Below are 57671 nucleotides of genomic sequence, written 5' to 3'. Positions count from 1 at the left end.
AAGAACTGATTGCTTCTAACGAAGAGCTGCAGTCCACAAATGAAGAACTGCAGTCTGTTAATGAAGAGTTAATTAGTGTTAACAATCAGTACGAGCGAAAGATTGAAGAATTAACGGACTTAAATAACGATATTGATAATTTATTAATCAGTACAACTATTGCTACTATCTTTTTAGACGAGCAGCTGAATATTAAATTATTTACGCCGGAAACGAAAACAGTGATCAACGTTCTTCATCAAGATATCGGAAGACCTTTCTTTCATATTTCGCATAACTTTAGATATGACCATCTAATCGAGGACGCAATGCACGTTTTAAGAACAAATAATACCCTTCAAAAAGAAATTCAAAGCTACGATAACCAATGGTACAGCATGAAAATGATGCCTTATCGTACAAATGAGAATTTAATTAACGGTGTAGTTATTACGTTTATTAATATTACAGAAATTAAACGATCAAATGAAGAATTGGCTATTACATCATTTGCAGTAGCTCACAGTCCTACGGGCATTTTCATTACCGATCATCAAGGTAAAATTAAGTACATTAATCAAAAGTTCATGGAGCAAAAGCATGCGCCGCAAGAAGTATTTGGGCTGCACCTCTATGACTTATATACAAAAAAGTTGGGGGTTAAAAGGTTCCCTAAGATTTGGAATGAAGTATATAGAGGAGAAAAATGGAACGGAGAAATTTCCTACGTTCAAGAAGACGGAGAAACCGTTTGGGAACAGTTAGCCTTAATGCCTGTTAAAAATGATCAAGACGAAATCATCCATTACATTGGGCTAAGCGAAGATATTTCACAGCGCAAACAGTCAGAAATGATGCTCAAAAATTCAGAGATGCTGTCAGCACTTGGACAGCTGGCTGCCGGCATTGCCCATGAAATACGAAACCCTCTTACATCATTAAAGGGCTTTTTACAGCTTATGATGCAAGAAGAAACGTATAAAAAAGAATATATGGATGTCATGATGTCCGAATTTAACCGCTTAGAACTGATTATTAGCGAACTGCTCATTCTAGCCAAACCCGAAGTCGTAAAATATGAAAATAAGCAGATAAATTTAATTCTTCAAGGCGTATGTACGCTGCTGCACACACAGGCCATTCTTAAAAATATTACTATTTCAACAGATTTTGAAGAAAAATTACCTGTTGTTCATTGTATTGAAAAAGATATGAAACAAGTATTTATCAACATGGTGAAAAATTCTATTGAAGCGATGGATGACCCTGGGTCTATTCTAGTGGTATCTAAATTTGATCCAGATACAAATCAAGTAGTCATCCAAGTGATAGATGAAGGAAAAGGCATGCCGAAAGATCGATTAACGCGAATTAGCGAGCCTTTCTATACAACAAAAGAAAAAGGGACAGGATTAGGATTGATGGTGAGTCACAAAATCATTAGTAATCATAAAGGAAGCATTTCGTATGATAGTGAAGAAGGAAAAGGAACAACGGTAGAAATTCGATTGCCGCTTTCTTAATGTACTTTGTTCTTCTGTCTTAAACAGTCAAGCTCCTGATTAATTAAATCTTGAATGTCAAACAAATGTGTAGAGACTAATTCAATATATTCTCCTTTTCCTGCTTCAATTACGTCGGAGCGGATAATACTCAAGAGGTCTTGAATGGTTAGCACATTTGTTTTCATTTCTCGAAAATGACGCTGAAGATCAACTAGCTGCATTTTTTTCGCCGTTTCTACATCTGTTTCCCTGACTGAAAAATCTTGGCTTACTTGTGATGAGTCTTGCATAAGCATAGAGCGAAACTGTTGAAGAGTTGATTGAACACTCGTCATATGCTCGTGAATAGGATAGCAGAAAACAGCGTCCAGCGAATGATAGGCTTCAGGCTTAAAATGAAAATCAAAAAGAGCAACCGGGTTAGAAAACGTGCGCATATTTACTTCGATTTGCACTTCTTCCTTTCCCTGGAGTGCTCTTTTTACTTTTTCTTGACTATCTTCATCAACTAGATCTAAAAAGTTTTGAACAGGCGGGAAATTTTTTGTGACGCTTGGTGTAAATTCAATTATTTCGTTGTCTTTATTGAGTAAAAACATTGGAACCGGAATGTGTTGAATCGGCAAACTGATCATATTTCTTCCCCCATTGCTAACATTTTATCTTGCGTCGAACTTTCTTTATTGTTGATTAGAAGCCAGTCTTTAAAAGCTTGAATATGATTAATGAATATGGTTTTTGAAGATCCTGAAGCCGATAAATCATGCGTATTGAGAAGCCTGCTGCCTACTAATACAAGAGGACTTTGCGGCATGTTTTCAATCTCAGCAATGTATTTTTGTAAATCAGGCAGCAAATGCACTTGTGAGACGGACAAACATACTACATCAGGGTCCCACTTCTCGATACTTTTTAAAGCGAACGGTAGCGGCAAATTGGCTCCTAGGTTTTTCACTTCCCATCCATGTTCTATCATAAGTCCTGCAATCATTTTAATGCCTAAGTAATGCTCTTCTCCTTCAATGCAAAAAAGAAGGGCCCGATTACGCTGAAGCAATTGCTGCTGAGAAAGCTGAAAACGAGTTAACACATAGTCACAGGCTGCAGTAGCCAAATGCTCGTCCGCGACTGAAATTTTATTTTCTTGCCACCTTTTCCCTATCTCATACATCGCTTCTGTCAGAAACGTATATACATCGGTTGAAGAATGACCTTCTTCTATATATATAGCAATAAACAGCCAGCTCTTTTGAACGTCTCCTTCTAGCAAACAATCAGCTAAAGCCCCTACATTACGAGAGTAAACGATAAGATCACGCCCTTTTCCTAAAGTTACAATAAATCTTTAGGTAAAACTTCCTTTTTGCACAATGGACAACATGCGTAGACACCTTTATTTTCATCATAATCTACGTTCATCGGCTGCTTGCATGCTTTACATACAGCATGTACGTAGTTTAAATATTTTTCTACTAATAAACGTGTTGCCCCACTTGTTTTCCCGCAATAATAGCAAATAAACCTTACTTTTCCTTTTTTTGTTATCTCTACTTCTCGCATATGCTGACAAGATTCACAGCGATCCCAGCTGCGAAGGTAATCGCTCAGAGAATATTGTGGTTTATTTGTTTCTATATACATTTTTGTTTCTTGATTTCTTATTTTATCTTCCGTAAAGTCAATTGACCGAATAAGCTGTTTAGCGCCTAGCTTTGATTCAATTCTAGCTGCCATAAACGCTTCATTCTTTCCTCCATAAGGCATATTGATCCATATAGTGGATTCATCGATAATAAGCAGTGACATCGGAACAGCAGATGAAATGATATGAGCACCGTCAATCCGAACTTCTTTTGGTTCACGAGTAAGAACGGTCACTTCCCCTTTAAACGAATGTAACATATCCCGTATTTCTTGAGGAACAAGGGAAGCATAAGGAATACACAATAAAATCTGCTGCTGAGCTTGATATAAGTCTTTTTTTAACTGACTGCTGTTCGATGGATGGTACCAAATCAATTTAGGATGCTGAATGACTTCTTTTAAAAATTGCTGAGGCTGGTATACTTTTTGATTTTCGTTAAAGTGGTTGACCAACTTCCATAACGCTCGCTCCTTTGGTACACGCTGGTGGGCAAACGACTCGTCTGAAAGCATAATAAATTTTCCTTTTGAACGCGTCACCGCCACGTTTACCAATCGATCGCTATTTTCATTTGTTAAAAGTAAACCTGGTTTTGACTGCGGCTTTGTATCGACCGTATCAAAAATCATGATATCTCGTTCCGCGCCTTGAAATTTGTGTACGGTTGCTGCAATTATATCGATAGCTGGTTCAATATCTTGAAGAAATGCATTGATCAATTTAGCTTGAGACTTATAAGGAGTCACATAGCCAAGAGTAGCGGAAGAAGCTTTGCGTGCCCGCAGCATCAAACTTACCGCCAACACAGCCGTTATCACATTGTAGCGTGAGCCGGAAGCGACATCTCGCATAGCGGAAGAATGCAACTGACCAATGTTAAGCATAAGCGCTGCTTCATGAGCAAACGGCCGGCTGCTTGCTACTACTTCTCGACTTGTTGTGACAGATGGATGATCCCCTACTCGATTGCTGTAAATATAGCGATTTGTAAAAGCTGAGATATCTTTATGCATTCTTCTTTGCTTTTTCAACATAAAAAGATGCGGGTGGATCTCACCGCTTTCTACTTGCTCTACAAGACCCGTCTGCTCAAATAAATCTCGCTGCAGCCACTTCTTCACTTCAGCATGAGAAGATTGAGATACCGGAGGAAGCTGTTTAAAATCGCCGCACACGACAATTCGTTTTCCTAACGCAGCTGCAAAAGCAATTTGCGGTGCATATGCCATGCTAATTTCGTCTACCACAACCATATCAAATTCACTTTGATAAAGTAATCGGTCAATAGCCGCTTTTGATAAAGTAGTGCCTACAATATACGCTTGATCAAAAACATTTTTCTCCGCTTCAATCCACTTGTTACGAAGGGTGTTTAGCTTTTTGTTAACTTGCTGAAGCTGGTGAGCTCTATTGGGATATCTGCTTAAGTAGACTCGTTCTTCTTGTAGCTCCCGCATCTCCTGAGCTAAATCCGGATCATCTTCTCCAATGACTTCTTCTACTTTTATATTTTCTAAGCCGCTGCTTTTTGTTGCTCCGTATCGAATGAGTTTTCCTTTTTTCCAAGCTTCTTTCTTTTTTAACTGACGCGCAGTTTCTTGCAGCAAACCGTCCACCGCTGCATTACTGTGAGATAATAAAAGGATCCGCTTTGATTTCCGGTAATGGCTTGCCGCGATTTTGGACAGCGTATATGTTTTTCCTGTTCCAGGAGGTCCCCAAATATAAGTAGTACGGTTATAACGCGCTCGCAGCAACACTTCATGAAGAGCGTTCTTAGACGTATACTCTTTATGACGAACAGGACTATTACCTCTCATAAGACGTTTGATTCTCACTATTTTTTGCTTGTAATCTTTTGCTTCTGTCAGTCTATCAATGAGCGCCTGCAATAATTCCCATGGTTCGTTATATATATCGAGCTCGTCTACTTCTTGTCCAATAAACGCATCTATTTTAAGGTACAAATCAAATCCTTCCGTTCCGATAACTTCTCCTTTACTTTCTTTATGCTGGTGGACAAGGCGTACCTGAGCTCCATCAAAAAGGTATAAATCTGCTGTGCGTTCAAACCGGTAAAGATACGCATCTCCCTGCTGCCCTAAGTACTCTCCTTTTCCTACCGTATACTTTTCTCCGCCGTGTTTCTTCATATAATTAATCTCAATTGAAAGTGCGCGCACCCATGCTTTTAAATATGAAGAGATAGAGCGTTTTTCCATAGATGTCTAACTCCCTTTTTATCCGTTCATTTCTAACTTGTCTATTCTATCATGTCATTTGAATATAGCATAGCTTCTTTCCTCTTAATTTTTATAAAAGCAGAATACCTTTTTTACTAGTCTATCTCTCCAGACAAATTAAGACTTTTTTCATCATAATCGTAAAAAACCTGCGTTTTTTCTATATTTTTAGACGTATTGTTACAAACTTGTAATATAAAACCTACCATTTTGTCATGAGTTTGTTACATATTGCTGATAGAATAAGAGACAACTATTGGAAATAAAGGAGAATTATTAGATGAAAAAACACATTTTTACATTAGGGGCCACAGCTTTAGTATCAATTGGAATTGCAGACGCAGCATCAGCTGACACAGACACGCATAAAGTAAAAGCTGGAGAAACGTTATTCAGCATCTCACAGCAGCATAATGTAACAGTTGAAGACTTAAAAAAGTGGAATGGTCTTTCTTCGACATTAATTTATGCAAACCAAACATTACAAATTGGATCTACATCTACTGACTCTTCATCTAGCTCAACTCCAACTACAACATCTTCAAATCATACATATACAGTAAAATCAGGTGACACGCTTTACCGTATCGCTAAAGACAACGGTACTTCCGTACAGCAGCTAAAAGATTGGAATAACCTATCTAGTCATTTAATTTATGTGAATCAAGTATTAAAAATAAGCGGAACAGGAACAGTTTCGTCATCACCTTCAGCACCTGTACAAGAAAAAACTAACGAAACGCAAGCATCCCCGGCTCCTAGCAACAGTAAAAGTTACAAAGTTCAGCCTGGAGATACAATGTGGAGCGTAGCACAGCGGCACGGCATTTCAATTTCTCAATTAAAACAGTGGAATAACTTATCGTCTAATACGATTTACATTAATCAAGTGCTACAAGTAGGCGGACAAGCTGCAGCTCAGGCAAAACCATCAACGCCAGCGACTACTGCTCCTTCAACACCGTCAACTTCAACACCGGCACCTGCTCCAGCGCAAGAAAGGAAGTCGGTTTCGAAAGAGATTACAGTTGAAGCAACAGCTTATACTGCTTACTGTGCGGGCTGCAGCGGAATCACTGCTACAGGCATCGACCTAAGGTCAAATCCTAATCGAAAAGTAATTGCAGTTGATCCTCGCGTGATTCCATTAGGTTCTCGCGTATACGTAGAAGGTTACGGAGAAGCAATTGCTGGAGATACTGGCGGTGCGATTAAAGGTACTCGCGTTGATTTATTTATGGCATCTCAAAGCTCAGCTTTAAATTGGGGACGCAAAACGGTAAAACTTCAAATTTTAGATTAATCACTAAAAGCAGAAGCGTGTTAGTCGCTTCTGCTTTTTAATTTTTTTTCAAACATAATCATATCGATAGCTTGCAGGCCATTCTCGTAAATCGGTGGAACGTACTGCAAAAAGAAATTCTTTTTGACACCCCTTTGATAAAAGCCTGCCTTTTTATAAAATGATATGTTTTCAAGGCTGGAGTCCGCTGTTCCTACAATCATTTTAGAATAATGGTTACCTTCATACAGTACTTCTAACTTTTTAATAACTTTGCTGCCGATTCCTTTTCCTCTGTATGCTTCTTTTAAACCGATATTCTTTACTTCTACTGCCCGTTCCTCTTCATCGGTGAGGCACTGCACAACTCCTATCTCCTTCTTTTCATACACAATGGTAAATAAAGAACCTTCATTTATATACGACTTCACTACTTTTTCGTCTTCATCCCCTATTAATAGCAGGTTCAAATAGGAAGCGCGCCGGTCTTTATCAATTTCAATAAGGTCGATACTCATTTTCATCCTCCAAAAAATAAGTCAATAATATTGCTGCCTCTTGAAGATGATTTATTATATAGCTCTGAATACCCGCAGCTCGTGCAATATACCACAGTAAATTGATTGTGCTGAACGTCTAAGTATCTAGACAGCCCCGTTCCCGTTGTAGCAATTTCTTTTGTTTTTGCTTCTGTATGTCCGCATTTTACACAACCGTTTTCCCCCATTGTCATACTCCTTTACAAATAAAATAACTTCTTATTTATATAAACGGATATAAAAGGAAAAAGTTTCATTAAATTGATAAATAAAGGAAAGTAAGAAACCGCATCTCCAACAGAAGATGCGGTTTCTTACTTTTAATATCAACGGGATGACTGTACACTCGATTTCTATAACAGCAATTCTCTTTTCATAATTTCAACGTTTTTCTGATGACATTGTGCCGTGAAATCAGATGGAAATGCCAACTTGTCGTTTAGCTTATCAAGCGCTTCTCTATTGTTTTCTTTCACTGCAGCTTGCAGTTCATCTAAATAAGAGCTGGCCATCTCCACTCGTCTTTGAATTTCAGCTCGGTGATGTGTCGTTTTTCCGTGTCCGGGAACTAGCGTTAGATTTTGGTGCTTAGCTAAAATGTGTCGCGCAGTAGCAAGCGTGTCGCGGTAATCGTTTACACTTTCATATATGTACGGATATTCAAAGTCCGATAAATAATCCCCTGCGATCCATATTGAATTATCGACAATCATAAATAGTCCATCGTTTGTATGACCTTTTGCAAAATAACAGGTAATAGATGTTTCACCTAAAGTAATATGCTGTTCATTTTCGGTTACCACAATATCCAGCTCCGGGAATATAATATCATGAGATCTTTTTATATAATAGTCATGATCAAACTGCTTAATCATTTGAACTTTTTCTTCTTTGTCCGGATGATTTTTTAAAAATTTGCTGCCGATAAAGCTGGCATTTAATTCTAAGAAAGCGCCATACCCAATGACATGATCAAAATCTCCGTGAGTAAAAAATACATACAGCTTGCGATGATTTAAGATCTCTTGAACATGCTGTTTAATTTCATTAATTTCGTGAGGAAGCCACGTTGGATCAACAACAATCACACAGTCTTTTGTTTCAATCACTGCAGATGTTGTTTGAAATAGCGCGCTTTCAAAAACCGTCATTTGCTCCGTTTTATATTGAATCATGAGAACAGCTCCTTATTTTTTCTATCACCTTTATTATAGCGGAAATAGAAAGATAAGGGCGCGTATGACGGTTTATAAAACGAAACTATGCAAGATGTGATAAAATGCGGAACCAGCCAAACAATGAAATCCAAATAGGAATACTAAATAAGGTTCCCCAAAATAAACCTTTCAAAAAGTTCCCTTGATTCATTCTGATATTCCTCACTTTCATCGTATGTTGGTTCTTAGTCTAGCGCAGCTTAATGAAATTTTAGTGAAAAATAAAAAAAGAAGCAGCTGCTTCTTTTTTTATTTATTATAAAATTGGTGATCGTACTTAATTTTCGGCAGCTCGCGTACTTCCTGCGACATTCCTGTTCCGCACATCGGACAGTTATAATCAACCGTAACAAAATCTTCTCTCATCCACCCATTACATGATTCAGATTGACACGCATATACGGTCGTATCCATCATTTGATCTACTTCTTCTTCTACGGCTTTTTTTGCAAAATACATGTGCACAGCTCCCTTTTTTTCTTAGTATATGTAAAATTCCCATTTTTTATTTACAGCTTGATCACTTTTTCATCCAGCGTTATTGGACACCACTATTTAATTGTGTATAATTAAATAAAAAGCAATAGACTGGAGGCAACATGAATGGAACAACTTTATAAGCAGCTGCAGCTAGAAAATCAGCTTTGTTTCTCAATTTACGCCACGTCTCGAGAAATTACAAAGGTGTACAAGCCGCTGCTCGATAAATTAGGAGTAACCTATCCGCAGTATTTAGCCCTTCTTGTTTTATGGGAACATGAAACACTCAGCGTGAAAAAAATGGGCGAACTTCTGTATTTGGATTCAGGCACCCTTACTCCTATGCTAAAAAGAATGCAGGATCAAGAATTAGTGATTCGTGAGCGTTCTCATGAAGATGAACGCGTTGTTTTTATTAGTTTAACCGAAAAAGGAAAAAAATTACGTGATAAAGCTTGTCATATTCCAGAAGAAGTTTTTAGCATGACACATAAGTCACAGAGAGAATTAGAAAAGCTGAAAGAAACGCTGCAGGAGTTACTGCAATCACTGCATACGTACAATCAAAAATAGACCATATAAAATTGCACATAAAAAAAACGCCTGGATTTCAGAAAAATCCAGGCGTTTTTTTATTTACTCAACCGTTGTATTTAACGTTACGTTAACATTTCCGCGCGTTGCTTTAGAATACGGGCAGAATTGATGTGCATCTTCTACTAGCTTCTCAGCTACTTCTTGTGAAACGCCTTTAATATGAGCGTTTAACACCACGCCAATTTTGAAGCCATCATCAGTGTGGTCTTTTAGTAGACTTACTTCTGCAGTAATAGACGAATCAATGTCTTTTTTTTGTTTTTTAGCGATTAAATTTAAAGCACCGTCAAAACAAGCAGAATATCCTGCTGCAAACAGCTGCTCCGGATTTGTTCCTTCTTTTTTGTTATTTGGAGAAGGATTTACAAGGGTTAAATCAATAATACCATCATCTGATTTAACTCGACCATCTCGGCCTCCAACCGCTGTTGCTTTAGATGTAAATAGTGCGTCTGACATAAGATCACCTCATAGATTATTTTATGTAATTTCATTGCAGACAATTAAAAAAGTCGCAATCAAATTCATTTTGTAATCACTTTGATTACCGTGATAGTAATGTACTTCCCCTTCTATAATGAGTGTAAACCTATTATTTTATACAAAAAAAGAGAGTTACCTCTCTTCTTTTCCTCTTTGTTTTTTTAAACCACTTTGAATAATGTTATCTCCATATTTTTCACGCAAACTTTCGACCGCTTTGTATAAAGGCTCTTTTTTTGCTTGTTCTCCGTATGTAAACAAATCCAACTGTTCTTCTTCTTGAAGCTGGTGACTCACTTGAAGAGCAGCTACGCCCAGTAAACGAATCGGTTCTCCGTTCCAATGCTTTTGAAATAATACCGCACTGTAATGAAAAAGATCGTTTGGCTCGCTAATTGCTTTAGAAATAGTTTGGCTTCGAGTAATGGTTTTAAAATCACTATATCGTATCGTTAACTGAATCGTTTTGCTTACAACTTTTTTCGCTTTCATACGAGAACTCACTGAGTGCGATAGTTTATTTAAAATAGGCAGAACTTCATGTTCATCTACTGCATTTTGAGATAGCGTCGTAGAGTTTCCAATTGATTTAAACTGTGATTGGCGATCAGGGTTCACCTGTCGATCATCTTGGCCCCACGCTCGTTCTTTCATAACTTCTCCTTTTACTCCGAGAGTTTGTTTAAGAAGACCGGGAGCGGCATTTGCTAGATCACCGATCGTCACCACCTTAATCGCATTTAGCTTCTCAGCTGTTTTTTTACCGATTCCGTGCATTTCCTCTACGGCTTTTGGCCAAAGAACTGTTTGGACATCTCTTTTTCGAAGAACGGTAATTCCTAAAGGTTTTTGCATATCACTTGCCGTTTTGGCTAAAAATTTATTCGGTGCGATTCCAATTGACACAGGAATTTGCAGCGTCTGTATTAAATGCTGCTGAATGGACTTTGCTATGTCAAGAGGAGAGCCTAATTCAGCACAGTTTGTAATATCCAAATAGCCTTCATCAATGGAAGCGGGCTCTAAAAGAGGTGAAATGGTTACTAAATAATCAAACATGTTTTTGGACACTTGGCGATATAATGGAAAATTAGGCTTTATAACAACCAGCTCGGGGCATTTTCTTTTCGCTTCCCAAAGGGGCATGGGCGCATACACTCCGCGTTTACGAGCAATATAGTTACAGGTTACAACAATTCCTCTTCGTTCTTTTGGATTGCCAGCAATAGCAAGAGGCTTATCTTTGAGCGTATGATCATGTGCGGTTTCAACAGATGCATAAAAAGCATTAGCATCAATATGAAGAATAACTTTGCCGTTTTTAGGGTACATCATTTTCATACTATCACCTCTTTCTGTATAATTAATCCCCGAAATAAGAACGTACATTCTTATTTATTATAACTCTTTTTTCCTAAGTTGTGCGTACCTATACTTTATTTTTATTTTGAGCGAACACTGTGTGTCACTCTCTCGTATTCTAATGAAGAAAGGAGGAAGAAAACGTGATTGATCAGCTTATCGGAGCCATTAACCAATTAGGCTACGGATATTTCTTTTTTATCATTTTAGTCGGAGCCAACCTTACTCCTATTCCTGACCCAGTATATATTATGCTTGCAGGCAGCCAGGCTACGTCTCCATCCGTTCAGTATATTCCAGCTTTTATACTTACCTACAGCGGCATGATGATTAGCTTATATCTTAAGTTTTTGATAGCCAGTCTTTTTTCAGCTCAGGCGCTTGCGCTATTAAAACGCCCGCGATGGGAAAAGAATGTCATGAAAGTTGAGCGAACGATTCAAGAATATGGATCTCACGCCATCATCGCAAGCTACTTTTTACCAGGAATGCGACATGTGATGCCTTTTTTTCTCGGGGCAAGCGGAATGAAGCATCGTCACTACATTAAAGTCTCATTTTCTTGTGGTTTCATTTGGACGCTCGCTTTATTTATTTTCGGTTCCTTTTTTAATACGACATCTTCTTATACTGATGTGATTGAGATCACTTTAGCTTTTTGTGCGATCAGTTTGATTATCTATGCCGTCCAAAGAAGAAAAATACGAAAAAAACAGCAGTAGTTTGTGTAAAAAAGTTCTTTTTCACAAACTGCTGCTGTTTCATTTAATATTAAATCACTTCATTATATCCCTTCACAAAGTATTTGCGCGCGCGGTAAAGAGCTGATTTTAACGTAGTCATCTGCATATTTAATAACTCGGCAATTTCTTCATATTTAAATCCTAATCCATATTTTAATAGAAGCAAATTGCGATACTTAGGATTCAATTGATTTAAAATCGCCTGACATTCAGCCGCTTCTTCATTTCTGAGCACCTGCTGAATAGGCGTATATATAACTGGTTCTTCTTTGTAAGAAGACGTATAGCGGTCTTTCACTATTTTACGTCTTCCTAAATCACACCGTTTATTTAATGCGACGCGAAACATCCAAGCTTTTATTTTTTCAGGATCGACCATTTCTTGTTTTTCTAAATATTTTAATGCTACTTCTTGCGTAATATCTTCGGCGTCTTGTCTATTCACGCCATTTTTCAATAAATAAGCCAGTACCTGATTTAAATAATCTTGTAATTCCTCGCCGCACATAATAAGTTCTCCCTTGTTATTTTAGTTTTTCTTTTAGTTCTGCTGGCAGTTCATTTTCATTCAACATATAAATCTGAGGAGTATCTACTTGGTCTTTGTAATAAAAAGCAACAAGATAATCTCCCGTGTCTCGTAAGTTCGCATGTTGAAGAAGTGTTTCTACCTGCTGATTGTTTTTTACTTTAATTGCTTTCTCATCCTTCATTAGAGATGTAAACTCTTCTTGAAGACGATAATCGTTTTTAAGATGAGAAGAATTTTTAAACACTTCGGTTTTTTCTACGTCCTTTGGCATGAGACGAGCACGTTCATATAAACCCTCTTTTTTCAGCCATGCTTCTACTTCGCTATAAGACTTATCCCAAGATGCAGTTTGTACGTACTGTCCTTTTCCATCCATAAACTCAATTGAAGCCCAGCTTTCTTTTGTGCTGTACATTTCATCAAACGTTTCGTTCATCATCGACTGTTTGACTACGTGTATAAGTTCTTGTACTTTATCTGGATTTGTAATGTTGATTGAATTTGACTTTCCTTGAACAGAAAAACTCACGCTTTTAATTTTATCCGTGTTTTTTGTTCGTAAAAGCGGATGGAAATTTTCTTTGTATTCTTTTGTTTCTGCAATTTCTTTATAAAAAGCTTTATAGTCTGAAAATGGAATAAAGTATTCTCGGACCATTTGTTTTCCATTTTTTAATTTATAAGCAAATACAGCCATTTTACCGTTTCTGCTTTCTATTTCACTTTGTTTATCAGGATCCAGCTTCTTATCTTTAGATGCTGTAATTTGTTTTTGCAGCTGACGAACACTCTGAATCGTTTCTTTACTTGTATAGTAATATGGAGCTTCATAATAGCCATTCATTCCATTTGCATAGTTTTCAGGTTTATCAGTCAATGGATATATATCTTCATCGAAATATACACTTTCAATCTCTGAAGCTGCCGGTACTTTAGTAGAGTAGCCAAATACATCTAAATGAATGATAAAGCCCACAATAGCTGCGGCTATAACAAAGCCTAGATACCCTTTCCATTTCGTAAAGATCCGCCACGTTTTATTTAAGATAATTTGAGCAACTATATAACCTATTAATGAACCAATAATATAGCCCACGACCATCCATGAAAATTCACCTTTCATGCTAATAAAGTAAAATCCGCCTAACATGAGTGAACAAGCGGTTACTCCGTATACGAATACCGGTTTTAACCAGCTAACTGAAATGGTTTGCGTAGCAGCTTCTACTTTTCTTTTTTGGTAGGTGATTAAAGCAATGATGTAAAATAAGACAATGAGTCCAATATAAACAAATGCACTAGTAGAAAAGCTTTTATGAGCTACCATTTGCGCTACGTGTGAAAACGGAACAAGGCTGTCAACATTTTTGTTCACGTAATAGTCATACGCATAACCGTACCAGTAAAACTTTACATTAGATATAGCTAAATAAGAGATTCCGCCGGGTAGAAGAAATAGAACATATAAAAAGATTCCTTGGAGGACAGACATTCCGGTGAACATTCCCGCTAAAACAGTTCCAGTCAGCACAAATAAGTTAATTAAAATACTGTAACCGACCCAGCTTAGAACATCTCCTGTTGTATAAACATCCTCAACGGTTAAAACTCCTTTAACGGCAAAAGTAACGACTCCCGTAATTAAAATAGGAACAACTAAAACCAACGCGCCCAGAAGCATATTTTGATGAAACAGCGTAGAACGCTTAATTGGTAAACTATGAATATAGTCAGCTGCAATCTTCGTTTGGATATATCTAAATAGAAAAATACCAAGTAACACTGGTACAACAAACATAAACACAAATTCCAGCCCATCCAATACGTTAAATAGCGTATCTGGTTTTTCTATATAAGGCTCTACCTTTCCTGTGAAAGTAAAAATCAGTTGTAAAGGTAAAGCGAACAGCAGTACTAGCAAATATACAAGCCCAATCCATCCCACGTTTCTCATGGATTGAATCCACATGCCGCGGTTAAACGATGATGTTTTCGATTGCATAACCCACATCCCCCATTTCATAAATAAAGATTTCTTCCAGCGTAAGTGGCAAGATGTCAAAAATTAAAGGCTTATACGATCGAACTTTGTTGACTAAGTGATTTTCTTTTCCTCGAACAATACAAAGCAAGACGCTTCCTCGTTTTTCTTGATATAAAATGTCCAGCGTGTCATAAAGCGCTAGCGGCACATCTCCTTCAAATGCAACTTGAATTTTGTGCACGTCTGATTTTAAATCATCCAGTTCTTTTTCAATTAATAATTGACCGTGATGCAAGATGCCTACATGATCACAAAGATCTTCCACTTCTCGTAAGTTATGTGATGAAATTAAAATCGTCATTTCCCGTTCTGCCACGTCTTGGACAAGAAGGTTTTTAATTTTTTGACGCATTACCGCATCTAACCCATCGAGCGGCTCATCTAAGATAAGTACATCAGGCATAGCAGACATCGCTAACCAAAAACCTACTTGACGCTGCATTCCCTTGGACATTCTGTGTACCTTTTTATGTAATTGAATTGGGAAAGCTTCTTTTAATTTTTGAAACCGCTCTTCGTTCCAAGTCGGATAGACGCTTCTATAAAAAGACGCTAATTGCTTAATCGTTGTTTGAGGGAAAAAATAAAGAGAATCTGGCATAAAAATAAGACGTTCTTTTAAGCCAACGTTTTCAAATACTTCCTCGCCGTCTATTGCGATTTTCCCGTGATCTTGCTTGTAAATACCTGCAATGATTTTTAATAGCGTTGTTTTCCCTGCCCCGTTCGAGCCAAGCAGTCCGTAAATAGATCCTTTTTTTATAGAAAGCGTGACGTCTCTTAGAGCTTCCATTTCTTCAAACTCTTTTTTTATCGCCTTCAGTTCAATCACTATCGCTTCCTCCTTTTACTGCTTTTTCAGCCTGTGAAATAAGTGATAGAATTTCATCTTTATCCATCCCTAAATACATAGCTTCTGCCAACAGTTTCACTAATTCTTCTTTCATCTTTTTCACCTTCTCGTTATTTAGTGTATCAACTTGAGGCGTTACAAAACTTCCTTTGCCTGGAACAGAATAAATATAATTCTGATGTTCTAATTCACGATACGCTTTTTGAATTGTATTTGGATTAATCGTTAATTCTTTTGCTAACAGCCGAACAGATGGAAGCTTTTGATCGGCCTTAAAGACTTCATGAATAATAAGCTCTTTCAATTTATCTACTAATTGCTCGTATATCGGCTTGCGACTACGAATATCTAAATCGAACATAGTCTGCCTCCCTTCATCTACCCAAAATCATGATGTGTGTACTAGGTGTATTAACTGTATTACTCATCGCATTACAGTTAATATTATAGTATGTTTTTTGGAAAAAACAAGTACTTTTTTTACTTTTGTTACAAAATGATGACAAAAAAATGTTTAATAGCTTTATAGGGGAAATGCAAATAACTGTAAATAAATTACGTGTGTTGCCTTCGTTATAAGCCAAAATACTCCTTTAAGTCAGCACCTCGTTTTGTTTGTCTTAACCAAGTACCTCTAGTTATTACAATAGTAATGTTTTATAATGTTTATAATTAATTTTTTTAATATAAAAGGAGCCATACTCTATGTACTATGATGCGTTAAAGACGTTTGTTTCTGTTGTAGAAGAGCAAAGCTTTACAAAAGCTGCGGAAAAGTTAATGATTTCACAGCCAAGCGTAAGCGTACACATCAAAAATCTTGAAAAAGAATTTCAAACTTCCCTGTTCCTGCGTTCACCTAAAATGTTAAAAATCACACCCAGCGGCGAAATTTTATACGATCGTGCTAAACAAATGATTCAGATATATGAGCATACGAAACGAGATATTTATGAACATCATCACCGTGTCAAAGGAATGCTAACGATTGGCGCCAGTTTCACGATTGGCGAATATATTCTCCCTTCATTTTTAGCAAAGCTTCGTGAACAATATCCTGATATTGATGTAGAAGTGACTATCGGTAATACAAAGGAAATCGCTCAGCTTGTTCGTCATTTCAAAGTAGACGTAGGGCTTATTGAAGGACACACGGAAGAATCCGACTTACATATTCAGTCTTTTATGGACGATGAGCTTGCCATCGTGGCGTCAGTGGATCACCCTTTAGCTCAGCTTAAAAAAGTAGAAATTGATGATTTACAAAATCAGCGGTGGGTAGCGCGTGAAAAAGGCTCTGGAACAAGAGAATATTTAGATCACGTTCTAATGTCCAACGGTTTAAAAATGAAAAGCATGCTAACGATCAGCAGCAATCAAGGAATTAAAGAAGCCATCGTTCACGATTTAGGAATGTCTGTGCTGTCGCTTTGCGCTATTAAAGAAGATATAGAACAAAAACACCTATCGATTCTGAACGTTAACACCGCTCCTTTTAAGCGCCGTTTCTCTTATATCTATCCTGCTAACAGCGCTCATAAAAAAGTAGCGGAGCTTTTTATTCAACTTTTAAACTAAGAAAAGAAATTAAGACATAACTAAATTACTTCAATCTAAAGACTAAAGTAGCTAGTATAAATCACTTGCGACCCCGCAGTTGATTTCTGTGCAAGACTTCGCTTTCCGCGGGCGTCCGTTGAGCCTCCGTCTTGCCCTCCAATCAACTGATAGATAGAAGGAACGAAAAAGATGAAACTATGTTCACCATAACCAAAAAAACGAACCACTAATCAAACATGTTGATCAATGGTTCGTTTTTCACTTGGGCTAAAATCCTTTTGTACCGGCCTCTTTTTTTAAATCAATAGCTATATGTCTTTACATTTTCTTAGTGAACGTGCGTCTGCTGAGCCGGCATTTTTGACAAACGAACAGCTAAGAAAAAGGCTGTTGTAAGAAATACGCCAATTAAAGCAATCACACCTTTCCAGCCGTACGCGCTCCAGCATAAGCCAGCCACAGTCCCTCCAATGCTCGATCCTGCATAGTAAAAAAACAAATATAAAGACGAAGCCTGCGCTTTGTCATGCGTTGCTCTTCTTCCTACCCAGCTGCTTGCGATGGAGTGACTTCCGAAAAAGCCAAACGTCAGCAGCAAAAGCCCGGTAATTTTTATCCATAAAACCGGATGCAGCGTAACGATTGAACCTATAAGCGTAACAGCAATCGTACATAGCAGCACTTTCTTCCGACCATATCGATCCGCCAGCGTCCCCATCCAGACTGAGCTGAATACTCCAACAAAGAAAATAACAAAAATAAAACTTACAAGCGTATGATTCCAAGAATACGGAGGAGCGGATAGAGCGTATCCAATATAATTGTATAAAGCTACGTTACTTCCAAGCAGTGCAAAACCAATAGCAAAAAGACAAAGCATCCCTTTATCTTGAAGATGACTGCGAAGAGAGCCGGTAAGCTGCCTAAGTTCAAATGACCGAGAAGTAAAGTTCTGTGAATCAGGCAAATTCATAAAAAAAACAAATGTGGCCAATAAGCTAATTGCGCTTACAACATCAAGAGCTACCGACCAGTTAAAATACTCCGTGAGCACTCCTGTCATAAGCCTTCCCGCTACGCCTCCAAAGGCGTTTCCGCTTATATAAATCCCCATCGCTTTTCCTAAACTCCCGGGTTCAATTTCTTCTCCTAAGTAAGCCATGGCCACAGAAGGCAGCCCTGCTAACACGATTCCTTGAATAACGCGAAAAACTAGCAGCGTTTCAAAGGTAGAGCTAAATGCTGTCATGATACATAGCACTGACGCAAAAATTAACGATAGGCCCATCAGTTTCTTTCGTCCCCACACTTCTGATAAAGAACCTAAAAAAAGCATGCTAACGGCTAGCGTGATGGTTGTTAACGAAAGAGACAAGCTGGCAAACGCCGGAGATATCCCGAATTCTCTAGAAAATTCAGGTAAAATGGCCTGTGTACAATATAAGATCGAAAATGTGTTGAAGCCTGCTGCAAAAAGCGCAACATTTGTTTTGCGAAAAGCTGATGTTCCAATTACGGTATAACTCACAGTTGGTCACTTCCTTTTTTCTCTAAAAAAAGCATATCACGGTTTTTTTATTCTGTATAATTCATTATGTAAATCGTTTTCATGCATTTCAGTAATGAGTAAAGTGAAAATAGGAATGGACAACAGCCTGAGTATTTTCAAACGAATGTATGCAAGACTGTTATGCTTTCTTGTTTTACACATACATAAAAAAAGTCGAGCCAGTTTTTCATGGCTCAACTTTTTTAATCCAGTACATAAGATGCTAATACTTTTTGCACGTCGTAAATGCTTTTATCTTTACGAAATTCTTTTGAAATCGGCGCGCTAGAACCTGATACCCAGATATTTAATTCCGCATCTAAATCGAACGTTCCAGCCGTTTCTACGCTAAAATGTGTAATCGTTTTATAAGGAATGGAATGATAATCTGTTTTCTTTCCCGTCACTCCTTGCTTATCAACGATAATTAAGCGCTTCGTCGTAAACACCATCAAATCGCGAATGACTTTATATGCTTGTTCCACTCGCTCGTTGGCAATTAAGATATTTTGCAAGTCTTTTTCAGTTCCTCTTATATCTGCTTCTGATGCATTTCCTAATAGTCCATCTAATATACCCATGCTTATCACTCCTTTCTATCTACACTACCGCATTTTGTTCTGTCTGGAAACCCAAAACGTTTTTTTAATGAATTAATTTACTTTCACGCGCTTTTTTTGTTAATTTTGCACTCGTTTTACTAAGAGGCTTATGAAGAAAAATGCCAACGAGCAGCACCCCAAGCCAAATGCAAAGAAGAACCGTAACGTCTTTTCTTACAATATCCGCTAACATGCCTCCCACAACTTCTCTCATCATGCTTATTGCATAGGTAAATGGTAAAAACGGATTTAGTGCCTGAAAAAAAGCAGGCACGACTTGAATCGGAAATGTACCGCCTGCAGCGGAAAGCTGCAGCACAAGTAAAACAATCGCCATCGCTTTTCCTGCATTGCCAAATATCGCAACAAGCGTATATACAATCGTCATAAATACGAAGCTGCACAGTAAGCCTAAAAAGATAAAAGGCACTTTATCTACGACGTACGTTTTGATTAAAAACAAATCGCCTATCGTCACAATAAAAGCTTGGACAAGAGCAATAGACAAAAACGTTAAAAGTCTTCCAAGATAGACTTCATAGCTTTTGAACCGCTCTTCATCAGCTACTTCTACGCTTAAAATTGAAACTAACAGCAAAGCCCCGACCCACAAGCAAAGCGTTGTATAAAACGGTGACATAGCCGACCCGTAGTTCGGAATAGGATAAAGTCTTTCTTCTTTTAAAAGAACGGGCTTAGCAAAAAAATCACTTTCTTTTTGCACATCGTTTTTTAACAAATTAATAATATCTTCAATGTTTTCTTTTCGCTGAAATTCGCGTATGTTATCCGCTATATTGTGCACGTTTTGTTCAATTCGCGGAAAGTCTTTTGTTATTTTCGCAAGCTCCTGCTGTCCGAGCAAAATGCCACTCGCTGTTTTAGACAGCACGTTCGAAACATCCGGCATGCTTTTATTAGCTTCATCAAGCAGTGCGTTTGCGCTTGCTGTTTTATCTTTCGCTTCTTTGATAGCTTGTTCAATAGCCGGCACAATCGTAGAAGAATACGAATTCGTTAACGTATTTAATTTAGAAACAGCTTGGTCGGTGCGAGAACTGAATTTCTCAAGCACACTTGGATCTGGTGCATCTCCATTTTTTGTTTGCTGCTGCAAGTCGTTTACATCCGACAGCTGCTGCTTTAAAAGCGTATGTACACTTTTTATTTGATTAATAACCGGTGAAAGAACGTTCCCTTGAGACACCGCATTTAAATCCGTAAGAAGTGTAAGAATCTCTCCTGTGTCAGCAATTTGTTTTGTTAGCTGCCCTTTTAGCTGTTCCGCTGCTGCGTTGACTTCAGCCGGTGCGATATCTTTTTCCATCAGCTGATTCTTCAATTCTTGCACTCCGAGAGCTCGCTGTTGAACACGGTGCAGCGTTTCGTTGATCGTCGGCTCAGCGGTTTTTAAAACTTCGTCGCTTTTAGTTAAAAACGTATTGAGCTGCTGAGTCATCTGTGCGCCGTCAGCTGTTAATCTCTCTACTTCAGGAAGAGCAGCCTGGGCTTTTGATACAATTGCTCCAGCTTTTTGAGTAGTGTCATTCGCTTGATTAATTACTTTTTTGATTTCAGGAAGACGATTTTCAAGTTCAAAAATCCGTTGTTCAACTTGTTGAATGGTTGGCAAATCCCGCTGCAGTGTAATACCTAGTTCGTTAAACACTGAAAAAATAGCTCCATTCGCTGTTTTGACGAATTTTTCACTAATCTGTTGTGTTAAGCTGCTGGCTCCTTTACTTGTAATTTTAGGCGCCACTGCGTTTATTTTCTCGTTCACTTTGTAAATAATAACCGGTTTTTCCAAACGATCTTGAAGAACGGTACCAAGTTTTTGTGAAAAATCTTTTGGAATAACAATACTTGCATAATAGTCTCCGTGCTTTACTCCGTGATCAGCTTTTACTTTTGAGACAAACGTCCATCCAAGCGTTTTATTTTTTTTTAACGTTGCAATAATATCTTTTCCCACGTTCACGTGCTGCCCTCTGATCGTAGAACCTTCGTCTTCGCTCGTTACTGCAATGGCAATACCTTCAGTCCGCCCGTATGGGTCCCAAGATGCTTTTATATTAAACCATGCGTAAAAAGACGGCAGAATCATAAGCGTCAGCACAATGATAATCATCGCCCAATTGGTGAAAATCCTTTTTAAATCCCGCGTATAAATATAAACAGTATTTTTCATATGTCCCACCCAGTTTTATTGTTACAAGTTAGCTTATCCATGTTCGAAGAAACATATTTCTGATACTATAGAAAAAGTTAGATATGGTTTTACTAGAAAGGATGATGAATATGACAGAAAGACTTTATTATAGCAATCCCTACATAAAAACATGGGAAACTGAAGTGATAGAGACGCGCTCTCTTTCAAATGGCTACGCATTAACGTTAAAACAAACCGCTTTTTATCCAGAAGGCGGCGGACAGCCTTCTGACTACGGTAACATTGCAGGAATCGACGTAAAAGATGTGTACGAAGAAGATGGAGATGTATATCATATCGTTGATGCACTCCCTGAACAAACGAACGTCACATGTGAAATTGACTGGCATCGCCGCTTTGATCATATGCAGCAGCACAGCGGACAGCACTTACTTTCGGCTTTATTAATCGATACATATGATATTCACACCGTTAGCTTTCACTTAGGAAGCGAAGCAGTCTCTATCGACCTGAATGTACCTCAGTTATCTCATGAGCAGTTACTACACATTGAAAAAGTTGTAAATGACGCTATTTACAGCAACCGTCACATTAAAACGTACGAAGTAAAAAAAGAAGATCTGCATACTCTTGCGCTTCGCAAAGTGCCCGACCTAGAAAACGAAGTGGTACGCATTGTGGAAATTGAAGGCATTGATGTTTCTGCCTGCTGCGGTACTCATGTGAACCAAATTGGAGAGCTTGGCCTTATTAAACTTACGAAAACAGAAAAGCAGCGCGGCAATACACGCCTCTTTTTTAAATGCGGTATGCGTGCATTAGCTGATTATCAGCAGTCTCAAGAAATCGTAGCAGAACTTAGCAATAAATTCAGCTCAAGCCGTGAATTAGTTGTAGAACGCATTAAAAAATTGGAGACTGAACAAAAAGAGCTGCAAAAACAACTAGAAGAATTAAAAAATGAAAATGCAGCTTATTTAGCAAGTGAATTAGAAGCCAAAAAAGAAGGTTCATTCCTGTACCATCACTTTGAAAACCGCACACTAAAAGATGTGCAAGCTTTGACGAAGCAGCTTCTTCAAACACCTGATACAACACTTCTTTTTGCTTTTTCAAGTGATCAAAAAGTTTTGCTGGCTCACAGCGGCAGAGAAATAAAATGCGGAGAGCTTTATAAAGGGCTGCTTCCACTTTACGATGGGAAAGGCGGCGGCGGACCAAAACAAGCTCAAGCCAGCTTTTCATCTTCGGAAAATATGAACGCATTTATTAGCGCAGTAAAAGAAAAAATAACTGGAGCATAACAAAAAGCCTGTCTTTAAAAAGACAGGCTTTTTCCACTCAATCAGCTTACTAAGTAGCCAATTAATAATCCAATTGATAAAGTAAATCCAAAAAATGTATTGGTTTGCGCGGTTGCTTTCATCGCAATAAGCTCTCCGCGTACAAATGCTTGTACGGCTTGAATTGGCTTAGGTGCACTAAGAAACACTAAGAAAATCCAAGGGCTAATATCGAAGAATACCACTAATGCAACGGTCCAAATATACGCAATGCCAAACAAAGCAGCTAAAAATCTAATCGCATTTTTAGAACCTAATAAAATGGCTAGCGTACGACGTCCGCCTTTTGTATCTTCTTCTATATCACGAATGTTGTTAGACAAATTAATGGCACCTACTAAAATCGCAATCGGAAGTGATACAAAGATGCTTTCAGACGTTACTGTATTCGTTTGAATAAAAAATGAAATCAATACGAACATCGCGCCCATGCAAAGACCTGAAAATAATTCTCCAAACGGCGTATACGCAATCGGAAGCGGTCCTCCCGTATACAAATAACCAATCGCCATACCTACTAATCCAACTAAAGCAAGCCACCAGCTGCTGTTTGCACATATATATACACCTAAAATAAGAGCAATTCCATAAGAAATAAGTGCTAAATTTAATACCGTTTTCGGCTTCATTCCGTGTCTGACGATGGCTCCTCCGATACCTACGGAGTCTTCCGTGTCTAACCCGCGTTTAAAATCATAGTACTCGTTAAATAAGTTCGTCGCAATTTGAATCCACAAACATGAAAAAAGCATCGCAAGAAACATCCAAACGTTCACATGGCCATAAAACATGGCTAGAACTGTTCCAATTAAAACCGGTACAAACGATGCTGTTAGCGTATGAGGACGGGTTAATTGCCACAAAACCTTCCCTTTACTGTACTGCTCGACTGCAGCTTTGTTTTCTTTGTTATGACTTGTCATCATCCTCTTCCCTTCTATTACGAACCGTATCTCTATTTAAAAGTGCTGCTTTTAATATAACGAATGATAGCAAACTTACTCTAATACAATACACGTCCGCCCAACAAAAAAATCACGGAACTCTTTAAAATATCAGTTCCACTCTATATCATAATAATTTATTGGTCTTTTTACAAGACGACCGCTTATACATTTCCGGTTTTTTTCTACAAAAATCTGCTTTGATGCAGAAATTCGCAGGAAAAAGATTAAAAGCCTGTATGAAAAATCAGATTGAGACATAACTACATCAATCCAATCTAAAGATGAATAAATAGTATACATGAACTGGACTGCTTAGTACACCGCTGTTGATTTCCTTGCAAGACTTCGCTTTCCGCGGGCGTCCGCTGAGCCTCCTCGTCGCTTACGCTTCTGCGGGGTCTCACCTGTTCCGCTTTTCCCGCAGGAGTCTTCGCCTTGCCCTCCAATCAACTGTGCTAGAAGGAACGAAACAGATGAAAGCTACGTTCACCATAAAAAAAGCCGAACCAATTGGATTCTCAATCAAAAATCCAACTCGTTCGGACCTTTCTTTAACTAAAATACGTTCGTACAAGCCACTTTTCATCTCTACATCTTAGTAATTAAAATCTTCGTCCCCATATCTTCTGCGGAATCTTTTATGAAAACACGAATCGCATATCGCATGATCATGATTCCAAGGAAGGTCTTTAGAACACGCACTGCATGTTCTTTTAAATTTTTTCATATCTTTTCTTAATACGTTATGGATTTTATCGGTAAGCTCTTCTCGGACACGCTCCCAATAAATAGCCTCTGGCCTTCTGTCCATTCGATATAGAAATAAAAGATGCAGGCCAATCGCCTTATAAGACAGCTCTAATTTTTCCAGTGAACCTTCTATTATCCTTGGTTCAGGTAACTCTTCTCTGTTAACGACCGCATTCATGCTGGCCACCCACTGCTTTTTCAAAGAACTTTCTTTGGCTGAAAAAGGCAGCTGTAAGTAGCCATATAAATCAACAATCGGCATTTTCGCCTCAATCAGCGTGTCTTTCACTTCCTCATAAAGCTCACGTTCTTGTGCCAGGTTTGATTTTTGTGTACCTTTTGGATTTTTAAATTTAGCCCACATGTCAAAAAACGTTCCGAGATCATGATGATATTCTTTAAATCTTTTGAGCATATCTGAAGTAGGCGCAATAGAAAATTTACTGATTTGCTCGTCTGTTGAAAATAACAGTTCTCTCATTTGCTTTGCATCTTTAGCGAACGCAACTTCTCCAACATTATAGAGACCCTTCCTTCCAGCACGACCTGCAATCTGCTTTAACTCTTGAGAAGTCAACAATCTCCTCTTTTGTCCGTCAAACTTCATGTTTTCTAAAAGGACAATTCGTCTAATTGGAAGATTTAACCCCATTCCAATTGCATCTGTAGACACAATGACATTTGTTTCTCTATTAATAAACTGCTCAATTTGTTTTCTTCTCGTTTCAGGCGGCATACTTCCATAAATCACGCTAACTTTATGACCATCTTTTTCTAGCTTAGCCGCTGTCTGGAGCACTTTTTTACGCGAGAAAACAATTAAAGCATCTGCGGGTTTCACTTGTTCAATTTTGAACTTTCGAAGATCTACTTTTAAAGGTATATCTCTTTCATACTCATGAATTTCTGAGATCACACCGTCAAGCATCTCTTCTAACATACTTCGAATGCTTAAACTCCCAATCACATGAACTTGTTTGGCATTAGCTCGAGTGATGGCTTTATACCATGAAAACCCTCGGTCTCTGTCTTGAATCATTTGTGCTTCATCAATTACGGTTACATCGCCATGTTCTAATTCACTAAACATCTCTACGGTACCAGCCATGTGCTGAGCGTCTTCAACAATCTTTTCTTCTTCACCTGTTTTTAACGAACAAGGGACTCCGTCTTTGTTCAGCTTTTCAAAAACTTCTAAAGCTAACAGGCGAAGCGGCGCTAAGTAACTACCCGAAGCAGCTTTTTTTAATGATTTTAATGCTGTATACGTTTTTCCTGTGTTTGTATCACCGAGATGAAGAATGTATTCCGTCTCTTTTCTTGGGTCCATTTCGTATTCTGCACCAAAAATATAATTTAACTGTCGCTGTTCTTCTTCAATCAGCTTTTTCTTTTCTTCACGTTCACGTTCTTGTTGTAATCTTCTTTCTTCCAGCTGCTGTTGATATCTCTCTTGATGCTCTTCGATCGTTAAGTTGTGATCTGAAACTTCTAGTACATCGGAAAGCTTTTCTTCTACGAGCATTTTTTTATATTCATAGACCAAATCTGATAAATTACTTCTGAGTGCTTTTATAATATCCATTCGTGTTACCGAAGCATTTGTATAAGATTTATACTCTTCTTTAAATGAAGCAGGAAGGTCATCCATAATCATAGTTGGAATGATTTCATAAATCTTATCGGTGATAAATACCTCGTATACATCTTCATACGTTTCAAACAAGATAATCGTTGAATATCTGTCTAATTCTGAGCTTACGCCGCCGGTGAGCTCTTGAAAAAAGTCATGAACCGTTTCATAATCATGACGTGTTAAATCGCCGTTTTCTATTAATTCATCTTCAAGCTCAGTATGCGGCGCATAGTTTTCAATATATTTTGAGTTTGTTTTAATATCTTTTGATAGCTGATGTGAAAGCTGTTCTCTTATATGTAGGTAATACAGCTCTTTGTTTACTTCCAAAATAGGAGCCGCTTCTAAATTTAACTGTAATTGATATCTAGCTTTTCGATCATTAATACTTTGCTGTCGTTCTTTCTCTTTTCTTTCTTCTTCTTTTTTGGCAAATTCAGCTCTTGCTTCTCCGTATAGAGACAGCCACTCTGCTTTATTGCCATTTCCGTATTGCTCTTTTAACCAAGAAAAAGCATCAAACTCCATACCTTTTCTCGTTTCTTTAGCAAATAACTTATCGATAGCTTGAGGTTTATATCCTTTTATCTCAAAGCCTCTTTCTGTTAAATACGATCTTCTGTTTTTCTTAGATACAGAAGAAACAGCAATTTTTCTCCACGCAGTCCCCCAGGCTTTCTTAATAAAAGAATGCCTGTCTGTTAAATACGTCTCTAAATTCGGACATTCGTCTTGTTCACCTAGTACGCTTTTTATATCCTGTAGTAATGTATGTTTAGTTTTTTCAATGGCCCTGCTTTGAATAGCCTCTAATTCAAGCATAAAATTCTCCTTTGGAAAGTTTTCCTACATTTATTATAGGAAAGACCTCTGAGAGAATCAAATACATGTTATTACTTTATTTGAGGCTGGATTAATAAGCTCTCTTCTTCCTGCTTTTACTTATTTCTCGTCTATTTTACCTGCTTGCTTTTTTACCCTCTATTCAACACAAAAAGCTCCTTTAAATAGGAGCTTTTTATATTTTAGATAATTCAGTCTATTTTGAGTATACGTCAAGCATTTTTGTCGATTCCCTTTGAATAAGGGATTGAAAGCTGTGAAAGTTTGGTTAGCGATACATGCAAAACACCTGTAAATAAAAAAGCTAAGATCGTTGCGCCTGTGGCTAGCGGGTGAACGTACGTAAAATAGTAGGCAAATACAGCCCCCACTATGTAAGATACATACACATGAAGGTTAAATCCTTTTGTATACCAGTACATTTTATTTTGTTTTTCTAAAATAGCTGAAACGTCATAGTGTTTTCGGCGAATGATATAATAATCAACAAGAACAATCGCAATAATAGGAATAAATAATACGCCGATCATAAGCAAAAAGCTTTGAAAATTTGTCATTAACCACTCTTTTAATAAAGAACCCAGGACTGTGACAACTCCCATCGTTAGTGCCGGTATCCAAAAGCGCTGCTTTGGAAAAATAGATAAATAAGACATTGTCGCGCTATACAATACCATTACGTTGGTTGACAACACCGATAAAAAAATGACGATGGCTGCTACTAATCCCAACAGCGGGCTATATGCGCCAATTAAATTTACCGGGTCATACGTTTGTGTCATATTTCCGAGAATTGAAAAGCCGGAAACCGTTGCGCCTAATCCCATCGCAATTAATGTCGCAACGTTATACCCTAAATACGTTCCCGTAATTCCCGTTTTTTCAGATTTACAGTTTCGGTTATAATCGCAAACAATAGGAATCCACGTAAAAGCTGTAGCTACTACAATATCAAAAGCTAACATTCCTGTAATACCAGGATTTTCACTTGCTTTCATTTGAATTAATTTTGCTGCATCAAATTCGATAAACAAATAGCTAAACACAACGGTTGCTAAAATGACCATAAGCGTAGCTACTAATTTTTCCGTTGCTTCAATGCCTTTGTGTCCGTATATAGAAATAGCTACTACTAGTACTTGAGTAAGAATCGTAAATAGATTGATATTGCTGTAACCGGTCAAAAAGGTGACGGCATGATTTAAACTTAGCCCTGCCATGTAGGCTTGAATCCATGCCCATCCTATTAATGTAATAAGATTAACAGCAGCAGGAAGCATAGCCCCTCTTTGTCCAAAAGCTGGTCTCATTAAAACCATGGTTGGAAGACCGGTGCGAGTTCCGATATTCCCCATCAGCACGAGCGGTATAGCACCAACTAAAGAGCCAAGCACAATAATAAATAATGCCTTTAAAAATGTCATATCGGGTACAAACAGCATTCCGGTAAAAACGGTCGTTACTACCACATTGGCTCCTATCCACATGGAAAATGTAGAGAAGAAGCCCATACTTCTTTTATTCATTGCAATCGGCTGCACATCATCATGGGCGAGACCACTTTTTGTTGTCATTCCTTTTCCACCTTTCACTTTTATTGATACCAATTGGCTCGAGCTAGCTTGGTATTTGTATTCACATGTTTTATTTCAGTAAAAGCAGCTAATCCTGATGGACCTAACTCCCGGCCAATGCCGCTTTCTTTAAAACCGCCCCACGCCGTTTCAATATGAGGCGTATGGTAGCCGTTGATCCAAATCGTTCCCGCTTGAAGATGTTCAGCAACTCGCTCTGCTTTCATTAAATCATTCGTTAAAATTCCTGCAGCTAAACCAAATCTCGTGCCGTTGGCAAGTGCTAGGGCTTCTTCTTCACTTGAAAAAGATTGAACGGTAATGACCGGACCAAATATTTCTTCTTGTACGACTTTCATATGCTGCTCCACACCGACGAACACAGCCGGCTTTATATAGTTGCCACCTTCGCAGTCAATTAACGTTCCTCCTGTTAATAAACTCGCACCTTCTTCTTGACCTAGCTTGATAAAACTCTGTATTTTATTCAGATGCTCCTTGCTAATAACCGGACCCATCTCCGTTTCTTCTCTTAAGGGGTTACCAATTTTTATAGCAGCAACAGCCTCCGTAAGAGCAGAAAGAAACGGCTTATAGATAGATTCATGTACGAGTATACGCGATGAAGCTACACACACTTGACCTTGGTTAAAAAATGAGCCAAACATTGTCCAATCTACTGCAATATCAATCTCGCTATCTTCAAAAATAAGAAGGGGAGATTTCCCTCCCAGTTCAAGCGAAACTCTTTTCAGCTCTTTTGCGCACTGCTGATAAATACGTTTGCCTGTTACTGATCCTCCTGTAAAAGAGACTTTAGCTACGTCTTTGTGTTCAATCAGTGCACTTCCCACTTCACCGTCTCCCGTAAGTAAATTAAACACGCCTTCTGGTATACCAGCTTTTTCACATAGTGAAGCTAACTTTAAAAAAGAAAGCGGCGTTAATTCTGACGGCTTAAACACCACCGTATTTCCAGCTGCTAAGGCAGGAGCCAGCTTCCACATACCAAGCAGCAAAGGGAAATTCCAAGGAACAATCAGCGCGCATACGCCAATAGGTTCTTGAATGATTTTACTGTTTGTGTCGTCGAACATGTTCTTTGTCCACGGCTGATTTTCTTCTATTAAATTTGCGTAATATCTTAAACAATTAATCGTATCTTCTATATCTAACTGTGATTCTTTTATTGGTTTGCCTGTATTTAACGTTTCTGTTTCGGCAAATACACTCGCTTCATTTTCTAATAAATTTGCTAGTTTATTAAGCACCTCTACACGCAGTGACTTATTTTTCTTCCATTCATTCTGTTCAAAAGCCTGCTTTGCTTTACCTACCGCTTCCTCTACTTGTTGAAGCGACGAGTCAAACACTTCCGCTATGATCTTATTGGTTGCTGGGTTGAGTATTTCTCTTTTACATGGTTTTGCTTGCTTCTTATCTACTGTTACATTTACTTGCTCGTTCATAGTCAAACACTCCTTATAGAGAACTCTTATATAAAAGTGGGAAGATAATAGTACCTTCCCACTTTTACCATCTTGCTTATATTCAGTCGCGTGCTTTCACTAACAGCGCTTCTTCTTCTTTTGCTTTTTTTCTTAACGCGATAAGCGTGATAAATTCATAGACAATATTAGCGGCCGCCGCTGCTGTAATTTGACCATGATCATAAGCTGGCAGTACTTCCACTAAATCAAAACCGACAAAATCTATACTTGTTAACCCGCGAACAAATTGAAGCGCATCGTCAATACTTGCACCCGATACTTCAGGCGTTCCCGTTCCCGGCGCGTAAACTGGATCTAAAAAGTCAATGTCAAACGATAAAAATACGGGTCCTTCTCCTACACGCTCATGAATAATTTCTAGCATTCTTTCAACGCCCAGTTTTTTATATTCATTTGTCGTATACAGAGCTAAACCTAAGTTCTTTGCATCTTCTAAATCTTCAATGCCGTACAGACCGCCTCGCATACCAATTTGAATCGAGCGCGACACGTCGATTAACCCTTCTTCTATCGCTCGTCTGAATACCGTACCGTGATTGTATTTTTGTTCAAAATAGCTATCCCACGTATCAGAATGAGCATCAAACTGTAAAAGCGCTACCGGTCCATGTTTTTTTGCAATCGCACGAAGTTCACCAAGGGTCATCGAATGATCACCGCCCAGTGAAATAGGAATAATTCCTTCATTCACAACCGGCGTTAACCCTTCTTCAATTTTTTTATATGTTTCTAAAATATATCCGGGAACAACTGACAAATCCCCGTAGTCCACGCCTGAAATGTAATCAAAAATATTAATCTCTTGTTCTGGGTTATACGGACGAAGCAAAATGGAGAAATCTCGAATAGCTTCCGGTCCGAAACGTGCTCCTGTTCGAAAAGACTGCCCTGAATCAAATGGAATACCCGTCACAATAAAATCCATCTCTGAATTTACTTGTTCTACATACGGAAGTCTCATAAATGTTCGAGGTCCGCAAAAACGCGGAGATTCAAATGAATTTTTCGGCTGATATTTTGGCATAATTTATTCCTCCTAGTGGGTTTCATTCATTAGCGCCGTATCATCATGTTAGATACTGACGCTTTTTATTTAGATACTTTTTATTAATGCAAAATGCATGCCAATTTTTATTACTCTATTTCGTGCAATTATGGAGGATTTTTAATTCACAATAGAATCAAAACAAAAAAAACTGATTCAGTATTGAATCAGTTAATTCATAATGAATTAAAATCTCATTATTTTATATTGTACTTTCGTAAACGTCTTACGACCGTAGGCTGGCTGATTCCTAGTGCATCTGCCATTTCATACGTTGTTTGACACTGACGATAAGCACGAACCAGCCAGTTTTTCTCCACTTCTGCAAGTGCTTGCTGAAGCGTCATTCCCTGAGAGGTTAACGTGTCAAGAGACTCCCATTCTTCTTTTTCACTGCTGCTATTTTCTGAATAAAACGGGAGGTCTTGAGGCGAGATACTGTTTTCATCTGTGGTTAACACAAGGCGTTCAATTGTATTTTGAAGCTCGCGAACATTTCCAGGCCACGGATGTTCAAGAAGTAGATTTAATGCTTCTGCGTGAAAAAATTTCTTCATGTTATATTTTTCATTTTGTTTATGTAACACGTGATAAAGCAGTGCCGCGATGTCTTCTTTTCGCTCACGAAGCGGCGGAATGGTAATCGGAATAACGTGCAAGCGATAAAATAAATCTTCGCGAAATGTTCCTTTTTTGATCATTTCTTCAAGCGGCTGATTGGTTGCTACAATCAGCCTGAAATTTACGTGTTTGGCTCGTTCACTTCCAATTTTGTTGACTGTTTTTTCTTGCAGCACTTTTAACAGCTTCACTTGCATATCAAGAGGCAGCTCTCCTATTTCATCTAAAAAAAGCGTGCCGTTATGAGCTAATTCAAACTTTCCTATTTTTCCTTTTGTACTTGCACCTGTAAAAGAGCCTGCTTCGTATCCAAACATTTCAGATTCAAACAAACTAGCTGGAATAGCTCCGCAGTTAATTTCAATAAACGGCTCTTCTTTTCGTTCACTTCCATAGTGTAAAGCACGGGCAAAAGCCGTTTTACCAACACCGGATTCACCTAGCAGCACAACCGTTGCATCGCTGTCTGCCACGCGATTAATAATCGACCATACCTTTTTCATCGATTCACTTCGTATGACCATCTCATTTGACTGCTGTTCGCGAAGCTCTTCCACTTCTAGCTGATATGTTTTCATTTTCACTTCGAGCTGCTGATAATCTTCTTTTAAGCGCTGAAGCTCTGTTAAATCATGCGAAAAGCTAATGACTCTTTTCATACACTGATGTTCATCATACACGGGAATACCGGTTGCCATTACCACTTTGCCCGTTTCTGTTTTTTGCATCAGCTGTACTTCTTTCTTTTTCTTTAGCACTTCAATCGTAACGGAAGGTGAAAATATCCCGCGTTTTTGCAATTCGTAGACGGTTTGACCGGTTAATTCTGAGACATCATGCCCATATATATCACGACAGTTTTGACTCGCTCGTAAAACAAGCCCTTTTTCGTCAGTGATAACGATATTGTCGTGAGAAGCATGCAAAATCGCTTCAATCTCTCGTTCAATCATTCCCATTCATTCCTCCTTTTTATGTAATCTGATTTTTCTAACATTTATATCTTTTATTTTATCAGTAAACTCGCTTACTCAACACAAAAAGCTCCTTTAATAGGAGCTTTTTGTTCAAGATAACTGCTTCATTTTTTGTTTGAATAACGCTACTTTTATCATAAAATAAGTGATATTTTCAGGCAATTTTTCTTTGATTGGTTTTAACTTTTCATCGCCTACTGAGGAAGCAACTTCTAAAATAAGCTGTTCGTCTTCATCTGAAAGAAAAGGTGACCAGTCAATTTCTTTTTCTTCTTCTGCGCATTTAAACAAATGATTTTCAATGGTAATGCGGCTCAATTCACGTTCAGCAGCAATTTCATCTAACGATTTTCCTTGCTGAAATAGCTCATACGTCATTAAGTGAGAGCCTTCCTTTGATGAAGCTCTTGCTTTTTTCGGAGCAGGCGCTGATACTTCTCGCTTTCGCTCTGGATTTTCTTCACAAAACTGTTTGATTTCAGTCGTGAATCGTTCTCCGTACCGCTCTTGTTTTTGTTCTCCGACTCCTTTTACAGTAGCGAACTGTTCAAGCGTTACCGGAAGTTTTGCACACATGTCATGAAGAGTATCGTCTGAAAAAATAACAAAAGGAGGCACGCCCGCTTCGTCTGCCAGCTGCTTTCGAACGGAACGCAAATGAGCAAACAGCTCGTCATCTTGGACAATTTGCTTCACTTCCATTTGTTCTTTTCTCATCACTTTTTCCGTACCAAGAAGCACGCCTTTTCCTTTGGCCGCTACGGATAAAGTAGGAAATGACCCTTGTCCTACTAAAATAAACTGCTCTGAAATCAAATACTCAATAAAATCGCTCACTTCTTTAGCCGACCGGTCGCTCATGACGCCGTACGTTTTCAGTTTATCAAAACCAAAATCAACTACTTTTTTATTTCGAGAACCCGTTAATACTTGAGCAATCATCATTTTACCGAAACGTTCGTCCATACGAATCATACAAGATAATACTTTTTGCGTATCGACCGTTACGTCTATTTCCACGCGATCATCCGTACAGTTGCTGCAGCGGCCGCACTCATGCGCTTCACTTTCTCCAAAATAATGAAGGATATACGCCTGCAAACAGCCTTCTGTATGACAGTAGTTCACCATACTTTGCAGCTTTTCAAGATCTTGAATCTGCTTTTTAGGATTCGACGTTGACTGTTCAATCAAAAAACGCTGCACGCGAATATCTTGAGGTGAATAAAGTACGATACACTCACTTGGCAGTCCGTCACGACCAGCACGTCCTGCTTCTTGATAATAACTTTCCATATTTTTCGGAAGCTGATAGTGAAGAACAAAGCGAATATTTGATTTATCGATCCCCATCCCAAACGCAGAAGTGGCTACCATTACCTGCACATCATCTTGAAGAAAGCGATTCTGCTCTTCATCACGGCTGTTCCCATTCATACCAGCATGGTATTTTGATACATTAACTCCTGACTTTTGCAATCTAGCATGAAGCTCTTCAACATCTTTACGCGTAGCGGCATAGATGATTCCTGCTTCTTGGTCATTTTTACGGATATACTGATCGATATAGCTGATTCGATCCTGGCCTTTTACAACAGCGAACGATAAATTTTCACGTTCAAATCCCGTCATCACCGTGTATTCTTCATTAATATGAAGAGCTCGGCAAATATCTTCACGCACTTGAGGCGTCGCCGTAGCCGTCAGCCCCATCACAATTGGAGCATTGGACAGCTTGCTGATCAGTTCATTGATGCGCAAATAACTTGGTCTAAAATCATGCCCCCACTGTGAAATACAGTGCGCTTCATCTACCGCTACAAGCGGAATAGGAAGCATTTGAAGCTGCTCTAAAAACTGCGGAGACTCCAGTCGTTCCGGCGCTACATAAAGCAACTTATATTCCCCGAGCGCGACTTCCTCTAAGCGCTGCTGCACCTCCGTGTGCGTCAGCGAGCTGTTAATATACGTGGCTGGAATACCAGCTGCATTCAGCGTGTCCACTTGGTCTTTCATCAAGGAAATCAACGGAGAAATCACCAGTGTCGTGCCTTCTAAAAGCAAGGAAGGAATTTGATAACAAAGCGATTTTCCTCCTCCTGTTGGCATAATACAAGCAGTATTGTGCCCTTCTAAAACATAACGAATCGACTCTTCCTGTCCTTTTCGAAACGAATCATAGCCAAAATAGGACTGTAAATGTGTTAAAGCTTGTTCAAATTGCAAAATTGCGTCCTCCTTTAAAATAAGTAGAAATAGTAGTTGAGGGATTATTAATCGAGGATAAACATTACAACTGCTCTTCCTATTTTAACAAAAAATTAGCTGCTATGTTATTTCTAGCATAACTTCACACAAAATATATGTAATGTAAAGAGCAAGTACTTTACAACAGCAGCACTCCTGCGTCATTTAAGAAGAGGCGATACGGTGACAGTTACAGCTACAGTGACAACAACAGCCGGAACAACTACTACCATCAATGCCGCTCTCACAGTCGCATTTTTCTGAAAAAGATTTTTATTAATTCCTATCACATTTCTTTCCCTCTTATGTAATAAGAGGGCTTTTTTTATTTCTTATGTAACCCCTTCCTAAAATTCTTTTCCCCATTTTGCCCTTTTTTCCTGTATAATAAGTAGTAAGAAAGAGGTGCTTATGACGAGACATCCTGTAGAAACGATTTATTACTTAGAAAATCCTCAGCGTGATATTTCAACGTATGCTTCGACAACGCAATTAACGGTTGAGTCTGTTGTGAAAGATGTGTTTGGTGTTGCTTGCGTAGCAGACATTAAAATTATGCTTCAATATAATAAAGAATTCCGCAAAAGCATCAGCCAATTACACAATGCAATGGATGATGATCTTACGTTAGAAATGGTTTTTCGAATTGCATCAAAAGAAGATTTGCTTCGATTTAAGAAAAGCTTGCTTGAAAGCAGTTTAGAAGACACCGAAGCGTCAATAGACTGTCCATTCAGCGCGACCATTCAACTGCAAGACGGTCGTTATACGTGGAATGAATCCACTTCCGTGTACGAAAAACAAAAAGAACGCCTTTCATCTTAAGTTTTTATTTTTATGTATGAAAAAAGCCTGGCTCTTAACTACTTACTTAAGAGCCAGGCTTTTTTGGGAGTTTGTCCTTTATTTACATGGTAAAGTGGAATTTCACAGGTGAAATTCAAGAAAATAAACGCGGAGTTTTTACTTTAGCATTAAAAAATAATAATGCGGTAATCATTGTCACAGCGGTCTTTACAATGATGTTTTTTCTCATGACATGGATCATAGTCGCCACAAGAGCATTTTTTGTGACCATAATCGTAGTCGTCATGCTTGTGACATCTTTTCTTACGAGAGTATCTACTGTGATGATGGTCCTCACAGTTGTGGAATCTCTTTTTGCAATATCCCATTTTGCTATCATCCCCTTCTTTCTTTGTCCCTATCAGTATATGAAAAAGAAAGGAATGTGCACGGGTGCCTGTCCTATATTGAGAGATTTTTCCAAAAAATGTGCGTACGTCTGTAGCTTAAACTTCATACCGAAAAAGTAGCATTTGGCGTACAAGTAAAAATAATTATGCAAGCGAAATGCTAGGCTTACTAAAGCATCTTCCTGCTGATTCTTCCCTAGATTCTCCTCAAAAATAACAGCGCTTTTCCCTCTTTTTCTATGTTAGACTTTTTAACTCAATTTTATGAAATAGGTTTTATCTCTTCCAATAACGTGTATACACAAAACAAGGAGATAAGTTCCTTAAACTTCTCTTCATTACTCAACGTATTCGAGAAAGTTGTCTATCATACAAGGAGGTTTTTTGAAATGGTAAATGTAAAAGTAGTCGAAAATGGCGTACAGGCAAAAGATACAATTGAACAATTTTTGCGTGAAGGATTTACAAAAGATGAAGTTTATTTACTTGCACACCATCAAGATCGCTCCGAGGATTTAACAGCTGCAACAAATACAAACAACATCGGTCTTTCTGAACAAGGTGTTTTTGATGCGATTGCGAATGTATTTCGTTCTCGAGGAGACGAGCTTCGTGCCAAAATGCGTTCATTAGGATTATCACAGCCGGAAGCTGAACGCTATGAAGAAGAATTAGATCACGGTAAAGTAATCGTCGTTGCATCAAAAGTTGCTTGATCTAAAAGCCCTACAGCAGGGCTTTTTTATTTTTTATCTTTTATCTTCCTCCTCCTCCTCTTTCCTTAAAGAACACTTTACCTGTTCTCATTTATATTACAGAGATGAATACTCAATTTTATTGGCTGTCTGTTTTAATTCGTTGATGAGCGGCTTAAAAAATGAAATGGCAATAATTAAAGAAGTCATCCCTACATATGATTATGAAGATAAGAGTTACTGTGAGGAGTGATATATTTGATTATAGGAATTGAGTACACAAAACGTGTGAAAAATGGATTAGTCGTTAAAAATATTCCTTACAAGATACACGATAAACCTTGTGATGAAGGCTGTTGTAAAAATGATAAAACGATAGGCGTCAGAGACAAATTAAGGGTTAATTGGCTGTTAAACGTTTTTATGCCCAGCAAAAATATAACGGTATTTGATTATAAATATTGGTCAGAGGAACTAACTTCGTTATGGAGAGAGCATCGGAGAAAAACGATATAATACACCTGCTAAAAAACTCCTTGATAAGCAAGGAGTTTTTTTCTATTGACTTTATCTTCTAGCACCAAGCTATTTATCAAGCGTTTCAACAATTTTTATGCCTTTAGATGTGGTGACACTAAATGTAACGTCATCATTATAAATTGCTGCGTAGGATGCTTTTCCTTCCACTTATCATAATCAATTTTATACGTAACATTTCCTATCTGTGTTTATCCTTTTCTGCTGAAGGTAATAATGAAGATGCATAAACTATATAAAGGGTGAAAAGTTATGATTAACGTCATTGAGACACTAATTGATTATATAAAGAACTCTTCTACAGATGATTCTCCCCCTCGCCCACATATTGGTGAGACTATGGGTTGCTGGCTGTATTTCACTGCTTTAGCGGAAGAAATACCTGCCTTAGAAACCTGTCTTAATACAACAACGAACAGTGAACTGCTTAAGCTTGTTCAAGACTCAAAAAACCTGGCTGAATCTCAGATTGATACACTCAAAAAATTAATGATTAAAGAAGGAATTCCCCTTCCTGAAATACCGGCTACTAAACCGAAATCTGACCCTAACAGTATTCCATTAGGAGCGAAAGCCACGGATTCTGAAATCGCTAACTTAATATCTGTAAAAATTGCCTCTAATATCGTCATGTGCAGCACGAATATGGGACAATCTATTAGAACCGATATTGGATTAATGTGGTTGAAATTCCACACTGAAAAAATCATATTAGGATCAAAAGTAAAAATTCTAATGCAGCAAAAAGGATGGCTCAAAATTCCTCCTTACTACTATTCACCTGGAGCACCTCATAACTAATTGAAGTGTTTTAAAATAAACAGCATAGATAACCTTACATCTAACACATTTAACGAGGTGCTTACATATGGATTTCCCTACAATTCATACAAATTTTTGGGACGCAGTCATTGGTGTTCCTGTCGTATTAATCGTGACGCAGCTGATCAAATGGCTTTTTCATCCTAAAAAGCAGTATGTGCCGACTATTGCTTTGGCTGTTGGCGTGCTGTTTTCAGTATTTATCAGTCACCCTCATCATATTATTGCCGGATTGTTTATGGGATATTTTTATGGATACGCCGCAATTGGCAGCTATGCCGGTCTTAAAACAACGTGGAGAACGATTAGAAAAGATACGTCACCTTATTCATCAGACTAAAAAAACAGCGACATATTCGCTGGTTTTTAGTCTTCACTACTTATTTCTTCTGCTCCTAGCTCTTTGGCTAAGTGAACAACCGATTGATTGATTTTCCATACGTAATAAATGTTGTGGAGCAGCTGCAGATGCTGTAAGTTTCTTGATTGAACGGACGTATCAAAATAATCTAAAGATTGTTCAATTTTTTGTCTTACATCTTCAAGCGTGTATACATACGTTCCTCTTTCTCCTCGCAGCGCTTTTTCAAGCTGAGTGAAATTGCTTGCCACTTTCTCTTCCACTTCCTTGACTACACCGTGAAATTCCACTTCCTTATAAAAAGCTTCGTTTCTAGTAGAAGATGCTACCAAATGCTTAGCGTAATAATTAATGGCGGTAAAAACAGTCAAAAATTGCTGAAGACGTGAACGGCCAACGAAACCTTTGATAATAGGATCTGAATCGACATGAAGCTGTTTTAGCTTTTTTTCTAATTCCATTCCTTTATCAGCTAAATTGGCAAATGCATACTGCTTCGTAAAACGATGCAAATAAGTGTGAACAAATTCTTTTAAAGCCGCTACGTATTCTACAGAGGTGTCGGTTATTTTATCTCTTGTTCTTTTAGGAAACACAAGAGCTGATACAGCTAAGCCAATTCCAACTCCTACGACTGTATCTAATACGCGAGCCAGTAATAAACTCTCTGAAATTCCTCCAAGAAGCATGTCATACATAAAGGCCAGCATCATTGTAATCCAAAAGCTCATAAACGAGTACGTAATGGGAAAGAAATAAAAAGCCATAAACACGCAGATAAAAAGCAGCGTTATTTCAAGTATTCCTGGTGAAACAAAGCTTGCGACAACAAAGCCCACAGCCGCTCCTAAAAGCGTTCCTACACTTCGCTGTACAGCTTTTACAAACGTACTTCCTATCGTTTCTGTACCAAGAAGCACTAAATATCCTGCTAACAGCGCCCAATATTGATGCGATGGAGATAAGAAAGAGCCAAATATTAATGTCGCAACAGCAGTGATGGCCGCTTGAATAGACTTTTTCGTAGATGGCTTTAATCCTTTTTCTTCATCATTATCCTCTTCGTCTTCTTTTTCTTCCACTTCTTTTTGAGGCTGTTTTTCTTGCTTCACAATTGCTTGCTGCAGCTCATAGGCCTCATCAATCACGTGATTTGATATCGTTTCGATACGGCGGATTAAGTAAAGCCAGTCTTTATACCTTTTGTCTTGAGGTTCGAGTTCACTTAATTTTTGGCGCAGCTCTTGCAGATGCTGAGCTGCATCTGTTAGTGAATGAGTAGGATTTTCATTTAACACCTCTGCTTCGCGAATCGATTCCACTAGCTTTAACAGCAGCTGCTGAATATCAAAATGATTAAATGCCTTTAATTCACTGAGTTTTCGAATTGCTGGGGAATATGTCTGAAGCAGCATCACTGTATCAAATACATAAAGGCGCATTTGTTCAGCTGTTACGCCAGGCCATATGTCGTGGGGATCTGTATTTCCAAGCTCTTCTGATGCTACACGGGCATACTCCGCTAGTTTTTTAATATTGCGGTTATATTGTTTAATTTGAGCCGGTTCAATTTGTTTCTTTTGAATTAACTCAATAATTAAATCAAGCACCAAATTCACTTGAATATGAAATGATTTCATTGAAGACCTCAGCACGTTGGCTGGCCGGTCTTTAAAGATAACAAAATTATAAATAAATGCACAGCAGGCTCCTACTATAACGCCAGCTAACAGCCACGGCAGCTGAGAAAATGTAACGTGTAAAATAGAAGCAAAATAAAACGACATAAATGCGACCATCGACAGAGCGAAATAGCGAATACCAAATTTCTGTAAATAAAAAGACAAAAACACTAGCAGAACGAGAAAAACATTTTCTGCCTGTCCATATTGTGATAGAAACGAGCCAATGCCGAGAGAAACGGCGCTAGAAAGTGCTACTAAGCATGTGGTCACTTTTTTTGCTTTTGTTGTTTCATCATTTACAACCAATATACCCATCAGGCCGATTACGCCCGATAAAATAGATGCGGTAATTTGTGAGCTTCCCGCTGCTTTTAATACAATCAGCATAATAACGACCGCTGTAATGACGCTAATCGTAGCTTTAGAAGCCGTTTTGAACCTTTTTCGTCCAGGATCTGCAGCGACTAAGCGGCTAAACCAATATGAAAAAATAAACACTCTCTCCTTTCGTGCTGTAGAGTTCTTTGTAGAAAGAGTAATATTATTACTTATACCCTTTTTTATTCTTTTCTATCGTATGTAAGCACGTTTTTCCACTATAATATTGCGAACGGCTAAAGAGCTAAACAAATGCTTAAAAACACATCTGTTTTCTGTCAGATGTGTTTTTAAAAATAATGGTCCATTATAGTATAAGAGAAGAAATTTCCCATCCGTTTGTTAACGGATTTCTCTTTAAAGTAAAAACCATCGTTGTCTTTTGAGCCCCTTTATCTTCGTAATAAATAAGGCAATCTACGGCGATTTTCTCTTTTGTTTTATACTTTTTTGCATGAAATAAGTCCGTTTTATAATAAATAGTGGAGATACTATGCAGTTTTGCCCATAGCTTATGCTCTTGCTTCACGCGCAAAATCGGCTGCATTAATGCATCATCATCTTGCTTTAATCCTGTTAAAAACATATTTACGACTTCTGCCGGCTCAGCTTTTAATGCATATTCATCAAGCTTTCCTCCTGCTTTTAATACCATTAACTGATGACCTGGATCCACATTTTGAGACTTGTGAGTCGTACTTCCTGCAAAATGAATGCAAAAATGACCGGGGAACCCATTGTCAAGCGCACCGGCTCCGTGAGGCATTCCGTTCATGGAAGCTGCAAGCATTTGACCTTTAAACGGAATAAGAACAGCTCTTCGGTTCCAGCTCCATTTTCCATTATATAAGTGCTTCATTACTTTCGTATCTTGACGTGTAAGCGGCTGAACATCTGCATGGTGTGAGCCTGCTCTTCGCTGCACGTAAAAGTAAAAACCCGTTTCTACATCGATCACTTTAAATTTTTTCCCCTTCGGCAGCAAGCTTTCTACACGTTTCCACTTTAATACTTTTCCAGTGTCACTTACCGGAAAGTACGTAAGGTTTTCTTCTGCTTTCATCTTTTGGGGATGCACAAAAAAACTAATAAGCATAAAGACTAAAATCATTAATTTTGTCATTGTCTACCCTCATTACCTTGTAGTTTCTCTATGTAATATGCGAAAGTACACATACAATTATAAATAGAAATTTTTACACGCTAAGCTCATGGAAAATAATACAAAGAAGAGCTTGTGAATCCTATACATTAAACGGTTCATTTTATTCATACTAACAGGTGAAAGCGAGGTATATGATATGAATTTCACTTGGATGGTTGGACTTTTAATGCTTATTCAACCTCTTTCTACACAAGACCACCTATCTATTACTCATGACGGTAAACCAATTGAACGGATTGAACGGGAGAAAGTGGCCGTACCTCTTCTTCCTGTACCTATGGTTGATCATGATCGATACAACCTTCTTCTAAAAGAATTGGATAAAAAGACATATAGAGAGCCCATAAATGCCCGCATTGATAAAAGCGGACAAATTGTTCCTGAGCAAGCGGGTGTCAAACTATATCATAAAGATTTTGCGGAGAAATTTTATACTTATTTTTTTAACGGCGGTACGTCAACATTAGAAATCCCGACGCTTCCTGTTCCGCCTCGCGTAGATAAGGAGCTGCTTGCAACGATTCGAATTAAGCAAATCGGTCATTATCATACAGTATTTAACCCTCATAATAAAAATCGTTCTCACAATATTTCTCTTGCAGCTGAATCACTAGACAGCAGCGTTATATTTCCTGGGGAAGTTTTCTCTTTTAATCAAACCGTTGGAAAAAGAACGGCAGCAAAAGGGTATATGCGTGCGCCAATCATTGTAAAAGGAGAGTATTCTGAAGGAGTTGGAGGAGGAATTTGCCAGGTTTCTTCTACTTTATTTAACGCCGTCGATAACGCTGGCGTAACGATTACGCAGCGCTACTCACACAGCCGCAGCGTTTCCTACGTACCTCCTGGGCGAGACGCTACCGTCAGCTGGTATGGACCTGACTTTCACTTTAAAAATACGTATAGTGATCCTTTGTTGATTCGAGCGCAGGTACACGGAGGAGTCGTAAGCGTGGCCGTTTACTCTACTGATGCGATTGAATATAAGCCTCGCCGCGTGCCTTGGGCTTCTATTGACCAATTGCCGAAAGAGAAGAAAATTGAATCGCATGTTGATACTGAGCCTGCTGATTAATCATCTCTTCCAGCTTTTTATAATGAACACAAAAAAGCCTAAAGGGTATCCTTTAGGCTTTTCAGTGATATAATTAGCAGCCGTATCCGCCACCATAACCACCGCTATAACAACTACATCCGATAATTACTAATAGAATAAATAATACAACTAATAAAGCGAAACCAGAACCAAATCCACATCCAGCATTAGACATACAAGCACTCCCTTTCAACGTAATTTTCTGTTGCTAAAACAAAGAAGGTTCAAACATGGGGTGTTTCTCATGGATAGCTTATTGTATGTCTGCCTAGACGTTTTGGTTTGCTGTTCTGCTCATTTTTTTAAAATTGGGCTTGTTTTCGTCTTTACAACTTGGAAAATGCAATTCCGTAAAAGTAAAGCTCATTTCCACTCTTCTTTTAAAATCGCGTAATAATATTCATCCCACCATCCTTTATCAGTTGGAATACATTTTTTAAAATACCCTTCTCTTCTCATCCCGATTTTCTCCATAACACGATAAGAAGACGTATTCTCAGGTTGACAAGTAGCAATAATCCGATGCAGTTTCATTGTGTTAAAACCATAGTCCACTATTGCTTTTGCCGCTTCTGAAGCATATCCTTTCTGATGATAGAGAGCATTGAATACCCAGCCAATTTCATAAGTATGGTCCCCAAAATAGTTAAAAAAGACGATATGACCAATTATGATGTTTTCATTTTTTAATACAACTGGAAAGTTTTTAACGTTTCCTTTCATATTTTCATTTACAAATTTCTTCGCATCATCCTTACTAAAAACACCTTCTGGTATGTACTTCATGACATTAGCATCAGATGTATATGCGTAGACCTCCTGCCAATCTTCATAGTTAAATTTGCGTATTAGTAATCTGTTAGTCTCAATGTTCATGTGGTTCTCCCCTATCTCAAAGCTATCTTTCTATACGCTTGTTTCGATAGTGAAGAGATAAAAACCTCTTTGCACCAAGTTGCTGTTGTTTTTGGTGCCGCTTCTTTAAAACAAGATAAAGTGACTCCGCGAAAAAGAAAAACAAAAGAGAAAAAAGGACAAATAATTCGGCCACTTCCATTACACGAAACGGGCTTAAAGCATTGTATAGTGCCTGCAGTACGTTCGTTCCTTGAAAAAGATCAATTCCTACAGAAAGAGCGAGCAATGAACAAACAGAGTCTTCTCTTAAGAATCTGCTGTCTGAGAACCTTACCTTTATTAATAGGTACTGCTACTTTATTTAAAATTAAATCTCCTTCACAACTAGCGTATCCTTTAGGCATCATTGTGTTGTTTTTGTCGATTACCATCGCTAGTAATTTTTAAGAACATCTTTATGAAGGGTTACACGTAGCGAGATTTCTTTTACATATGCCGCTATTTTCTATCGTACCCATACTGCTTCTGATTATCGCCTTTTTGAAAAATAGGAAGAAGCAACACAGATCGTGTATCTCTAATAAATAGAAAAATGGCTTAATTTATCGAGGTGATTTTTTTGTATATATGGTTTTATGATCATTTTGTTAATACCATCTTATTTCCGCTTACTTGTATCATACTAGTGTGCCTATCATTAGGACTGTATGCATACTTTAAGCTGAAAAAAATAAAAAATTGATACTAGATGGCTATTTCCCTCATTCAAAACAAGAAAGATACAACAAGATAAAAAGCTACTGTTATTCCCGCTGCAATTAAAGCTGGCTTTAATTTATACTTGGCATATTCAATAACCGATAAATCTAATATTTTGGCGATGGTATTCGTATCGTCGCTTAAAGGTGAAGAAAACGCTCCAAATGAACCGCTCGCAAACACCGCACCGATAATCAATGGCAAAGAAAGATCTGCAGAACTTGCAAGCGATATGCCAAGCGGCATTAAGATCCCCCACGTTCCCCAAGCAGATCCGATAAAGTAAGAAATAGCGGCTCCAAAGATAAACATGAACGGAGTGACAAACATTTGAGGAATCCACTTAGAATGTGCCGTCACAAAATTTGAAAAACCTAAGTCTTCTGTAACAGCGGATAATCCCCATACTACCGATAACAGCAGAATAACGGACATTAAGTCATTGCCTCCTGTGATAAAACCATTAAGCAAATTCTGTAATGTAAAGCGCTGAAACAAGAAAAAAATGAGGGTAATTAACGTAGTGATAATTAAAGCTACTACCATCGCTTCTAACACGTCTGCTTTAATAAATGCTTCAAAAAAGCTGTGGCTCTTATGATGCCCGCTCCACCATGTTAAAAGTAAGGTAAGTGAAATCACAACAAGTAAAGGTACTAACAAATTCCAAGGCTTAGAAGGCAAATCCTTCGACACGCAAGGATGACAATCATGCCAATCTTTTTCGTCTTCTTCCTCAAGCTTCATAGGAGCCGTAGATGTTGAATGATGAAAAAAGCTGAAATAAATCCCTACCAGAATAATCACAATCGAAAAGAAGTTATACGGAATGCTTTGAATAAACAAAGAATAAGCGTCTTGTTTTATGCCTTGATGATCAATTGCCATTTGAATGATTGAGACCATATACCCTACAAATGCCGTTGCCACAGGAATTAAGACGATAACAGGAGTAGCAGTTGTTTCAATAACAAACCCTAGCTCTGCTGTCGTCATTTTCACCTTTTTGAGTAATGCTCTCATAATGGGCGCGATCGTCACAAAACGAAATGTGGGAGCACTGAATGTTCCAATGGTTGAAACATAGGTTAAAATAAGAGCTTTTTTTCTTGTATCAATTCTTTCTGCAGCTGTTTCTACAAAACCCTTCACTCCTCCAGCCATCTTAATCATTCCGATAAGCCCTGAAAATGCGTATAAAAAGACGACGATTTCTATATTACTTTTATTTCTAAGAGCTTGTACAATGTAGTGAAGTAGCTTTTCAACACCTCCGACAATCGAATGATCAATCAAATAAGCGCCTACTAATAAGCCTAGAAACAACCCTGGCAGCACTTGTTTGGTGAAAATAGCTATTGGAATAACAATTAAAAACGGTATAATTGAAAACCAACTAGATTCCATAGGACTCTCCCCTATCTTAAATACCATATTAGATGTCTTCACGTCGTTCATTAGCTTTTAATGTAACCCCAATATTATGTGTATATTCACGAAAACAACACGTATAAGCAGTACTGCTTTAATAAACTATTTCTGATTAAAAACAGCATAATAAAACTCTTTATTTCTACAACAAAAAAAGCAGTTTGCACATGCAAACTGCTTTTGAAAAGAAGCGGAAGACGAGGTTCGAACTCGCGACCCCCACCTTGGCAAGGTGGTGTTCTACCACTGAACTACTTCCGCGCGTATATGAAAGTAAAGATGCGGGTGAAGGGACTTGAACCCCCACGTCATAAGACACTAGATCCTAAGTCTAGCGCGTCTGCCAATTCCGCCACACCCGCGTGTGAGTTAAAAGATAACTCCAAAATGGCAGGGGCAGTAGGAATCGAACCCACACTGACGGTTTTGGAGACCGTAGTTCTACCTTTAAACTATGCCCCTAGAAATGATTTCTTCAAAAGAACCTCGTTTATTAACGACGCTATATTATAATAAAACATATATGAAATTTCGTCAATAGGGCTTTTTAAGAATCATAACTAGTACTAGGGGTTTCAAAAAAACTGTGAGGCATATCACAGTTTTTTACACATTCCCTTCCCCAGCTGCAGTCCTCTTTAATCTCCGCTATTTGTTTTTAAAGACTCTGCTGTAACACAGTACTATACAAAATGTCTCCAAAATCGCGTGAAGACTGAAAGGATATGTAGGAGTGCAGACTTTACAGGAGGGACATTTTTTTGAGAATCCGTATTAAGATCAACAGGTTCTCCCTCATTTCCTACAAGCGCACTGTGAGAAATCTTAGTTTCAATAGCTCCTGTTAGCTCGGCTGCAAATTCTTCACTATCTATCATAACCATGGATTCAGTATTTAAAAATACAGAACGTGAATCTAAGTTAAAAGAACCAACTGCACTTAAACGCTGATCATAAACAACAGATTTCCCGTGAATTGAATAGGGCTTTTGATATTCATAAAGCTTCGAACCAGCTTTTATAACGCGATTCTTTACTCCCAAGTATGCAGAAAAAGCCATAGCATTTGGAGTGGATGTAATAGAATTAGTTAAAATAATTCTTTGCACTTTTGGTTTTACTTGCTTATCTATATACTGTTCCATCTCTTTTGTTGGTACGATATAAGGGCTTTGAACAACAATGGATTTTTCAGCTTGTTGGGAAAGCTTAATAAATGTTTTCCATATAAAAGGGCTTTTATTTATTCGTTGAATAGGATTTGTAATAAAAGAAACCTTTCTTGTAGGCATCGTTGATTCTCTCCATACAATATAAGGATGGACAAAAGGTTCATTTGCTTTTTTTGCCTCTTCGTATTGATCTATTAACAATTTCTTGCCTGAAAGGCCCCGAAATTGTTTAGTTTTCTTGAGCTTTGGAAAAGCTTTGCGGGTATACGGGTGGTTCCATAATTTCTCTACATACTTCTCCATTGAGACAATGACACTATAACTTTCTTGCTTTGTGTTATAAATTAGCACATCACGGTCATAGACAAAATTTTTATTTGGTTGACTGGCCAAGTATTTATCTCCAATGTTTCGTCCTCCACTAATACCTAATTGGCCATCGACTACTATTATTTTATCGTGAAGACGATTATGCCATGTCCAAGGTTTAAAAATAGTGAAGGGCTCATAGTACTTTAATTCTATATTATTGTGGAAAGCTAAAGCATAAAGAACATTTTTTCTCTTGCCTTTTAACCCATGAGAGATCCCGTCTAACAGCACGCGAATACGTATACCTCGATCCGCAGCTTCGAATAAAGCGCCCATAAGTAAATCCGCAGAACGACCTTTACCGATGGAAAAGTACGCAATATCAATTGTATGCCTCGCTTCTTGAATCATCTGCATCCGAACAAGCCCTGAAAAATAACCGTTTTCCAAAAGCATAACTCGATCTGTGGATTCTTTCTTCCCGTAAAAATTCTCAGTATTCATTAATTTTAGGTCTTTTCCCTTATGCAAAGGGACATAAAACAGTACCACTGCAGTTGCGAATATATATATGAAGTACAATACGACAATCATTATTAGTATATTTATTAGCATGTTTCCTGTCACAATCCCTCTCCATTCTTATCGTTTCTTTTTATTAGGATTCTTACTTTTTTAACTTCTATACCTTTTAAAATAAGAATGGAATGATGGATTATTTGTTACACCCCTGTTGATTTCCGTGCAAGTCTTCGCCTTTCCTCCCAAACAACAGCTAGAAGCAATTATATACACGAAACTTACGTTTACACTATCAATAAAAAAATCCGAACGCATTCGATTCTCCATCAAGAATCAAACGTGCTCGGATCTTCCTTCAAATAACATGCTTTTGTTCCAGCCTCTTTCAAATAGATATGATTATTGTAAAAATAATTCTCAATTTTTTCTTTATACATATTTAAGGAGATATATGCTTGATTATGGTTTTAAGATAACTTTTGTACATTCATCCTGATGATTGTTAAACATTTCATAAGCTTCACTCGCTTGATCAAGAGGGATTTTATGAGAAATTATTTCTGTAGGATCAAACTCCCTATCTGTAATTTTTTTGAATAATTCTGGCATGTAATGAATTACTGGAGCCTGTCCCATTTTTAAAGTGATGTTTCTTTCAAAAATGTTCCCAAGAGGAAACATATTATATATTGATCCATATACACCTGTTAGCTGAATTGTGCCAAATTTCCTTACTGCTTTTAGTGCAATTTGAATAGCACTTAACGTTCCTCCTTGCAGCTTGAGTTTCTGTTCAATCGCTTCTACTGGTGATTTCTTTCCATCCATTCCTACACAGTCAATTACAACATCTGCTCCACCACCGGTTACCTCTTTAATATAGCTTCCCATATCGTCGTATTTATCAAAATTAAAGCACTCTACGTTATTCATTTGTTTAGCTCGTTTTAATCTATATGGAACGTTATCAACAGCGATGACCCGTTTAGCACCTTTCATCCATGCAAACTTTTGAGTCATTAATCCAATGGGGCCGCTGCCAAGAACCACTACTGTATCCCCAGGTCCAACTCCGGAATTTTCTACACTCCAATAAGCGGTTGGCAGAACATCAGACATAAATAACAATGCCTCATCTTCAAGCTCACAGGAGGGCGGAATTACAAATGGCATAAAATTCCCAAAGGGAACACGTAATAGTTCAGCCTGTCCTCCTGGGTGATTTCCGTATCGTTCAGTGAACCCGAAGTATCCTCCTGTATCGATTTCCTTATTAGGATTAGAGTTATCACATTGACTTTCTAAATCATGCTGACAATAATAACAGGTCCCGCACGAAATATTGAACGGTAAAACTACTCTGTCTCCTTTTTTTACTTTTGTTACCTCTGGACCCACTTCTTCTACAATCCCCATTGGTTCATGGCCAATAACGTATCCTTTTTCAGCAGGGAGAGCACCTTGGTAGATATGTAAATCCGAACCGCAAATAGCTGTAGATGTAATCCTAACAATAATGTCGTCTTTTTTCTTCAAAGATGGATCTTCTACTTCTTTTACTTGGATATCCTTTGCACCTTGAAAAGTTACTGCTTTCATAATCATCCTCCTTAATTAAATTACTACTCTATACCCTTAATGCCCCAAAATATGTATATGTATGGGTGGAAATTTATTTAGCCTTCATTTAGATTAAAAAATGAGCGTAAATACTGCTTACACGACAAAAAAAGCAGAAGTTCATTACCTTCTGCTTTTACAATTTATACTCTCTATTGTGAACCTGCCTAAGTAAAACAGCGGCTCTTTTATTGATTAAGATCGTTCTCCATATCTTTTATATCTTGCTGAAACTCTGTTAAACGCTGACGCTGTGTTTCAGAAGCATTTTCAAGCGCATTCTCAATTTGCTGAGAGGCTTCATTCACTTCACCTATTGCTTGCTTCGCTTCATGGCCGTACGATGCATCATTTTTAGCTTCATTTGCCTGTTCATATGCATCTACTGCTTCTTTATGCCCCTGCTGCGCTGCTTGAAACGATTGTTGTTTATCTTTATTGTATGGGTATTTTTTCATCATAGTGCTCCTTTCCATTTGTTCACTCTTTAGTGTGGCATTTTTCTACTTATTCATACGACGCTTCAATAGGTTAAAGCTAAATGAATATTCCTCATAACAAATCCCTCAATCATATAAGAGCCCTAAAAAATATCTTCTATCTCCTGAAATGCTTTCTATATCTTACAAAAATGTATAATCACTTTCTTTAGCGGACATCATACGAATAGCTTATCTGAACGAAAAAATGTATTGGGGTTGACTGCATGCACTTGTTTCTTTTCTTTTTGATCATTTGTGCAGGGATTATATGGATGGAAACAAAAAGATTACCTCAACACTCTCATAAAAAGGAACGGAACATTTTTATGGTATTCATGACAATCAGTATCATAATCGCTCTTGCAAAAATCTTTCGGCTGCCTTTAACGAACCCTTCTGATTGGGTAGAAGTAATGTTTCAACCTTTAAGTCACTTATTATTCCGTTGGATCACTTAATTAGTGTATATGGCAAAAGGATGTGCTCATTTTGCTTAATGAAATCAATATTTCAGCTGCGCAGTTTCGCAAATTAGTAACTTTATATAGCATCGGAAGCACAATTATTGTTGTACCTGCCGCTATTACAGCTGATGCTCATCAAGATGCCTGGATTGCATCACTCTTCGGCGTAGCATCAGGAATTGGCTTAGTTTTGCTTTTTACCTCACTAGGAAAAATGTTTCCCACGCTTACGCTGATGGAAATGAACGAAAAAATTTTAGGCAAACTATTTGGAAAGATTATTTCTGCTGTTTTTGTGTTATCTAATTTATTTATCAGCAGTCAAGTTCTTTACTATGTAGGAAATTTTCTTACCACTCAAATCCTTCCCTACACGCCGCTAACAGCCATCCACATTGCATTTATGGGTGTCGTCATCGTAGGAGTACGCCTAGGAATAGAAGTGATTGCACGAAGTGCCGAGATTTTATTTCCTTGGTTTGTCGGATTATTCGGCCTTCTTATTTTGTCTATGATCCCTCAAATTAAAATAGAGCATATTCAGCCTGTGTTGGAAATCCATCCAAAAGCTTTTATTCGTGCTGTTTTAACGTTTTTAAGCATGAGTTCTTTGACTTATACCATTCTGCTTATGATTTTCCCTTCACACACGCCAGACATGAAAAAGGCAACTCAATCTTTTTATGTAGGTAATATAGCCGGTGGACTAGTGATGGTGACGTTAATCTTACTCGGAATTCTAGTACTTGGTCCTTATTACTCCCAAATCACCATGTTTCCAAGCTATGAATTAGGAAGAAGAATTGATGTAGGAAACTTTCTTCAAGGAATTGAAGTAGTCATTGCTATTTTGTGGTTTATTACTCTCTTTTTTAAGCTTTGCATTTACTTTTACGCTACTCTTTTGGGGTTTGCCAATGTATTTCATATAAAGGACTACACGCTATTTTCTTTTCCAGTCGCGTTCATTATGATTACCCTTTCCCTTATTGTGTATCCAAGCGTTTCTTATCAAAAGGATTGGGATACAAAAACGTGGATTCCCTACAGCTTACTTGTAGGCATCTTATATCCACTTTTCCTTTTAATTGCCGGGTTTATTCAAAATAAAAAGCGGCGTTCTAGCAATGGATAGAAATCCAAAAACCTTTCATAAAGAATGCACCTTCAGTATAAGTAATTATTTTCCATGAAAATATAACACTAATTATTTTCATGCTTCCATCGCTGGAGTGTGTCAAATTTTTAACATTGCTGAAATCCGTTTTTTAACGTTACCGATGGGATTAATCGTTATGACTTTTTCCATTATTGTTTATCCAAGCATTTTCTATCAAAAAACATGGTTAGCCGAAACGTGGATTCCCTATAGTTTTTTCGTAGGAGCTTTTTATCCTTTTATTCTCCTTACTATAGGCTGGATCCGCTTTAGACCTGCTAAAATAAAAAAATAATAAAATCCACATAAAAAAAGCAGGTAGTCACCTGCTTTTTTTATGCTTGAAGCGCTTGAAGTCCTGCTTGGTTTAAGAAATGCCAAGGCTTATTAAAATGCGGCTGAAAGAAAAAGTCCATAAAGCCAAGCTCATCGATCGTCATTTCCTGCTGTACACATACAGACAATGTATTGATTGCTTGAGTAGCATCAATTTTAGAAATAACCTGTGCGCCTACAATTCGTCTTGTTTCTTCTTCATATACTACTTTTAACGTAATATTTTCGTACGTTGGCATGAATTCAGGTCGGTTATTCTCTGATATTGTGATACTTTTCACATTCATATCAAAAAGAGAAGCTGCTGTTTCTGTTATGCCGGTAGATGCAACATTGTAATCATAAATATGCAAGCCTGACGTTCCTTGTGTTCCCATGTACTTAATCGTTGGCTTAACAAGGTTTTGAGCTACTAATGTTCCCATTCTAACCGCATTGGTAGCAAGCGGAATATAGGCATGTTTCTTAATCGGATTGTAGTAAATGGCACAGCTATCTCCGGCAGCAAATATATCTTTTTTGCTTGTTTGCATATATTCATCAACCACAATTGCGCCGTTTGGAAGCATATCTACTTGTCCTTTTACTAAGTCTGTATTTGGACGGAATCCAACACACAGAATAACAAGATCCGCTTCGTATTCGCCATCAGTTGTCATTACTTTTTCAACAGATCCCTCACTGCCTACAAATTTAGTAACCGCTTGGTTTAATGCTAATTTAACTCCTCGATTTTCAAACTCAGTTTCCATTAAATTCGTAAATTCTGGATCAAGATATTTATTTAAAATGCGATCAGCACTATCAATAAACGTCACTTCTTTTCCATACACTTCGAATGCTTCTACTAACTCTGCACCAATATAGCCCGCACCAATTACGGCTATTTTCTTCGCTTGCTTCGCTTTTTCAATGATGTGATTAGCATGCTGATAGTTTTTACAAAGCACAACATTATTTAAATCGATGCCTTCAAGGTTTGGAATAATCGGCCATGATCCAGTTGTCATCACTAGTTTATCAAATGTATCTTCAAATTCTTTGTTGGTTTCTAAATTTCGTACAGCTATTTTTTTACCATCTGTATCAATATTCGTAACTTCATGTTTCATTTTCATATTTACACCCATCTCTTGCAATTCAGACGGTGAAGAGTAAAATAAGCCCTTTGCATCTTTTACGACCCCGCCTACATAGAGCGCAATTCCACAAGACAAAAATGAAACATTATCATTTCGCTCATAAACTGTAATTTTAGCTTCTGGATAAAGTTCTGCCATATTTTTTACTGCTGCCGTTCCTGCATGTGTACACCCTACTACTGCAATTTTCATAGATGATATCCCCCTTAGGATTATAGAAAATATGATATTGTGAAGTTTTTCACATATATTGTGAAATGTTTCACATATCTTTTACAATTCTTATTATACAAACATGTTTGTCCTTTTTCAAGAGATATGTGAAAAAAATCACATACTTTTTTAAAAAAATATGTTACAGGGTCCTTTAAATAACGTTGAAGCTTGATATGATGCGCTTTTCTTGCTGATGCGCTGCTGATGAGAAACTTCATCAGCTTGTTTTTTTACGTAGAAATTCACTATCCAATGCACTCTCCATCAAAAAAAATAAGACGGATAAAAGAGTCACCGCTAAAATAGATACAGTGATGCCGCTCACAAGCAAGTCTGCTATATAAACTGATAGAAAAGTAAAAAATATATCCACAAAAGCTGCAGATGTTATAAATAGTACTCTATTCAGTCTGGCATTCTTCATTAAAAAAATGAGTGCCTTTGAAAAAAGCTCTGTGATAGAGCCAAATACAAAAATTAAAAATAGAAATAAACATATGGCCCAGTAGGACTCATATTCCACTCCCATTACTTTAAGGAAGCCTATAAAACCAAAAAAATAGCTTACCATTAGTATCGCTAAAATGATTAGTACCATCGCTCCTACTATAAAGAACGCGATTAAACGATCCATTCCCCTGCTTTTTCTTTTCATTGTTCCACTCCACCTTACTTACTCATCACTTAATCCATATTATACGAAAAAAGTGCGATACCGTGGTATCGCACTTTTCTACATTATTTATCTTTTTTATCTTGAAGGGCTTGTTTTAAAGCATCACCCAAGCTTGAACCAAATGCTCCGTCATCATTGTATTTGTTAAGAAGCTTTCGTTCTTCTCGTTTCGAAATCTTTTTCTTTTTGTCCTCAGCTTTCTCCACTACTTGACATGAACGACATTGGAAGTACGTACCCGCTTTTCCTGAGTGAATTTCCATTCGCTTATGACACTGTGGGCAGCGTCGATTTGATAGTTTAGGGTCTTTTGCGCGTCTATAGCTGCACTCAAGACTTGAACAAACGAGCACCCTTCCTTGCTTTGTTTTCTTTTCTTTCAAGAAAGAACCGCATTCCGGACATTTAGAGCCCGTTAAATTATGAGGTTTGTACGTTTGATTACTTGTTTTGACTTGCTTAACTAGCTTTTCTGTTTGTTCGCGAATATTTGTTAAGAACTCTTTTGCATTTCCTTTTCCTTTAGCAATTGCTTCTAAGTCACGTTCCCACTTAGCCGTAAGCTCAGGCGACTTTAACTCATCTGCTACTAGGTCAATCAGCTGCTTCCCTTTTTTGGTTGCGTGCAGACGATTGTTTTGGCGATCAATGGATTCATTCTGCAGAAGTTTTTCAATAATATCTGCACGTGTTGCCGGGGTACCTAAATTATGTTTTTCCATTTGTCCAAGAAGATCCGCTTCTGTATAGCGCTGCGGCGGCTCTGTAAATGCACTTTTCATCGTTACATCTTGAATAAGCAGCTTGCTGCCTTCTTCCATATCAGGCAGCTTCACCGTTGCTTCTGAGTCTCCACTAGAAACTTTTTTGAAGCCTGCATTCACGACTTGCTTTCCGCTTGCTACTAACTGTTCCCCGTTTACTTCAAGCTCTGCTTTAACCACTTCATACTCATATGCAGGATAAAATAATGAAATAAATCGCTTTGCAATTAAGTCATACAGCTTTCGTTCATCAGCTGATAGGTCCTGTAAAAACACAGGCTGATCTGTCACGATAATAGCATGGTGATCACTTACTTTTTCGTTATTAACCACTCGCTTTGGCAGCTGTGCATTTCTTAAAATTGGACGAACCTCTTCTTTATATACAGCAGAGATGCTTTCCAAACGCTCTTTCATAGTAGAAACCATATCTGTTGTTAAATAACGGGAATCAGTACGTGGATATGTGACTAACTTATGCTGTTCATATAGCTTTTGAAGTACATTTAATGTCTTCTTAGCAGAGAAATTAAAGCGTTTGTTAGCATCCCGCTGCAGTTCGTTTAAGTCATAAGGAAGCGGCTGCGCTTCTTTATGCATTTTGCGCTTAATTGTTTTTACAACTGCTTCGCCTGATAATTTTGAGTGCAGCTCTTTTGCGCGTTTTTCATCAAAAATGCGCTTTTCATTGCCCTTTTGCCAAGCTGCTTCAAAAGATGAAAACTGAGCTGTAAGCGTCCAATATTCACTAGGTTTGAATGTATTGATTACCTGTTCACGCTCAATTATCATCGCAAGGGTCGGTGTTTGGACCCTTCCTGCCGATAATGGTTCTTCGTATTTAGTCGTTAACGCTCTCGTTACGTTTAAACCGATAAGCCAATCAGCTTCTGAACGGCAAACCGCTGAGTCATACAAGCGGTTAAACTCTTTTCCTGGTTTTAACTGTTTAAACCCATCACGAATTGCTTTATCCGTTTGAGACGAAATCCAAAGGCGTTTAAACGGCTTGTTCCAGCGTACCTTTTCCATAATCCAGCGGGCTACAAGCTCTCCTTCACGCCCGGCATCAGTCGCAATAATTAACTCTCCAATATCCTTTCTTTTTGCTAGATCGGATACTGTGCGAAACTGAGAGCTCACTTTACGAATTACTTTCAATTTCATTTTCTCAGGCATGATTGGCAGATCTTCTAATCGCCATGTTTTATATTGGTTATCATAATCCTCTGGTGTTTGTAATTCAACTAAATGACCAAGTGCCCATGTTACGACATACTTTGGCCCTTCAATATACCCTTTTTTTGTTTGTGTGCTGCCAAGTACGCGCGCAAGATCACGTGCTACACTTGGCTTTTCTGCTAATACAAGTGATTTCATTTTATGTATACCTCCAATTCACTTGTTCCATTATACATGATTGTATACCTTTTGTACGACTTCAGGATTAAGTTTACATAACACGATTATAATAAATAAAGCTGAAGAATTTCTCTTCAGCTTCTAGCTACTTCTTTTTATAAAATAGGCGTGAAATAATTAGACCGATAGCTCCTAAGACGATAAATAACAAGGCCCTTATAGCCATTGGGATAAAAGGTAAATCATATAAAACGAGTTTAAAAAGTGTTAAGAACAAAATGCCCACGCCGACATACGTTGCTGTTTTAAACGTTTTAAGTGCTCCTATAATGAATGCAGCAATGGACAGCACTAGCCAAACGGCCGTCATAATAAGCGTTTGTGTATTAGCGGAAAGATCAGTGGTTCCAGCGACCGTCACTTCCGTTGCAAAAATTAAAGAAAGAATAGAAAAAACAATACTTCCTCCAATTTTGAACGTATCATGCTCATCTTTTTCTGTTTTTTGAATGCTGATCCATATAAATACTAGAATAGATGCTAACACAACAAGCCAATTTAATGTCGGAAGAGACAGCACTTGTTCGATTGGTGTAACTAAGATATACGTTGCGCTCAGTATATAAATCGTAAAAGAAAACAGTTGATGAAGAAGATTTTTGTACGTCATGGCGATATAGTAAACCGCAAGCCCTTGAATCACATATAAAATCACTCCTTCTCTTAAATCGACGAGCTGATGAATAAAAAACGCTACTGCAACAATTAAATAGGTGATAAAAAATTCAAATTTCTCTTTAGAACTTCTAACTGCGTAAGCACCTAATACGTAAATAATAACTAACGCAAGCAGCACCAGTGTAGTCGTACCATCGTCAAAAACGGCGAGCAGCCAGCCGTACGTAACTGCCAAACTCGATAAAAGGGTAAACGCATATATTTGCAGTACGGACTTTGATAGAAAAAAACTAGAAAGTAAGCATAAATGCTGAATAAGAATCGCCATACCTAATAACCCTTTTACATCATTATCACCAACAAACGAATAGTAAATCAGTAGGGTAAGATTTAATAGTACCGCCGAAAGTACATATAAAATAGAATATTTTTGTTTGACTGCCACATATAAAAAGGCTATATACAGAAACGTTTCATAGCCGATGAAAACAAGCGCATTAGGCGAATTACTTTCAATAAGAAACGGAACTAGTACGCCTCCCACGGCGCTAATAATACCTAGCGCCTGCGAACGATAAAAGACTGTTGCTGCAATTCCTAAGATGATCCAAGTCGCATTTAGCATAAAAGCCAGCGTTGGTCCTGCTAAATGGTATAGGCTATGCATGGCAAACGTCGTTAACATGAGAATAGGAATAGCTCCTCCTACAAGTACTTGCCCGAGCACCAGCCTGCTCTTTTTAATTTGAAAATGACCTGTCACAGCAAAACCTATCGAAAGCACAAAGCCGAGAACAACTTTTGCTTTTTCATTCATTAACCCATAGTCAGAGGCTGCTTTAAATCCCCATAGCACGCCAATGATAAATACAAAAATAAAAATTCTCGGCAGCCATGTTTG

Annotated in this window: 50 protein-coding genes, 3 tRNA genes and 1 pseudogene (2 of these 54 cut by a window edge); 14 read left to right on the top strand and 40 right to left on the bottom strand. The window is 37.9% G+C overall.

The genetic code is table 11. The annotated features are described in order from the left end of the window. Positions 1 to 1502, top strand: the final stretch of a protein-coding gene (locus OK414_RS11670) for a CheR family methyltransferase (RefSeq protein WP_263045626.1). The gene continues 2059 nt to the left of window position 1, outside the view; the window shows 1502 of its 3561 coding nt (coding positions 2060-3561); its start codon lies beyond the left edge, outside the window; its stop codon occupies positions 1500 to 1502. Here the strand turns inward: OK414_RS11670 and OK414_RS11665 are convergent. Genes OK414_RS11665 through OK414_RS11655 form a run of 3 tightly spaced genes read right to left on the bottom strand, consistent with a single transcriptional unit; the run spans position 1499 to position 5351 of the window. Then, entirely contained in the window at positions 1499 to 2119 is a 621-nt protein-coding gene (locus tag OK414_RS11665) for a hypothetical protein (protein ID WP_263045625.1), read from the bottom strand. The two genes, OK414_RS11670 and OK414_RS11665, sit on opposite strands and share 4 nt — an antisense overlap. Next, the gene (locus OK414_RS11660) at positions 2116 to 2793 is read right to left on the bottom strand and encodes a B12-binding domain-containing protein (protein ID WP_404932069.1); all 678 of its coding nucleotides are present in this window, start codon (positions 2791 to 2793) and stop codon (positions 2116 to 2118) included. Before OK414_RS11660 ends, OK414_RS11665 begins: the two co-directional genes overlap by 4 nt. Positions 2794 to 2816: 23 nt before the next feature. Further along, complete coding sequence (locus OK414_RS11655; protein ID WP_263045623.1) at positions 2817 to 5351, bottom strand: AAA domain-containing protein; 2535 nt, start codon at positions 5349 to 5351, stop codon at positions 2817 to 2819. A gap of 301 nt (positions 5352 to 5652) precedes the next feature. On the opposite strand from OK414_RS11655, the gene OK414_RS11650 reads away from it, so the two are divergent. Beyond that, complete coding sequence (locus tag OK414_RS11650; RefSeq protein WP_263045622.1) at positions 5653 to 6675, top strand: LysM peptidoglycan-binding and 3D domain-containing protein; 1023 nt, start codon at positions 5653 to 5655, stop codon at positions 6673 to 6675. A 20-nt stretch (positions 6676 to 6695) separates the two neighbouring features. Here the strand turns inward: OK414_RS11650 and OK414_RS11645 are convergent, their stop codons facing one another. The 4 genes from OK414_RS11645 to OK414_RS11630 all read right to left on the bottom strand — a co-directional run bounded on the left by OK414_RS11645 (position 6696) and on the right by OK414_RS11630 (position 8869). Next, positions 6696 to 7172, bottom strand: a complete 477-nt coding sequence (locus OK414_RS11645) for a GNAT family N-acetyltransferase (protein WP_016764048.1) — start codon at positions 7170 to 7172, stop codon at positions 6696 to 6698. 2 nt (positions 7173 to 7174) lie between these two features. Continuing rightward, a complete protein-coding gene (locus OK414_RS11640; protein WP_263045621.1) occupies positions 7175 to 7381 on the bottom strand; it encodes a zinc ribbon domain-containing protein in 207 nt (68 codons plus the stop codon). A 165-nt stretch (positions 7382 to 7546) separates the two neighbouring features. Further along, a complete protein-coding gene (locus tag OK414_RS11635) occupies positions 7547 to 8368 on the bottom strand; it encodes an MBL fold metallo-hydrolase (RefSeq protein ID WP_016764046.1) in 822 nt (273 codons plus the stop codon). A 291-nt stretch (positions 8369 to 8659) separates the two neighbouring features. After that, on the bottom strand, positions 8660 to 8869 hold the full coding sequence (locus OK414_RS11630) for a cold-inducible protein YdjO-related protein (RefSeq protein ID WP_014460174.1): 210 nt from the start codon (positions 8867 to 8869) through the stop codon (positions 8660 to 8662). A gap of 144 nt (positions 8870 to 9013) precedes the next feature. Between OK414_RS11630 and OK414_RS11625 the strand changes: the two genes are divergently transcribed. Then, complete coding sequence (locus OK414_RS11625; RefSeq protein ID WP_263045620.1) at positions 9014 to 9463, top strand: MarR family winged helix-turn-helix transcriptional regulator; 450 nt, start codon at positions 9014 to 9016, stop codon at positions 9461 to 9463. A 63-nt stretch (positions 9464 to 9526) separates the two neighbouring features. Here the strand turns inward: OK414_RS11625 and OK414_RS11620 are convergent, their stop codons facing one another. Together OK414_RS11620 and OK414_RS11615 are read right to left on the bottom strand one after the other, a co-directional pair. Beyond that, positions 9527 to 9946: an organic hydroperoxide resistance protein gene (locus OK414_RS11620; RefSeq protein ID WP_016764045.1), complete on the bottom strand. Its 420-nt coding sequence runs from the start codon at positions 9944 to 9946 to the stop codon at positions 9527 to 9529. Positions 9947 to 10102: 156 nt separating this feature from the next. Continuing rightward, positions 10103 to 11311: a DNA polymerase IV gene (locus tag OK414_RS11615; RefSeq protein WP_263045619.1), complete on the bottom strand. Its 1209-nt coding sequence runs from the start codon at positions 11309 to 11311 to the stop codon at positions 10103 to 10105. 164 nt (positions 11312 to 11475) lie between these two features. On the opposite strand from OK414_RS11615, the gene OK414_RS11610 reads away from it, so the two are divergent. Next, positions 11476 to 12054 (top strand): DedA family protein, encoded by a 579-nt coding sequence (locus tag OK414_RS11610; RefSeq protein ID WP_263045618.1) that lies wholly within the window; start codon positions 11476 to 11478, stop codon positions 12052 to 12054. A 49-nt stretch (positions 12055 to 12103) separates the two neighbouring features. On the opposite strand, the gene OK414_RS11605 is transcribed toward OK414_RS11610, so the two are convergent. The 4 genes from OK414_RS11605 to OK414_RS11590 are packed head-to-tail and all read right to left on the bottom strand — an operon-like array spanning position 12104 to position 15865. Next, positions 12104 to 12583: an RNA polymerase sigma factor gene (locus tag OK414_RS11605; protein WP_128820706.1), complete on the bottom strand. Its 480-nt coding sequence runs from the start codon at positions 12581 to 12583 to the stop codon at positions 12104 to 12106. Positions 12584 to 12599: 16 nt separating this feature from the next. Next, complete coding sequence (locus tag OK414_RS11600) at positions 12600 to 14609, bottom strand: DUF6449 domain-containing protein (RefSeq protein ID WP_034266003.1); 2010 nt, start codon at positions 14607 to 14609, stop codon at positions 12600 to 12602. After that, positions 14584 to 15483 carry an ABC transporter ATP-binding protein gene (locus OK414_RS11595; protein WP_025752330.1) on the bottom strand — a complete coding sequence of 300 codons (900 nt, stop codon included), beginning with the start codon at positions 15481 to 15483 and terminating at the stop codon, positions 14584 to 14586. Before OK414_RS11595 ends, OK414_RS11600 begins: the two co-directional genes overlap by 26 nt. Next, on the bottom strand, positions 15476 to 15865 hold the full coding sequence (locus tag OK414_RS11590; RefSeq protein WP_013083081.1) for a GntR family transcriptional regulator: 390 nt from the start codon (positions 15863 to 15865) through the stop codon (positions 15476 to 15478). Before OK414_RS11590 ends, OK414_RS11595 begins: the two co-directional genes overlap by 8 nt. A gap of 344 nt (positions 15866 to 16209) precedes the next feature. On the opposite strand from OK414_RS11590, the gene OK414_RS11585 reads away from it, so the two are divergent. Then, positions 16210 to 17082: a selenium metabolism-associated LysR family transcriptional regulator gene (locus OK414_RS11585; RefSeq protein ID WP_263045617.1), complete on the top strand. Its 873-nt coding sequence runs from the start codon at positions 16210 to 16212 to the stop codon at positions 17080 to 17082. A 310-nt stretch (positions 17083 to 17392) separates the two neighbouring features. On the opposite strand, the gene OK414_RS11580 is transcribed toward OK414_RS11585, so the two are convergent. From OK414_RS11580 to OK414_RS11570, 3 genes are all read right to left on the bottom strand, one after another. After that, on the bottom strand, positions 17393 to 18592 hold the full coding sequence (locus OK414_RS11580) for an MFS transporter (RefSeq protein WP_016764039.1): 1200 nt from the start codon (positions 18590 to 18592) through the stop codon (positions 17393 to 17395). Positions 18593 to 18816: 224 nt separating this feature from the next. Further along, entirely contained in the window at positions 18817 to 19194 is a 378-nt protein-coding gene (locus OK414_RS11575) for a PH domain-containing protein (protein ID WP_014460184.1), read from the bottom strand. 64 nt (positions 19195 to 19258) lie between these two features. Beyond that, complete coding sequence (locus tag OK414_RS11570) at positions 19259 to 21406, bottom strand: YhgE/Pip domain-containing protein (RefSeq protein ID WP_263045616.1); 2148 nt, start codon at positions 21404 to 21406, stop codon at positions 19259 to 19261. Between the two features lie 110 nt (positions 21407 to 21516). Here OK414_RS11570 and OK414_RS11565 point away from each other — a divergent pair, with 110 nt between their 5' ends. Continuing rightward, positions 21517 to 22692: an alanyl-tRNA editing protein gene (locus OK414_RS11565; protein ID WP_263045615.1), complete on the top strand. Its 1176-nt coding sequence runs from the start codon at positions 21517 to 21519 to the stop codon at positions 22690 to 22692. A gap of 41 nt (positions 22693 to 22733) precedes the next feature. Here the strand turns inward: OK414_RS11565 and OK414_RS11560 are convergent, their stop codons facing one another. From OK414_RS11560 to recQ, 8 genes are all read right to left on the bottom strand, one after another. Further along, on the bottom strand, positions 22734 to 23654 hold the full coding sequence (locus OK414_RS11560; protein WP_047932125.1) for a 1,4-dihydroxy-2-naphthoate polyprenyltransferase: 921 nt from the start codon (positions 23652 to 23654) through the stop codon (positions 22734 to 22736). Between the two features lie 336 nt (positions 23655 to 23990). After that, entirely contained in the window at positions 23991 to 24128 is a 138-nt protein-coding gene (locus OK414_RS11555) for a hypothetical protein (protein WP_197027888.1), read from the bottom strand. A gap of 145 nt (positions 24129 to 24273) precedes the next feature. After that, a complete protein-coding gene (locus OK414_RS11550; RefSeq protein ID WP_263045614.1) occupies positions 24274 to 26886 on the bottom strand; it encodes a helicase-related protein in 2613 nt (870 codons plus the stop codon). 233 nt (positions 26887 to 27119) lie between these two features. Beyond that, a complete protein-coding gene (locus OK414_RS11545) occupies positions 27120 to 28481 on the bottom strand; it encodes a purine-cytosine permease family protein (RefSeq protein ID WP_263045613.1) in 1362 nt (453 codons plus the stop codon). A 20-nt stretch (positions 28482 to 28501) separates the two neighbouring features. Next, complete coding sequence (locus tag OK414_RS11540; protein WP_263045612.1) at positions 28502 to 29950, bottom strand: aldehyde dehydrogenase family protein; 1449 nt, start codon at positions 29948 to 29950, stop codon at positions 28502 to 28504. Positions 29951 to 30032: 82 nt separating this feature from the next. Further along, a complete protein-coding gene (gene speB, locus OK414_RS11535; protein WP_016764033.1) occupies positions 30033 to 31016 on the bottom strand; it encodes an agmatinase in 984 nt (327 codons plus the stop codon). A 218-nt stretch (positions 31017 to 31234) separates the two neighbouring features. Then, entirely contained in the window at positions 31235 to 32617 is a 1383-nt protein-coding gene (locus OK414_RS11530) for a sigma-54 interaction domain-containing protein (protein ID WP_263045611.1), read from the bottom strand. A gap of 108 nt (positions 32618 to 32725) precedes the next feature. Next, on the bottom strand, positions 32726 to 34861 hold the full coding sequence (gene recQ, locus OK414_RS11525) for a DNA helicase RecQ (RefSeq protein ID WP_263045610.1): 2136 nt from the start codon (positions 34859 to 34861) through the stop codon (positions 32726 to 32728). 432 nt (positions 34862 to 35293) lie between these two features. Here recQ and OK414_RS11520 point away from each other — a divergent pair, with 432 nt between their 5' ends. Next, complete coding sequence (locus tag OK414_RS11520) at positions 35294 to 35707, top strand: hypothetical protein (RefSeq protein WP_218039804.1); 414 nt, start codon at positions 35294 to 35296, stop codon at positions 35705 to 35707. A gap of 115 nt (positions 35708 to 35822) precedes the next feature. Here OK414_RS11520 and OK414_RS11515 read toward each other — a convergent pair whose 3' ends face one another. Beyond that, positions 35823 to 36068, bottom strand: coding sequence for a hypothetical protein (locus OK414_RS11515; protein WP_263045609.1), 246 nt, complete (start codon positions 36066 to 36068; stop codon positions 35823 to 35825). Between the two features lie 399 nt (positions 36069 to 36467). Between OK414_RS11515 and OK414_RS11510 the strand changes: the two genes are divergently transcribed. The 4 genes from OK414_RS11510 (at position 36468) to OK414_RS11495 (ending at position 38472) form a co-directional block, all read left to right on the top strand. Next, positions 36468 to 36794 (top strand): general stress protein, encoded by a 327-nt coding sequence (locus tag OK414_RS11510; protein ID WP_013056955.1) that lies wholly within the window; start codon positions 36468 to 36470, stop codon positions 36792 to 36794. Between the two features lie 237 nt (positions 36795 to 37031). Continuing rightward, positions 37032 to 37289 (top strand): hypothetical protein, encoded by a 258-nt coding sequence (locus OK414_RS11505; RefSeq protein ID WP_029321637.1) that lies wholly within the window; start codon positions 37032 to 37034, stop codon positions 37287 to 37289. Positions 37290 to 37562: 273 nt separating this feature from the next. Then, positions 37563 to 38111 carry a DUF3231 family protein gene (locus tag OK414_RS11500; protein ID WP_263045608.1) on the top strand — a complete coding sequence of 183 codons (549 nt, stop codon included), beginning with the start codon at positions 37563 to 37565 and terminating at the stop codon, positions 38109 to 38111. A 67-nt stretch (positions 38112 to 38178) separates the two neighbouring features. After that, complete coding sequence (locus OK414_RS11495; RefSeq protein WP_025752303.1) at positions 38179 to 38472, top strand: hypothetical protein; 294 nt, start codon at positions 38179 to 38181, stop codon at positions 38470 to 38472. Between the two features lie 26 nt (positions 38473 to 38498). On the opposite strand, the gene OK414_RS11490 is transcribed toward OK414_RS11495, so the two are convergent. Both OK414_RS11490 and OK414_RS11485 read right to left on the bottom strand, forming a co-directional pair. Next, a complete protein-coding gene (locus OK414_RS11490; protein WP_263045607.1) occupies positions 38499 to 40676 on the bottom strand; it encodes an FUSC family protein in 2178 nt (725 codons plus the stop codon). A gap of 187 nt (positions 40677 to 40863) precedes the next feature. Further along, positions 40864 to 41679: a hypothetical protein gene (locus tag OK414_RS11485; RefSeq protein ID WP_263045606.1), complete on the bottom strand. Its 816-nt coding sequence runs from the start codon at positions 41677 to 41679 to the stop codon at positions 40864 to 40866. Positions 41680 to 41857: 178 nt separating this feature from the next. On the opposite strand from OK414_RS11485, the gene OK414_RS11480 reads away from it, so the two are divergent. Beyond that, on the top strand, positions 41858 to 42796 hold the full coding sequence (locus OK414_RS11480; protein ID WP_050688794.1) for a VanW family protein: 939 nt from the start codon (positions 41858 to 41860) through the stop codon (positions 42794 to 42796). Between the two features lie 73 nt (positions 42797 to 42869). On the opposite strand, the gene OK414_RS11475 is transcribed toward OK414_RS11480, so the two are convergent. Then, positions 42870 to 42992: a YjcZ family sporulation protein gene (locus OK414_RS11475; protein WP_013056948.1), complete on the bottom strand. Its 123-nt coding sequence runs from the start codon at positions 42990 to 42992 to the stop codon at positions 42870 to 42872. 188 nt (positions 42993 to 43180) lie between these two features. Continuing rightward, positions 43181 to 43693: a GNAT family N-acetyltransferase gene (locus OK414_RS11470; protein WP_034652275.1), complete on the bottom strand. Its 513-nt coding sequence runs from the start codon at positions 43691 to 43693 to the stop codon at positions 43181 to 43183. A gap of 321 nt (positions 43694 to 44014) precedes the next feature. On the opposite strand from OK414_RS11470, the pseudogene OK414_RS11460 reads away from it, so the two are divergent. Beyond that, positions 44015 to 44263, top strand: a pseudogene (locus OK414_RS11460) (spore gernimation protein KB); the annotation flags it as partial. Between the two features lie 177 nt (positions 44264 to 44440). Here OK414_RS11460 and OK414_RS11455 read toward each other — a convergent pair. From OK414_RS11455 to OK414_RS11425, 7 genes are all read right to left on the bottom strand, one after another. Then, positions 44441 to 45841, bottom strand: a complete 1401-nt coding sequence (locus OK414_RS11455; protein WP_034652278.1) for a Na+/H+ antiporter NhaC family protein — start codon at positions 45839 to 45841, stop codon at positions 44441 to 44443. Positions 45842 to 46054: 213 nt separating this feature from the next. Then, positions 46055 to 46126: transfer RNA gene (locus OK414_RS11450), tRNA-Gly, on the bottom strand. Positions 46127 to 46145: 19 nt separating this feature from the next. Continuing rightward, positions 46146 to 46227: transfer RNA gene (locus OK414_RS11445), tRNA-Leu, on the bottom strand. Between the two features lie 26 nt (positions 46228 to 46253). Continuing rightward, positions 46254 to 46327: transfer RNA gene (locus tag OK414_RS11440), tRNA-Trp, on the bottom strand. Between the two features lie 221 nt (positions 46328 to 46548). After that, a complete protein-coding gene (locus OK414_RS11435) occupies positions 46549 to 47943 on the bottom strand; it encodes a phospholipase D-like domain-containing protein (RefSeq protein WP_404932068.1) in 1395 nt (464 codons plus the stop codon). 387 nt (positions 47944 to 48330) lie between these two features. Continuing rightward, positions 48331 to 49470 (bottom strand): zinc-dependent alcohol dehydrogenase, encoded by a 1140-nt coding sequence (locus OK414_RS11430; RefSeq protein WP_016764018.1) that lies wholly within the window; start codon positions 49468 to 49470, stop codon positions 48331 to 48333. Positions 49471 to 49679: 209 nt separating this feature from the next. Beyond that, positions 49680 to 49949, bottom strand: coding sequence for a hypothetical protein (locus tag OK414_RS11425; protein WP_013083053.1), 270 nt, complete (start codon positions 49947 to 49949; stop codon positions 49680 to 49682). A gap of 504 nt (positions 49950 to 50453) precedes the next feature. On the opposite strand from OK414_RS11425, the gene OK414_RS11420 reads away from it, so the two are divergent. Next, positions 50454 to 51572 (top strand): GerAB/ArcD/ProY family transporter, encoded by a 1119-nt coding sequence (locus OK414_RS11420; protein ID WP_263045603.1) that lies wholly within the window; start codon positions 50454 to 50456, stop codon positions 51570 to 51572. Between the two features lie 359 nt (positions 51573 to 51931). Here OK414_RS11420 and OK414_RS11415 read toward each other — a convergent pair whose 3' ends face one another. From OK414_RS11415 to OK414_RS11400, 4 genes are all read right to left on the bottom strand, one after another. After that, complete coding sequence (locus OK414_RS11415; protein ID WP_263045602.1) at positions 51932 to 53266, bottom strand: FAD-dependent oxidoreductase; 1335 nt, start codon at positions 53264 to 53266, stop codon at positions 51932 to 51934. Positions 53267 to 53507: 241 nt separating this feature from the next. Next, positions 53508 to 53945 (bottom strand): YrvL family regulatory protein, encoded by a 438-nt coding sequence (locus OK414_RS11410; RefSeq protein WP_047932115.1) that lies wholly within the window; start codon positions 53943 to 53945, stop codon positions 53508 to 53510. Between the two features lie 83 nt (positions 53946 to 54028). Beyond that, entirely contained in the window at positions 54029 to 56110 is a 2082-nt protein-coding gene (locus OK414_RS11405; RefSeq protein ID WP_016764011.1) for a DNA topoisomerase III, read from the bottom strand. Between the two features lie 127 nt (positions 56111 to 56237). Continuing rightward, on the bottom strand, positions 56238 to 57671 hold the 3' portion of the coding sequence (locus OK414_RS11400) for a DUF2339 domain-containing protein (RefSeq protein ID WP_263045601.1). It continues 219 nt past the right edge of the window; 1434 of the gene's 1653 nt are visible here — the last part of the coding sequence; the start codon falls outside the window, past its right edge; its stop codon occupies positions 56238 to 56240.

This window comes from Priestia sp. JV24 (genome assembly GCF_025910025.1).
Taxonomy (GTDB): Bacteria; Bacillota; Bacilli; order Bacillales; family Bacillaceae_H; genus Priestia; species Priestia megaterium.
The sequence above is the reverse complement of the archived record's forward strand: the minus strand, read 5'-3'. Positions and strand labels throughout refer to the sequence as shown.

Coding starts and splice junctions, on each gene's coding strand:
- OK414_RS11665 (WP_263045625.1), bottom strand. CDS start 2,119: ATGATCAGTTTGCCGATTCAACACATTCCGGTTCCAATGTTTTTACTC.
- OK414_RS11655 (WP_263045623.1), bottom strand. CDS start 5,351: ATGGAAAAACGCTCTATCTCTTCATATTTAAAAGCATGGGTGCGCGCA.
- OK414_RS11650 (WP_263045622.1), top strand. CDS start 5,653: ATGAAAAAACACATTTTTACATTAGGGGCCACAGCTTTAGTATCAATT.
- OK414_RS11645 (WP_016764048.1), bottom strand. CDS start 7,172: ATGAGTATCGACCTTATTGAAATTGATAAAGACCGGCGCGCTTCCTAT.
- OK414_RS11640 (WP_263045621.1), bottom strand. CDS start 7,381: ATGGGGGAAAACGGTTGTGTAAAATGCGGACATACAGAAGCAAAAACA.
- OK414_RS11635 (WP_016764046.1), bottom strand. CDS start 8,368: ATGATTCAATATAAAACGGAGCAAATGACGGTTTTTGAAAGCGCGCTA.
- OK414_RS11630 (WP_014460174.1), bottom strand. CDS start 8,869: ATGTATTTTGCAAAAAAAGCCGTAGAAGAAGAAGTAGATCAAATGATG.
- OK414_RS11625 (WP_263045620.1), top strand. CDS start 9,014: ATGGAACAACTTTATAAGCAGCTGCAGCTAGAAAATCAGCTTTGTTTC.
- OK414_RS11620 (WP_016764045.1), bottom strand. CDS start 9,946: ATGTCAGACGCACTATTTACATCTAAAGCAACAGCGGTTGGAGGCCGA.
- OK414_RS11615 (WP_263045619.1), bottom strand. CDS start 11,311: ATGAAAATGATGTACCCTAAAAACGGCAAAGTTATTCTTCATATTGAT.
- OK414_RS11605 (WP_128820706.1), bottom strand. CDS start 12,583: ATGTGCGGCGAGGAATTACAAGATTATTTAAATCAGGTACTGGCTTAT.
- OK414_RS11600 (WP_034266003.1), bottom strand. CDS start 14,609: ATGCAATCGAAAACATCATCGTTTAACCGCGGCATGTGGATTCAATCC.
- OK414_RS11590 (WP_013083081.1), bottom strand. CDS start 15,865: ATGTTCGATTTAGATATTCGTAGTCGCAAGCCGATATACGAGCAATTA.
- OK414_RS11585 (WP_263045617.1), top strand. CDS start 16,210: ATGTACTATGATGCGTTAAAGACGTTTGTTTCTGTTGTAGAAGAGCAA.
- OK414_RS11575 (WP_014460184.1), bottom strand. CDS start 19,194: ATGGGTATATTAGATGGACTATTAGGAAATGCATCAGAAGCAGATATA.
- OK414_RS11570 (WP_263045616.1), bottom strand. CDS start 21,406: ATGAAAAATACTGTTTATATTTATACGCGGGATTTAAAAAGGATTTTC.
- OK414_RS11565 (WP_263045615.1), top strand. CDS start 21,517: ATGACAGAAAGACTTTATTATAGCAATCCCTACATAAAAACATGGGAA.
- OK414_RS11560 (WP_047932125.1), bottom strand. CDS start 23,654: ATGACAAGTCATAACAAAGAAAACAAAGCTGCAGTCGAGCAGTACAGT.
- OK414_RS11550 (WP_263045614.1), bottom strand. CDS start 26,886: ATGCTTGAATTAGAGGCTATTCAAAGCAGGGCCATTGAAAAAACTAAA.
- OK414_RS11545 (WP_263045613.1), bottom strand. CDS start 28,481: ATGACAACAAAAAGTGGTCTCGCCCATGATGATGTGCAGCCGATTGCA.
- OK414_RS11540 (WP_263045612.1), bottom strand. CDS start 29,950: ATGAACGAGCAAGTAAATGTAACAGTAGATAAGAAGCAAGCAAAACCA.
- speB (WP_016764033.1), bottom strand. CDS start 31,016: ATGCCAAAATATCAGCCGAAAAATTCATTTGAATCTCCGCGTTTTTGC.
- OK414_RS11530 (WP_263045611.1), bottom strand. CDS start 32,617: ATGGGAATGATTGAACGAGAGATTGAAGCGATTTTGCATGCTTCTCAC.
- OK414_RS11520 (WP_218039804.1), top strand. CDS start 35,294: ATGACGAGACATCCTGTAGAAACGATTTATTACTTAGAAAATCCTCAG.
- OK414_RS11515 (WP_263045609.1), bottom strand. CDS start 36,068: ATGATAGCAAAATGGGATATTGCAAAAAGAGATTCCACAACTGTGAGG.
- OK414_RS11510 (WP_013056955.1), top strand. CDS start 36,468: ATGGTAAATGTAAAAGTAGTCGAAAATGGCGTACAGGCAAAAGATACA.
- OK414_RS11500 (WP_263045608.1), top strand. CDS start 37,563: ATGATTAACGTCATTGAGACACTAATTGATTATATAAAGAACTCTTCT.
- OK414_RS11495 (WP_025752303.1), top strand. CDS start 38,179: ATGGATTTCCCTACAATTCATACAAATTTTTGGGACGCAGTCATTGGT.
- OK414_RS11485 (WP_263045606.1), bottom strand. CDS start 41,679: ATGACAAAATTAATGATTTTAGTCTTTATGCTTATTAGTTTTTTTGTG.
- OK414_RS11480 (WP_050688794.1), top strand. CDS start 41,858: ATGAATTTCACTTGGATGGTTGGACTTTTAATGCTTATTCAACCTCTT.
- OK414_RS11475 (WP_013056948.1), bottom strand. CDS start 42,992: ATGTCTAATGCTGGATGTGGATTTGGTTCTGGTTTCGCTTTATTAGTT.
- OK414_RS11470 (WP_034652275.1), bottom strand. CDS start 43,693: ATGAACATTGAGACTAACAGATTACTAATACGCAAATTTAACTATGAA.
- OK414_RS11455 (WP_034652278.1), bottom strand. CDS start 45,841: ATGGAATCTAGTTGGTTTTCAATTATACCGTTTTTAATTGTTATTCCA.
- OK414_RS11435 (WP_404932068.1), bottom strand. CDS start 47,943: ATGATTGTCGTATTGTACTTCATATATATATTCGCAACTGCAGTGGTA.
- OK414_RS11430 (WP_016764018.1), bottom strand. CDS start 49,470: ATGAAAGCAGTAACTTTTCAAGGTGCAAAGGATATCCAAGTAAAAGAA.
- OK414_RS11425 (WP_013083053.1), bottom strand. CDS start 49,949: ATGAAAAAATACCCATACAATAAAGATAAACAACAATCGTTTCAAGCA.
- OK414_RS11415 (WP_263045602.1), bottom strand. CDS start 53,266: ATGAAAATTGCAGTAGTAGGGTGTACACATGCAGGAACGGCAGCAGTA.
- OK414_RS11410 (WP_047932115.1), bottom strand. CDS start 53,945: ATGAAAAGAAAAAGCAGGGGAATGGATCGTTTAATCGCGTTCTTTATA.
- OK414_RS11405 (WP_016764011.1), bottom strand. CDS start 56,110: ATGAAATCACTTGTATTAGCAGAAAAGCCAAGTGTAGCACGTGATCTT.